The organism is Nocardia sp. NPDC102475, from assembly GCF_055584605.1.
In genome coordinates this window covers 1-57,671 of the sequence record NZ_JBVJLS010000001.1, presented here as the reverse complement: position 1 = coordinate 57,671, position 57,671 = coordinate 1, and the positions used below count along the sequence as shown (strand labels likewise).

Annotated in this window: 54 protein-coding genes and 1 pseudogene (1 of these 55 running past the window's edge); 20 read left to right on the top strand and 35 right to left on the bottom strand. The window is 65.5% G+C overall.

The features are described 5' to 3' along the window. Positions 1 to 18, top strand: the 3' end of a protein-coding gene (locus tag ACZ60G_RS00275) for a nuclear transport factor 2 family protein (RefSeq protein ID WP_465805953.1). It extends 789 nt beyond the left edge of the window; only the last 18 of its 807 coding nucleotides appear in the window; its start codon lies beyond the left edge, outside the window; its stop codon occupies positions 16 to 18. 46 nt (positions 19 to 64) lie between these two features. On the opposite strand, the gene ACZ60G_RS00270 is transcribed toward ACZ60G_RS00275, so the two are convergent. Next, positions 65 to 964: a sterol desaturase family protein gene (locus ACZ60G_RS00270; protein WP_465805951.1), complete on the bottom strand. Its 900-nt coding sequence runs from the start codon at positions 962 to 964 to the stop codon at positions 65 to 67. A gap of 215 nt (positions 965 to 1,179) precedes the next feature. Between ACZ60G_RS00270 and ACZ60G_RS00265 the strand changes: the two genes are divergently transcribed. The 3 genes from ACZ60G_RS00265 (at position 1,180) to ACZ60G_RS00255 (ending at position 3,599) form a co-directional block, all read left to right on the top strand. Next, positions 1,180 to 2,343: a sensor histidine kinase gene (locus tag ACZ60G_RS00265; RefSeq protein WP_465806700.1), complete on the top strand. Its 1,164-nt coding sequence runs from the start codon at positions 1,180 to 1,182 to the stop codon at positions 2,341 to 2,343. After that, complete coding sequence (locus ACZ60G_RS00260; RefSeq protein ID WP_465805949.1) at positions 2,340 to 3,002, top strand: response regulator; 663 nt, start codon at positions 2,340 to 2,342, stop codon at positions 3,000 to 3,002. Before ACZ60G_RS00265 ends, ACZ60G_RS00260 begins: the two co-directional genes overlap by 4 nt. 180 nt (positions 3,003 to 3,182) lie before the next feature. Continuing rightward, positions 3,183 to 3,599 carry a hypothetical protein gene (locus ACZ60G_RS00255; protein WP_465805947.1) on the top strand — a complete coding sequence of 139 codons (417 nt, stop codon included), beginning with the start codon at positions 3,183 to 3,185 and terminating at the stop codon, positions 3,597 to 3,599. On the opposite strand, the gene ACZ60G_RS00250 is transcribed toward ACZ60G_RS00255, so the two are convergent. The 3 genes and pseudogenes from ACZ60G_RS00250 to ACZ60G_RS00240 form a co-directional block, all read right to left on the bottom strand. Beyond that, the gene (locus tag ACZ60G_RS00250) at positions 3,561 to 4,268 is read right to left on the bottom strand and encodes an endonuclease/exonuclease/phosphatase family protein (RefSeq protein ID WP_465805945.1); all 708 of its coding nucleotides are present in this window, start codon (positions 4,266 to 4,268) and stop codon (positions 3,561 to 3,563) included. The two genes, ACZ60G_RS00255 and ACZ60G_RS00250, sit on opposite strands and share 39 nt — an antisense overlap. A 39-nt stretch (positions 4,269 to 4,307) precedes the next feature. Then, positions 4,308 to 4,495: pseudogene (locus ACZ60G_RS00245) on the bottom strand (aldehyde dehydrogenase family protein); the annotation flags it as partial. 142 nt (positions 4,496 to 4,637) lie between these two features. Further along, positions 4,638 to 5,630, bottom strand: coding sequence for an NUDIX domain-containing protein (locus ACZ60G_RS00240; protein ID WP_465805943.1), 993 nt, complete (start codon positions 5,628 to 5,630; stop codon positions 4,638 to 4,640). Positions 5,631 to 5,869: 239 nt separating this feature from the next. Between ACZ60G_RS00240 and ACZ60G_RS00235 the strand changes: the two genes are divergently transcribed. Next, entirely contained in the window at positions 5,870 to 6,340 is a 471-nt protein-coding gene (locus ACZ60G_RS00235) for a hypothetical protein (protein ID WP_465805941.1), read from the top strand. A 1,108-nt stretch (positions 6,341 to 7,448) separates the two neighbouring features. Then, the gene (locus ACZ60G_RS00230; RefSeq protein WP_465805939.1) at positions 7,449 to 7,577 is read left to right on the top strand and encodes a hypothetical protein; all 129 of its coding nucleotides are present in this window, start codon (positions 7,449 to 7,451) and stop codon (positions 7,575 to 7,577) included. Here the strand turns inward: ACZ60G_RS00230 and ACZ60G_RS00225 are convergent. Further along, complete coding sequence (locus ACZ60G_RS00225; RefSeq protein WP_063041321.1) at positions 7,574 to 7,774, bottom strand: hypothetical protein; 201 nt, start codon at positions 7,772 to 7,774, stop codon at positions 7,574 to 7,576. The two genes, ACZ60G_RS00230 and ACZ60G_RS00225, sit on opposite strands and share 4 nt — an antisense overlap. A 258-nt stretch (positions 7,775 to 8,032) precedes the next feature. Here ACZ60G_RS00225 and ACZ60G_RS00220 point away from each other — a divergent pair, with 258 nt between their 5' ends. Beyond that, positions 8,033 to 9,181, top strand: a complete 1,149-nt coding sequence (locus ACZ60G_RS00220; RefSeq protein WP_465805937.1) for an alpha-hydroxy-acid oxidizing protein — start codon at positions 8,033 to 8,035, stop codon at positions 9,179 to 9,181. Position 9,182: 1 nt separating this feature from the next. Here ACZ60G_RS00220 and ACZ60G_RS00215 read toward each other — a convergent pair whose 3' ends face one another. After that, positions 9,183 to 9,809, bottom strand: coding sequence for a TetR/AcrR family transcriptional regulator (locus tag ACZ60G_RS00215; RefSeq protein ID WP_465805936.1), 627 nt, complete (start codon positions 9,807 to 9,809; stop codon positions 9,183 to 9,185). 97 nt (positions 9,810 to 9,906) lie between these two features. Between ACZ60G_RS00215 and ACZ60G_RS00210 the strand changes: the two genes are divergently transcribed. Continuing rightward, positions 9,907 to 11,184: a glycosyltransferase 87 family protein gene (locus ACZ60G_RS00210; protein WP_465805934.1), complete on the top strand. Its 1,278-nt coding sequence runs from the start codon at positions 9,907 to 9,909 to the stop codon at positions 11,182 to 11,184. Between the two features lie 6 nt (positions 11,185 to 11,190). Here the strand turns inward: ACZ60G_RS00210 and ctaD are convergent, their stop codons facing one another. After that, positions 11,191 to 12,936: an aa3-type cytochrome oxidase subunit I gene (gene ctaD / locus ACZ60G_RS00205; protein ID WP_465805932.1), complete on the bottom strand. Its 1,746-nt coding sequence runs from the start codon at positions 12,934 to 12,936 to the stop codon at positions 11,191 to 11,193. A 275-nt stretch (positions 12,937 to 13,211) separates the two neighbouring features. Here ctaD and ACZ60G_RS00200 point away from each other — a divergent pair, with 275 nt between their 5' ends. From ACZ60G_RS00200 to ACZ60G_RS00190, 3 genes are all read left to right on the top strand, one after another. Then, positions 13,212 to 13,514, top strand: coding sequence for a cytochrome P450 (locus tag ACZ60G_RS00200; protein WP_465805930.1), 303 nt, complete (start codon positions 13,212 to 13,214; stop codon positions 13,512 to 13,514). A gap of 124 nt (positions 13,515 to 13,638) precedes the next feature. Continuing rightward, a complete protein-coding gene (locus ACZ60G_RS00195) occupies positions 13,639 to 13,923 on the top strand; it encodes a hypothetical protein (protein ID WP_465805929.1) in 285 nt (94 codons plus the stop codon). Between the two features lie 123 nt (positions 13,924 to 14,046). Beyond that, on the top strand, positions 14,047 to 16,002 hold the full coding sequence (locus ACZ60G_RS00190) for a cytochrome c oxidase assembly protein (protein ID WP_465805928.1): 1,956 nt from the start codon (positions 14,047 to 14,049) through the stop codon (positions 16,000 to 16,002). Between the two features lies 1 nt (position 16,003). Here the strand turns inward: ACZ60G_RS00190 and ACZ60G_RS00185 are convergent, their stop codons facing one another. Together ACZ60G_RS00185 and ACZ60G_RS00180 are read right to left on the bottom strand one after the other, a co-directional pair. Further along, positions 16,004 to 18,262 (bottom strand): heavy metal translocating P-type ATPase, encoded by a 2,259-nt coding sequence (locus ACZ60G_RS00185; protein WP_465805926.1) that lies wholly within the window; start codon positions 18,260 to 18,262, stop codon positions 16,004 to 16,006. A 14-nt stretch (positions 18,263 to 18,276) separates the two neighbouring features. Next, positions 18,277 to 19,020, bottom strand: coding sequence for a zf-HC2 domain-containing protein (locus ACZ60G_RS00180; protein ID WP_465805924.1), 744 nt, complete (start codon positions 19,018 to 19,020; stop codon positions 18,277 to 18,279). Between the two features lie 66 nt (positions 19,021 to 19,086). Here ACZ60G_RS00180 and sigC point away from each other — a divergent pair, with 66 nt between their 5' ends. Beyond that, the gene (sigC, locus tag ACZ60G_RS00175) at positions 19,087 to 19,653 is read left to right on the top strand and encodes an RNA polymerase sigma factor SigC (RefSeq protein ID WP_465805922.1); all 567 of its coding nucleotides are present in this window, start codon (positions 19,087 to 19,089) and stop codon (positions 19,651 to 19,653) included. 236 nt (positions 19,654 to 19,889) lie between these two features. Here the strand turns inward: sigC and ACZ60G_RS00170 are convergent, their stop codons facing one another. The 3 genes from ACZ60G_RS00170 to ACZ60G_RS00160 all read right to left on the bottom strand — a co-directional run bounded on the left by ACZ60G_RS00170 (position 19,890) and on the right by ACZ60G_RS00160 (position 22,857). Next, complete coding sequence (locus ACZ60G_RS00170; protein ID WP_465805920.1) at positions 19,890 to 20,771, bottom strand: ABC transporter ATP-binding protein; 882 nt, start codon at positions 20,769 to 20,771, stop codon at positions 19,890 to 19,892. Continuing rightward, positions 20,768 to 21,733 (bottom strand): FecCD family ABC transporter permease, encoded by a 966-nt coding sequence (locus tag ACZ60G_RS00165; protein WP_465805918.1) that lies wholly within the window; start codon positions 21,731 to 21,733, stop codon positions 20,768 to 20,770. Before ACZ60G_RS00165 ends, ACZ60G_RS00170 begins: the two co-directional genes overlap by 4 nt. 80 nt (positions 21,734 to 21,813) lie before the next feature. Continuing rightward, the gene (locus tag ACZ60G_RS00160) at positions 21,814 to 22,857 is read right to left on the bottom strand and encodes an ABC transporter substrate-binding protein (RefSeq protein WP_465805916.1); all 1,044 of its coding nucleotides are present in this window, start codon (positions 22,855 to 22,857) and stop codon (positions 21,814 to 21,816) included. Between the two features lie 144 nt (positions 22,858 to 23,001). On the opposite strand from ACZ60G_RS00160, the gene ACZ60G_RS00155 reads away from it, so the two are divergent. Further along, complete coding sequence (locus ACZ60G_RS00155) at positions 23,002 to 23,475, top strand: STAS domain-containing protein (RefSeq protein ID WP_465805914.1); 474 nt, start codon at positions 23,002 to 23,004, stop codon at positions 23,473 to 23,475. Position 23,476: 1 nt separating this feature from the next. On the opposite strand, the gene ACZ60G_RS00150 is transcribed toward ACZ60G_RS00155, so the two are convergent. The 7 genes from ACZ60G_RS00150 to ACZ60G_RS00120 all read right to left on the bottom strand — a co-directional run bounded on the left by ACZ60G_RS00150 (position 23,477) and on the right by ACZ60G_RS00120 (position 32,819). Continuing rightward, the gene (locus tag ACZ60G_RS00150) at positions 23,477 to 24,763 is read right to left on the bottom strand and encodes a DoxX family protein (RefSeq protein ID WP_465805912.1); all 1,287 of its coding nucleotides are present in this window, start codon (positions 24,761 to 24,763) and stop codon (positions 23,477 to 23,479) included. Positions 24,764 to 24,839: 76 nt separating this feature from the next. Further along, positions 24,840 to 25,703 (bottom strand): alpha/beta fold hydrolase, encoded by an 864-nt coding sequence (locus ACZ60G_RS00145; RefSeq protein ID WP_465805910.1) that lies wholly within the window; start codon positions 25,701 to 25,703, stop codon positions 24,840 to 24,842. Between the two features lie 111 nt (positions 25,704 to 25,814). Then, complete coding sequence (locus ACZ60G_RS00140) at positions 25,815 to 27,557, bottom strand: N-acyl-D-amino-acid deacylase family protein (RefSeq protein ID WP_465805909.1); 1,743 nt, start codon at positions 27,555 to 27,557, stop codon at positions 25,815 to 25,817. Positions 27,558 to 27,561: 4 nt separating this feature from the next. Beyond that, a complete protein-coding gene (gene casG, locus ACZ60G_RS00135; RefSeq protein WP_465805907.1) occupies positions 27,562 to 29,241 on the bottom strand; it encodes a steroid-24-oyl-CoA synthetase in 1,680 nt (559 codons plus the stop codon). 20 nt (positions 29,242 to 29,261) lie between these two features. Then, positions 29,262 to 30,302 (bottom strand): NAD(P)-dependent alcohol dehydrogenase, encoded by a 1,041-nt coding sequence (locus tag ACZ60G_RS00130; protein ID WP_465806698.1) that lies wholly within the window; start codon positions 30,300 to 30,302, stop codon positions 29,262 to 29,264. Next, the gene (locus ACZ60G_RS00125) at positions 30,302 to 31,441 is read right to left on the bottom strand and encodes a serine hydrolase domain-containing protein (protein ID WP_465805905.1); all 1,140 of its coding nucleotides are present in this window, start codon (positions 31,439 to 31,441) and stop codon (positions 30,302 to 30,304) included. Before ACZ60G_RS00125 ends, ACZ60G_RS00130 begins: the two co-directional genes overlap by 1 nt. 10 nt (positions 31,442 to 31,451) lie before the next feature. Then, complete coding sequence (locus ACZ60G_RS00120; protein WP_465805903.1) at positions 31,452 to 32,819, bottom strand: flavin-containing monooxygenase; 1,368 nt, start codon at positions 32,817 to 32,819, stop codon at positions 31,452 to 31,454. A 154-nt stretch (positions 32,820 to 32,973) separates the two neighbouring features. On the opposite strand from ACZ60G_RS00120, the gene ACZ60G_RS00115 reads away from it, so the two are divergent. Next, on the top strand, positions 32,974 to 33,600 hold the full coding sequence (locus ACZ60G_RS00115) for a TetR/AcrR family transcriptional regulator (protein WP_465805901.1): 627 nt from the start codon (positions 32,974 to 32,976) through the stop codon (positions 33,598 to 33,600). Positions 33,601 to 33,700: 100 nt separating this feature from the next. Here ACZ60G_RS00115 and ACZ60G_RS00110 read toward each other — a convergent pair whose 3' ends face one another. The 4 genes from ACZ60G_RS00110 to galK form a co-directional block, all read right to left on the bottom strand. Then, on the bottom strand, positions 33,701 to 34,930 hold the full coding sequence (locus ACZ60G_RS00110; RefSeq protein ID WP_465805899.1) for an epoxide hydrolase family protein: 1,230 nt from the start codon (positions 34,928 to 34,930) through the stop codon (positions 33,701 to 33,703). A 76-nt stretch (positions 34,931 to 35,006) separates the two neighbouring features. After that, the gene (locus ACZ60G_RS00105) at positions 35,007 to 35,261 is read right to left on the bottom strand and encodes a hypothetical protein (RefSeq protein WP_465805897.1); all 255 of its coding nucleotides are present in this window, start codon (positions 35,259 to 35,261) and stop codon (positions 35,007 to 35,009) included. Positions 35,262 to 35,273: 12 nt separating this feature from the next. Continuing rightward, positions 35,274 to 36,980 carry a sodium:solute symporter family protein gene (locus ACZ60G_RS00100; protein ID WP_465806696.1) on the bottom strand — a complete coding sequence of 569 codons (1,707 nt, stop codon included), beginning with the start codon at positions 36,978 to 36,980 and terminating at the stop codon, positions 35,274 to 35,276. 139 nt (positions 36,981 to 37,119) lie between these two features. Beyond that, complete coding sequence (galK, locus tag ACZ60G_RS00095) at positions 37,120 to 38,235, bottom strand: galactokinase (RefSeq protein ID WP_465805896.1); 1,116 nt, start codon at positions 38,233 to 38,235, stop codon at positions 37,120 to 37,122. 194 nt (positions 38,236 to 38,429) lie between these two features. Here galK and ACZ60G_RS00090 point away from each other — a divergent pair, with 194 nt between their 5' ends. The 3 genes from ACZ60G_RS00090 to ACZ60G_RS00080 are packed head-to-tail and all read left to right on the top strand — an operon-like array spanning position 38,430 to position 41,214. Continuing rightward, positions 38,430 to 39,020 (top strand): pyruvoyl-dependent arginine decarboxylase, encoded by a 591-nt coding sequence (locus ACZ60G_RS00090; RefSeq protein WP_465805894.1) that lies wholly within the window; start codon positions 38,430 to 38,432, stop codon positions 39,018 to 39,020. Continuing rightward, a complete protein-coding gene (locus ACZ60G_RS00085; protein ID WP_465805892.1) occupies positions 39,017 to 39,643 on the top strand; it encodes a hypothetical protein in 627 nt (208 codons plus the stop codon). The genes ACZ60G_RS00090 and ACZ60G_RS00085 overlap by 4 nt, the downstream gene beginning before the upstream one ends. Further along, positions 39,643 to 41,214 (top strand): diguanylate cyclase domain-containing protein, encoded by a 1,572-nt coding sequence (locus tag ACZ60G_RS00080; RefSeq protein WP_465805890.1) that lies wholly within the window; start codon positions 39,643 to 39,645, stop codon positions 41,212 to 41,214. Before ACZ60G_RS00085 ends, ACZ60G_RS00080 begins: the two co-directional genes overlap by 1 nt. On the opposite strand, the gene ACZ60G_RS00075 is transcribed toward ACZ60G_RS00080, so the two are convergent. Then, positions 41,211 to 41,660, bottom strand: a complete 450-nt coding sequence (locus ACZ60G_RS00075; RefSeq protein ID WP_465805888.1) for a DUF6319 family protein — start codon at positions 41,658 to 41,660, stop codon at positions 41,211 to 41,213. The genes ACZ60G_RS00080 and ACZ60G_RS00075 overlap by 4 nt on opposite strands. Between ACZ60G_RS00075 and ACZ60G_RS00070 the strand changes: the two genes are divergently transcribed. Next, complete coding sequence (locus tag ACZ60G_RS00070; RefSeq protein WP_465805886.1) at positions 41,632 to 41,928, top strand: hypothetical protein; 297 nt, start codon at positions 41,632 to 41,634, stop codon at positions 41,926 to 41,928. The genes ACZ60G_RS00075 and ACZ60G_RS00070 overlap by 29 nt on opposite strands. Before the next feature lie 338 nt (positions 41,929 to 42,266). On the opposite strand, the gene ACZ60G_RS00065 is transcribed toward ACZ60G_RS00070, so the two are convergent. The 9 genes from ACZ60G_RS00065 to ACZ60G_RS00025 all read right to left on the bottom strand — a co-directional run bounded on the left by ACZ60G_RS00065 (position 42,267) and on the right by ACZ60G_RS00025 (position 53,117). Then, positions 42,267 to 42,974, bottom strand: a complete 708-nt coding sequence (locus ACZ60G_RS00065; RefSeq protein WP_465805884.1) for a DUF8020 domain-containing protein — start codon at positions 42,972 to 42,974, stop codon at positions 42,267 to 42,269. A gap of 209 nt (positions 42,975 to 43,183) precedes the next feature. Next, a complete protein-coding gene (locus ACZ60G_RS00060) occupies positions 43,184 to 44,629 on the bottom strand; it encodes a PepSY-associated TM helix domain-containing protein (RefSeq protein ID WP_465805882.1) in 1,446 nt (481 codons plus the stop codon). Between the two features lie 159 nt (positions 44,630 to 44,788). Next, positions 44,789 to 45,352: a hypothetical protein gene (locus ACZ60G_RS00055; protein WP_465805880.1), complete on the bottom strand. Its 564-nt coding sequence runs from the start codon at positions 45,350 to 45,352 to the stop codon at positions 44,789 to 44,791. A gap of 133 nt (positions 45,353 to 45,485) precedes the next feature. Then, complete coding sequence (locus ACZ60G_RS00050) at positions 45,486 to 47,144, bottom strand: acyl-CoA synthetase (protein WP_465805878.1); 1,659 nt, start codon at positions 47,142 to 47,144, stop codon at positions 45,486 to 45,488. A gap of 141 nt (positions 47,145 to 47,285) precedes the next feature. Further along, a complete protein-coding gene (locus tag ACZ60G_RS00045; protein ID WP_465805876.1) occupies positions 47,286 to 48,911 on the bottom strand; it encodes an acyl-CoA synthetase in 1,626 nt (541 codons plus the stop codon). Between the two features lie 140 nt (positions 48,912 to 49,051). After that, positions 49,052 to 49,561: an ArsR/SmtB family transcription factor gene (locus tag ACZ60G_RS00040; protein WP_465805874.1), complete on the bottom strand. Its 510-nt coding sequence runs from the start codon at positions 49,559 to 49,561 to the stop codon at positions 49,052 to 49,054. A gap of 100 nt (positions 49,562 to 49,661) precedes the next feature. Beyond that, positions 49,662 to 50,288, bottom strand: a complete 627-nt coding sequence (locus ACZ60G_RS00035; protein ID WP_465805872.1) for a hypothetical protein — start codon at positions 50,286 to 50,288, stop codon at positions 49,662 to 49,664. Between the two features lie 180 nt (positions 50,289 to 50,468). Then, a complete protein-coding gene (locus tag ACZ60G_RS00030) occupies positions 50,469 to 51,689 on the bottom strand; it encodes an acyl-CoA dehydrogenase family protein (protein ID WP_387289806.1) in 1,221 nt (406 codons plus the stop codon). Positions 51,690 to 51,722: 33 nt separating this feature from the next. Next, a complete protein-coding gene (locus ACZ60G_RS00025) occupies positions 51,723 to 53,117 on the bottom strand; it encodes an acyl-CoA dehydrogenase family protein (RefSeq protein WP_465805870.1) in 1,395 nt (464 codons plus the stop codon). A gap of 130 nt (positions 53,118 to 53,247) precedes the next feature. Between ACZ60G_RS00025 and ACZ60G_RS00020 the strand changes: the two genes are divergently transcribed. Further along, complete coding sequence (locus tag ACZ60G_RS00020) at positions 53,248 to 54,831, top strand: glycosyltransferase family 39 protein (protein ID WP_465805868.1); 1,584 nt, start codon at positions 53,248 to 53,250, stop codon at positions 54,829 to 54,831. Between the two features lie 341 nt (positions 54,832 to 55,172). Continuing rightward, entirely contained in the window at positions 55,173 to 56,069 is an 897-nt protein-coding gene (locus tag ACZ60G_RS00015; protein ID WP_465805866.1) for an SMP-30/gluconolactonase/LRE family protein, read from the top strand. Positions 56,070 to 56,084: 15 nt separating this feature from the next. Here the strand turns inward: ACZ60G_RS00015 and hisN are convergent, their stop codons facing one another. Continuing rightward, positions 56,085 to 56,867, bottom strand: coding sequence for a histidinol-phosphatase (hisN, locus tag ACZ60G_RS00010; protein WP_465805864.1), 783 nt, complete (start codon positions 56,865 to 56,867; stop codon positions 56,085 to 56,087). A gap of 114 nt (positions 56,868 to 56,981) precedes the next feature. Beyond that, a partial coding sequence (locus tag ACZ60G_RS00005; RefSeq protein ID WP_465805862.1) for an NADPH-dependent FMN reductase occupies positions 56,982 to 57,671 on the bottom strand: 690 nt, incomplete at its 5' end.

The following is a 57,671-nucleotide window of genomic DNA, read 5'->3' as shown; positions in this document are numbered from 1 at the left end:
TTCATTCACTCGATCTAGAGGTGGTCCGCGGCGACGGTAAGCCGCCGCGGCCATCGTGACGAAGCTAAGCGGCGATCGATCCCTCGCGCGCTGGTTCGGGTATGACCTCGTCGGCGTGCGCCGCTTCGGACCAACCGGGCGGCCCGAAGATGTAACCGAGCCGCCCACGCCACGTATTCGCATGGCGCACATCGCTGATCAGCGCACCGAGCTCGTGATAGTTGACCTTCAGCGGGTTATCGGTGCCGATGTTCTTGGTGAGGCCGTAGCGGATGGGTTCGCTCTCCGCGGCGAAGCTGCCGAAGAGCCGGTCCCAGATGATGAAGACGCCGCCGTAGTTCTTATCGATATACGGCTGATTCGAACCGTGGTGGATGCGGTGGTGAGCCGGGGTGTTGAAGAGGAACTCGATCGGGCGCGGCAGCGTCCGGATGCGCTGGGTGTGGATCGGGAACTGATAGAGCAGCCCGATGGTCTGCAGCAGGAAGATCATCCACGCGGGCAGGCCGATCAAAGCCGCTGGCACCCAGGCGAATCCGCGCACGATGGTGGCCGCCGGATGCACCCACGGCAGGCGGATGGCGGTGGACAGATTGAAGTACTGACTGGAGTGGTGGACGCTGTGCGCGGTCCACAGCAGCCGCACCCGATGGTCGGCGCGGTGGGCCCAGTAGTAGCAGAAGTCGGTGACCACCAGGCCGAGCACCCACACCCACCATGTGGTCGGCGACAGGTGCAGCGGAGTGATCGCGGCCGCGACCACCACCGCCGAGAACGGAATCAGATACTGCAGCACCGGCTTCAGGAATCGGCCGAGCAGATAGGTTGCGACGTTGGAGGCCATATCCCGTCCGGAATGACCGTTGGCCGGACGATCCGGATCGCGGCGATAGTCGATCCACTCCACGAACATGAATACGGCGAACGCCGGTATGGCGTAGATGAATAGCTGCGCACCGATCACGATGGCTCCTCCGCTCTGCTGCTTCACTGCCACGTTACGGGCGCTGGCCTGGGCAAACATCGCGCTGTCGAGGGATTCGCGATCCCCCGGGCGGGGGATGCGCCGCGGCTGGCGCCCGGGCAGAGTTCGGTCCGAGGAATACGGGCGAACGCTGGGTAGGATCGCCCGCGGACGGCTCGACCCGGACTGTGCGAAGGTGGTGCGAACTGTTGGATGTGAGCAGATCGCTGGCCCGCCAATCGCTGGTGGTCGCTGGGGCGGCGGCTGCGGTCGATGCCGCGATGTTGACGGTGAACGGGATCTTCGCGGTGGCCCCATGGCAGGCCACCGCGGTGCTGATCGCCATCGTCGCGGCCGATCTCGCACTGGCCGCGCCGCCGCGCACCGCCGGTGCCGTGGCCTTGATCCAGGTGGCGCTGCGACTGGCCGAGGCCCTGGTGCTGAACCGGCACGGCTTCGCCGCACGCTTCGCCGATGTCGGATTCCTGGTGGCTGGATATCGGGCGGGCGCCTGGATGGTCGGTCCGAAGTCGGTGCTGACCGTCACCGCGATGTCCGCGGGCTTCGCGAGCGCGCATCTGCTGATCAGCAGCAATACCTCGCACGATTGGCGGCTGCTGCTGGCGTCTACGGTATCGGCCGGCGTGGTGCCGTGGCTGGTCGGCCGGTATACGGCAGCGCGCGGCGCGTATATCGCCGATCTCGAGCAGCAGGCCAAATTGCGCGAGCAGGAGCAGCGGACCGCACTCGCCCGTGCCGTCGCCGAGGAACGCGCGGCCATTGCCAGGGATCTGCACGATGTGATCTCCCATCACGTCAGCGCCATCGGCATCCACGCCGGTGCGGCCCGAATCGCCATGGCCGACACCGGGAATGCCGCCGCCACTCGCTCGCTGACGGCGGTGGAATCGAGTAGCCGCGCGGCCATGGTCGACCTGCGCCGCCAGCTCGATCTGCTACACGGGCGCGAGGAGGACGGCCAGCGGCAACCCGGACTCGCCGATATCGAGGATCTGCTGGAGCGGGTACACGCGGCCGGTCTGGCCGTGGAATTCACCGTGCGCGGTGCGGCCGTCGAGCTGCCGGATTCGCTGAACCTGACGCTGTATCGCATCGTGCAGGAGATGCTGACCAATGCGTTGCGCCACGGCGACGGCGCGCACGCGCAGCTGATCGTGGATTATCAGCCGAACCGGGTGGTGCTGGAGTCGATCAATCCGCTCGCCGACACCTCCGCAGTGGGCGGTACCGCGGAGCACCGTGGCCTCAGCGGTATTCGCCAACGTGCCGAATTATTCGGCGGCGAACTGCGATTCGGTCCGGATGAGGTGCAAAACCATTGGTACACCAGGGTTTCCCTGCCGATCGGAGGTTCGTGAACGCACCGGTCCGCGTATTGATAGCCGACGACCACAGCATGTTCCGTTCCGGACTGCGCGCGGTCGTCGACAGTCAGACCGATCTCGAATGCGTCGCCGAGGTCGGCGACGGCCGCAGCGCCATCACCGAAACCGCGCGGCTGCACCCGGACGTCGCGATTCTGGATGTGCGCATGCCGAAGCTGGACGGACTCGCGGCCACCGCGGCGATTATCGCGGCGGGCGGCACCCGCGTCCTCGTACTCACCACCTACGACAGCGATGCCAACCTCTACCGGGCGCTGCAGGCGGGAGCCAGCGGTTTCCTCTTGAAAAGCCTGCCGCCGGAGGAATTGGTGGCCGCCATCCGGATCGCGGCCCGTGGTGACGCCCTGATCGATCCGTCGATGACCCGACGGTTGATATCGCGGTTCGCGGGCACGCTCGCCCCGCCCGACACCCCGCCCGAGGTCGAACAACTCACCGCGCGCGAGCGAGAAGTGTTGCTGCTCTTGGCCGATGCGTGCAGCAATGCCGAGATCGCCGGGGCACTCGGCGTCGGCGAAGAGACGGTCAAAACCCACGTATCCCGGGTACTCGCGAAACTAGGTGTGCGCGACCGCATTCACGCCGTCGTCTACGCCCACAAGCACGGCCTCGTCCCTCCACACGGCCACTAGCAGGGCCGACCACTAGTGCACTCGCACCAAGCCTGCTGGCCCGATTACCCGGACACACCGTTGCGCGTGGTTAACCTGGCGACCGGTTCGCGCGATAATCTCCAGTGAAGCCCCGGACCATCCCCTTCGGCCCGGGGCTTCGCCGAGCATTGGAACTCATCGCATGGCAGGCTGGCACCCGTGTCTGAATCGCCGAATCTCACGGGTCAGGGCCGGATTGCCTCGGTACTGCGTTTCGCGACCGAGCTTATTGCCTGGGTCGCGACGCCATGGGCGCTGGCCGGGCATTCGGTTGTGCTGGCCGTGCTTTCGGTGGTTGTACTGATCGGGCTGCCCACCGTGTTCGCCACACCGGGTGACAAGAAGCAGGTGCTCGTCGCCGTACCGGGGTGGGGCACCATAGCGCTGGTGGTGCTGCAACTGGTTGCGGCGGTCACTGCCGCCTGGGTGGCCTGGCCGGTGTGGCTCGCCGTCCTCGTCGGTGTGCTGGCGGTGCTGGCGGTAATCGCGGAGTTGCCCCGCTGGCGCTGGCTGTGGCGCGCCGGGGGCGATAGCTCGCTATCCGGTGATGGTGGCGCGGACGAAATTGTGGTCTGAGAGGCCGTCGACCGACACTACCGACGCGTCCTGGACACCTGTGCCGCGCACGATCACATGGTCGATGAACTGCGATTTGGTGCCTGAGGTGCGCGGACGGGTCGGCGCGGAGGCAGGTGGCAGGTCGGCGACGGTGAAGTCGGGGCCCAGTGCGGCTGCCACGGCAGTGCGGTCGATATTGAAGTCGCCGAGTAGCACTGTAGCGCGGTCCGGTGCGGCGAGTTCGGCCAATCGGGCCAGCTGGCGGGCGCGGCGCAGATCACCGGTCACGTGGGTTGTCACGATGACCACGCCCGCCGTTTCGACCGCCAGTGCGCCATTGCCGGGATCGTTTTCGAAGGATTCGGCCGCGATTTCTCGGCCCGCTTCGTCGAGGACCAGGACGAGATGTTCGGTGGGATCTTGCAGCGGGGTGGTTCCGTTGCGTGGTCGCGGGACGCGCGGATAACGCAAGGCATGAATGTCCTTGTCGGACAGGGCCGATCGCAGACTCGCCAGTTGGTCGCCGCTGACCTCCTGTAGCGCGATGACCTGTTCGGGTCGTTCGGCGATCCAGGCGGTCACCGCGGCAATGCGCGCCGCCTCATCGGGCCAGTGGGTCGCAATATCGGAGCCCCAATTCTCATCGTGCACGCGGTGCAGGACATTCCAGCTGGCCACTGTGATCACAGTTCACGATGCTAATCCTCATCTGGTGGCGACCGTCTTGGCGAGCCGGACGGCCTCGTCCACATCGGTGACCGGATAGAGAGCGACCAGTGGTCCGAAGGCTTCTCCACGGGCGCAATCCATTTCAGCGGTTATACCGGTCAGCACCGCAGGCTCGAAGAAGATGGGACCGAGATCCGGCCGTGCCTTGCCGCCGTAACGACCATCGCGCCTTTGGATTTCGCGTCTCGACGACGGCCCGTGCAGCAACGCCGGTGTCTACGGCATCAACGACCTCGAGGTGGCCGAAAAGCTGCTGAGACAGCTGAAATCGGTCGTGTCGGTGTGAACTGGTCTTGTTGCGGGATGGTCCCTGAAAGTGGCTGTGGCCTAACCAAGATAGGGCTGGCCGCGTTGCTCGGCGTGGTGCTGCAGCCGGAGCCGAACGGTATCGTGCACCGGCACACCCGCGAGTTCGTCCAGGCCCAGGAATCGAACTTCTGTGGATTCGTCGCTGATCGTTATTCGGCCTCCGACAACACGACCGTAGTACGTAATATTGAACTCTTGCCGGACCTCGCCATCGGCATACGCGATGATGTGCTCGGGGTCGGTATAGATACCGAGCAATCCCGTGATCTCGATATCCAATCCCGACTCTTCTTTGGTCTCCCGGACCACGCACTGTTCCAGAGTCTCGCCGATCTCCATAACGCCGCCGGGCAGCGACCAGTTACCGGAGTCGCTACGGCGCTGCATGAGAATCGCGCCTTGGTCGTCGACAACCAGCGCCGATCCTCCCGGAACCAGACTGTTAGCCTTGGGCGCGTTCGGGTCTCGGTAGTAATCACGCCGTCTGCTCATATGGAGCTCCTGGAGAGTAGGGGCCACAGTTTCCCAGATCTGTTCGACTTGATCGGCGAATGACGAGAATATTCCGTGCGGAGAAAGTTGCCTCAGGTACAGGGCCGGGTGTTGATACCCTCGGGCCCGCACCAGATAGGGGGTGACAATCATCCGATCATCGAATCGGAATACAGAGTTGTAAAGATGCGTAGTATGCAATCCGATCCGGCAACCCGCGGTGTTTGTCAGTTGGCCGAGCATACTCAGTGAATTACGGATTCGACCAGGCAGCGTTCCGCGCATCTGTTCCAGATTGTCTCGCTCGGCGACGTGATCGCAATCGGGGTCTGCGAACCCCAGCCGGACCCGAGCGCCGCGTCGGCATTTGTCGGTGATGATGTCTGCTGCGTTCGGTAGCAGTTCGAGGACGAACGGATAGGCGTAGCCGATTATGTCGATTTGTTCGGTTGCCCCGAGCAGCAGTGATATCCACAAGTCGTTTGGGATATCGGCTCGGTGGGCGTACGCGCTGAGCACTTCGGCCGTCGCGGGTGCACCGGCACTCAGGTCCGGCCGTGTCTGTGGCCACAGCGTGGTCTCGGATTCGTTCAGCGCTTAAACGTCCCCTGCGCAGTTCAGGCGTCCGTGTCGTGGTCATAGCGTCGAAACCGGCCGCCTGGAGCTGGTGAAACGCCCCAGCTTCGGGCGGGCCTGCCAACCACTGTGAAGGGGATGAAATGCATAGGCGTTCAGGGCTGTACGAGAATTCGAGTGACATGACGGACCTGGCGGGATACAGCCTGGCTGCCGTCGTTGACACTTCCGGGCACACTGGCGCTGTCTATGAACTGGAAGCGGTGAACCCGCCCACCACATGGGCCGCCGCACCGCCCGGCGGCGACCCTGCGCACGCACGTCCCGTTCATTCGCTCACTATCGCCGAATCGCAGCGAATCATGCAGCAACACAAGGATTGTCGCGCAGTAGGTTGCCCGCGTAAGGCAACCGCACTGCGTTGCCTGGCCTATGCAGGCAAGTTCGTACCCGCAGCGGTGAGTCCCCGCGAACGCGCCGCCGCCCGCGGCTTGCCATTCCCACCGGCCGAACACGATTCGCCGATGCGGGTCGGCCCGGACCTGCGAACCCTGCTGGATGTTCTCGGCGGCCTGACCGATCCCGCCACCGACTGGCACGCGCTTGCCGCTCGGCTGTCTCCGAACAGCTCCGAGTCCGGCCCACCACGGTGATCGGCGTGGAGCGCCTCCGCCTGACCGAGATCGATGGCATGCGGGCAACCTGGCGACCCGATCGCCATCGAATCCTGATCGTGTCCGTGGACGATGCCACTGGTCACTTGCCGCTGGCGTCGCTCGGTCCGGGTAACTATCCCGATCTGGTACAGGCACGGGAACGATGGCCGAATCTCACGACATTGTGGGATGCGATCCGCCGGGACTTCTGGGCCGAACTCGCCACACCACAATCACATTCACGCCCATCGGGACATCGCGGTGATCGCCGAATCCACACCGCAACCACATGCACGCTCACCAGGATCTCCTGCTCTCGACGCGATCCGGACGTGGGTGGCTGCACTCGAGGCCGCTGCCGGTCCAGGCTGGCGTGTGCGACGTGAACCCAATCCACCCTATGGCTGGAATCTGGTGAACAAGCAGGACATTGTCATATGCAGCGGTAGCCTCGACAGGCTCGAGCAATGGTTGGAAACACGTGGACACGATGCGTCGACTCTGCGTCGAACCCGCCTGGCCCGCGTCGAAACCACCCTTCGTCGAGCGGGTGGTCCAACGCCAGCTGAAGCATCAAAATGCCTGTCGTCAAGTCAGATTCGAGCTACGCCCATCGGCTGGCTGACCTTGATACGCGGCGATGAAGCATCGTCGCCCTAGGTGGCGGCAGCCGGGTCTACCTGGAGCCCAACTCTATGCTCGATGTGGGTCGGGCACAGGTGGCATCGGGCAATGCGGGCGCTGGCCAGCCGGGGTGTGTTCACCGAACGGTCCTATCGCCGCTTCGCGTTCACCCCCATGGCCGACGCCCTGCGCGCCGATTCACCGACAACCGTGCGTCCGGTGCTGATGATGCTCGGCCACCCCGCGGTCTGGGCATCCCACGGCCAACTCGTCCATGCCGTCGAGACCGGTCGATCGGGTCATGAATTGGCGTACGGGACAACCGGATTCGACTCTCTGGACTGGGCCGACGAGCCCGCCCTGTGCATCCTGCATTCGGTACGGGCCGCGATCGTCCCGAACGGCAGGCTGCTGCTGATCGAATGCGTCGTCCCGCCGCAGCGACCGCGCGCACTTCAGCCTGTGGCTCGACGTCGAGGTCATGCTGTCCATCGGCGGCCGGGAACGCACTGCGGCCGAGTACGGCGACCTGCTTGCCCGCGGCGGCTATCAGTTGCGCCGGGTGGTCGCCACGGCCGGGCATTCGAATATCGAGGCGGTACCGGTCTAGAACTCGCCGCTGGTCGCCGGGTCGGCCAGCGCGCCCTCCGCGGTCCGTAATCGGTCGGTCAGCGCCGTGAGTAGGTCCATGGACTCGGTGGATAGTCCGAGTGCCAGCTGTACCAGGCGGCGGAGTGGCAAGCTCTTGATCTGACCGGCCACCAGAAGGTCGTGGTCACCAGGTCTATCGAGGTAGTCGAGATTCACGGCGCGGTTCTCACAATCTGTCAGCTGCGTCCGGATTACCCGTCGCTCCAGCGGTTACTCGCGCTACGGCAGGTACGGCCATCGGACCTCGATGCGCAGGTCATGCGGTTGGAACACCCCGGCACTGTGACACACATCGCACAGACCCATTCGCTGTGCCGTGGTCGAATGTTTCGCGGTTGATCATGGACATTAGCGTCTAATATTCCGGCAAGCGGAGGCTACCCCTCCGATCGACCCCTACCGAAGGGCAGAACAGTGGCGTTCGCGGACTATCAGAACGAGATCTACTTCGCGGCCCTCGGCGGACATGCCCCAGAGTTCCCGATGGACTTCGCGACGCTCGAGGCGAAGGCCTCGGCCGCACTGCCCGCAACGCTGTACTCCTATATCGCGGGCGGAGCCGGTGACGAGCTGACCCAGCGGCGCAATGTCGAGGCATTCGAGGACTGGGGCGTGGTGCCGCGGATGCTTGTCGGTGCGACGGAGCGCGACCTGTCGGTGGACGCCTGGGGACTCACCTTTTCCAGCCCGATCTTCATGTCCCCGGTCGGCGTGATCGGCTTGGTCGGCGATAAGCACGGTGATATCGCGGTCGCCGAGGCGGCGGCGAAATCCGGTGTGCCCGCGGTCTTCTCGACGCTCATGGAGGATCCGCTGGAGGAGGTCATCGGCCACGCCGATACGACGCCGAGCTTCTTCCAGCTGTACACGCCGAAGAATCGCGACTTGGCCGCGAGTCTGGTGAGCCGGGCCGAGGCGGCCGGATATCGCGGCATCACGGTCACCTTGGACAGCTGGGTTCCGGGCTGGCGGCCGCGTGATCTGTCGATCGGGAACTTCCCGCAGCTGCGCGGGCACGTGCTGAAGAACTACACCTCCGATCCCGTCTTCCAGAAGATGGTCGGCTCGGACGATCCGCAGTCCATCGTGCTGCACTGGGTGCAGACCTTCGGAAATTCGCTCACCTGGGACGATCTCGGGTGGCTTCGATCGCTGACCGAACTGCCGATCATCGTCAAGGGCATCTCCCATCCCGATGACGCGCGCCGCGCGATCGATGCGGGCGTCGACAGCATCTTCTGCTCGAATCACGGTGGGCGCCAAGCCAATGGCGGTCTCAGCTCGCTGGAGACGCTGCCCGGGGTGGTCGAAGCCGTCGCCGACCGCGTGCCGGTGCTGTTCGATTCCGGTGTGCGCTCGGGCAGCGACGTGATCAAGGCGCTCGGCCTGGGTGCGACGATGGTCGGCATCGGCCGCCCGTACGTGTACGGACTTGCGCTGGGCGGGGTTTCGGGTCTGGTACACGTGCTGCGGATGATTCTGGCGGAGGCCGATCTGCTCATGGCGGTCAACGGCTATCCGGATATCGCGGCGGTGCGCGAGAACATCCGGCCGAGGCGCTGAATCACGGTGTCATCAGGCTGATCAAGAATCGGGTCAGTACCTCGGTGATCCCGGCGAGGTCGGTCTGCTCGTCACCGGTGCTCCACTGATGTACCAGCGCGAGCAGTGCGCCGAGGTATCCGGTCACGGCGGTGTGGAACCCACCGGGTGGCACGAATTCGGGTCCGAGCGCCCGCCGCATCTGGTCCTCGAAGAAGGCCGTCCACAGCGCCCGCTGCTCCAGCCTGCGCTGCTCGACCCGCTCACCGACCCCGACGACCTCCACATGCGCGATCCTGGCCACGCGGGGGTCACGCCCGATCGACTCCGCATAGGCCCGCACCGCCGCCTGCGCCAGACCGACCGCATCACCCGTCACCGCCGCCGTCGCGGCGGTGACGGCCTGCCTGGCCTCGCTCTGGATCCGGTCGTACACCGCGATCAACAGATCCTCGCGGTTCTCGAAAAGCTCATAGAACTGGCTGCGTGCCAGTCCAGCCGCCCGGCACAGCGCGGTAATCGAACTGTTCTGGTAGCCGCTCTCCCCGAATACCGTCACCCCGGCGGCCAGAAACTGCTCTCGCCGCTGCGCACGGCGGTCGGCGACGGGCCGTCCGTCGTACATCCGCGATGAGCCGCCAGCAGTCATCCGAGGACAGTACCGGTCTTGCCGAGCGGTGTGCGCCGCACGCGGAGTGCCACTACCGTGGGGCGGCGAGTCCGGACCCCGATCGCTGGAGATGAGCGTGCCTGTATCGACGATCGATCATGTGGTGGCGCCGAACGCGGCGCCGACCGAGCCCGAACGCCGCACCATCCCCGCAACCGCGTTCTGGGTTATCTCGATCCTCGGAACGGTCGCCGGTGTGTACTACATCCACCAGGTGCGCGAAACGATGCAGGTGATGATGCATCTGATGGATCTGAGCGTCTATCAGATCGCCGGGCATCGGGTGGTCGACGGCGCCTCCATCTACGACACGCCACTGCTGGGCCACACCCGCGGCGTCTGGGAGTTCGTCTACACGCCGTTCGCCGCGCTGCTGTTCGTGCCGCTGGTCAATCTGCACGGTGACGTCTTCACCTATGTCGGCGCGTTCGGCAACTTCGCCATGCTGACGGCGTCGGTGTGGGCGGCGCTGTCGATGCTCGGCTATCGGCGCGACCTGCGGCTGGTGCTGCTGGGCGTGCCGATTGCCGGACTGCTGATGTGGTGCGAGCCGGTGCGCGAGACCATGGCCTTCGGTCAGATCAATATCTTCCTGCTGTTGCTGGTCATCGCCGATATGGCACTGCCGGATACTTCGCGCTGGAAGGGCGTGCTGACCGGGATTGCGGCAGGCATCAAACTCACCCCCGCCTTCTTCGTGGTCTATCTGCTGGTCACCCGCAGGTATCGGGCCGCCGTCACTGCCATGGGCGCGTTCGTGGCGACCGTTCTTATCGGTCTCTCGGCCATGACCAAGGATTCGCTGACCTTCTGGAGCGGCGCATTCGCCGACCCCAAGCGCGTCGGTGTACCGGAGAACCCACGCAACGAATCTCTGCGCGGCCTGCTCGCGCGGACCGTCGGCGTCGAGGGTGTGCACCAATTGCTCTGGCTGGCAGGCGCTTTCGTCATCGCGACGGCCTGCCTGTACCTGGCACGCCGACTGTCGTCGACCGGATACGAACTGCCCGCGGTGGTACTGGTCGGACTCACCACCACCGCCGTGTCTCCGTACAGCTGGGTTCATCACTGGGTCTGGCTCGCGCCGCTGCTGGTCTATCTGGCTGATCTCGCCCTGCGCAGGCGCGGTGTGGTCGCGTCGATCGGCCTGCTCATTGCGGTGGCGGTCGCATCGGGTGGTGTGATCGCCTTCTTCGACCCGACGATGAGCAGCATTTACGACTATCCCGCGGGGAGCCACCTCGCGACATTCGTCCACAACGGATACATCTGGCTGACACTCGCATTATTCGCGGCCGCCGCCGTTCAGCTGCGACGTTCGGCACGTGACGCGCTACCCGCCGTGGCGCGATAACCAGCGTCAGGACTCCGATGCGGGAGCCTCCGCCCTGTCCTGTTCTGCGACCGCCGCGGCGTGTCTGGCGCCCGAGCCCCAGCCGACGTGCAATTCGCTGCGCATGCGGTCGACCATATGCGGATAGTGCAGCTCGAATGCCGGTCGCTCGGACCGGATTCGGGGCAGTTCGTAGAAGTTGTGCCGCGGCGGCGGGCAGGTGGTGGCCCACTCCAGCGAGTTGCCGTAGCCCCACGGATCATCGACGGTGACAACTTCGCCGTAGCGGTAGCTCTTGAACACGTTCCAGATGAACGGCAGCATCGACGCACCGAGGACGAATGCGCCGATGGTGGAAACCGTGTTGAGCGCGGTGAATCCGTCGCCGGGCAGGTAGTCGGCGTAGCGGCGCGGCATGCCTTCGGCGCCCAGCCAGTGCTGCACCAGGAAGGTCAGGTGGAAGCCGACGAGTGTGGTCCAGAAGTGCCACTTGCCGAGTCGTTCGTCGAGCAATCGGCCGGTCATCTTCGGGAACCAGAAATAGATGCCCGCGAACGTCGCGAAGACGATGGTGCCGAAGAGCACGTAGTGGAAGTGTGCGACCACGAAATAGCTATCGGTGACGTGGAAGTCGAGCGGCGGGCTGGCCAGGATGACCCCGGACAGGCCACCGAAGAGGAACGTCACCAGGAAGCCCAGGGAGAACAGCATCGGCGTCTCGAAGGTCAGCTGGCCGCGCCACATGGTGCCGATCCAGTTGAAGAATTTCACGCCCGTCGGCACCGCGATCAGGAACGTCATGAACGAGAAGAACGGAAGCAGCACGGCTCCGGTGGCGAACATATGATGCGCCCATACCGCCACCGACAGCGCACCGATGGACAGCGTCGCATACACCAGCGTCGTGTAACCGAATAGCGGCTTGCGGCTGAATACCGGGAAGATCTCGGTGACGATCCCGAAGAATGGCAGCGCGACGATATACACCTCGGGATGTCCGAAGAACCAGAACAGGTGCTGCCACAACAGGACTCCGCCGGTGGCCGTGTCGTAGATGTGCCCGCCCAGGTGACGGTCGAAGGCCAGCGCCATCAGCGCCGCGGTCAGAATCGGGAAGGCGAGCAGGATCAGGATGCTGGTGACCAGGATATTCCAGGTGAATATCGGCATACGGAACATGGTCATGCCGGGGGCACGCAGGCAGATCACCGTGGTGATCATATTGACGCCGCCGAGGATGGTGCCGACACCGGAGACCGCCAAGCCCATGATCCACAGATCCGCACCCGCTGTCGGTGCGTGCTCGATGGTGCTCAGCGGGGTGTAACCGGTCCAGCCGAAGTCGGCGGCGCCGCCGGGCGTGACGAAGCCGGCCGTGGCGATGGTCGCGCCGAACAGGTACAGCCAGTAACTGAGAGCATTGAGCCGGGGGAACGCCACGTCCGGCGCACCTATCTGCAGCGGCAGCACGCAGTTGGCGAAGCCGAACAGGATCGGGGTCGCATAGAACAGCAGCATGATCGTGCCGTGCATGGTGAACAGCTGGTTGAACTGCTCGGTCGACAGGAACTGCATACCTGGGCGGGCCAGCTCGCCGCGCATCAGCAGCGCGATGAGACCACCGATGAAGAAGTAGGTCATCGCGGTGGTCAGATACATGACCCCGAGCACCTTCGGATCGGTGGTCGTGATCATTTTCCAGAAATAGGAGCCCTTCGGTCCGACCCGCTGTGGATAGGGCCGAACTACCTCTAGTTGAGTAGTGGTACTCACGGGCCGTCGCCACCTTCCGATCGCCGAGCAGCCTTGTCCGGATTATGCGCCTTTTCTATCTCCGACGTGCGCGGTTTTCCCCATTGCCGCCGTAGTGTCTGCTGCCACGGTATGAGTCCGGCTGCGACCACGGTGGGATGTGCGCCGGTCACGCGCGCCGTAGCTTGGAAACACGTAATCGCCGGACGCGGGGAGCGCAATGAGAGCTTGATGCGATGGGCGATGCCGCACGGCACGCCGGGACTGTTTCTTCGGCTGCAGGCGCCGAAGGGGAGATGGTCTCGCTGCTGGGCTCCGCCAACCGGGATCCGGCGGTATTCGCGGACCCGAACACCTTCGATATCGACCGCCCGAATGCGAAGGACCACCTGTCGTTCAGCAGCGGTGTGCATGCCTGCCTCGGCGCCGGCCTGGCCCGGATGGAGGGCGCGATGGCCCTGCGGACTTTGTACGAGCGGTTCCCGGGTCTTCGGATCGTGGGTGACGCGCCGCACCGTGAATTGGCGAATTTGCGTGGCTACCAGCGTATTCCGGTTGCGTTCGGTTCGGCCCGCACACAAGATCCGGTGACGCTGTGAACGCCGCAAGCGTTGGTGTGCCGCATATCACGAGTAACGGCTAACGCTTGGCTAACGATTGTCCGGAGTGTGGGGACGCACATGGTCACCGCATTCGGATCGAGCCGCAGGGAGGGCATTGCCGATGGATACCGCAACGGCCCCAACGTTTTTCGAAGATGTCATCGAATCGCTGGACGCACTGCCCGGCTGCACCTTCCGCTTCGACAATGTGCCCTGCCGACATCGCGCCGAATGGCATATCCGCAAACGTCCCTGCTGCCAGCGCAGCGGCGTCGACCTCATGTGCGACACCTGCTATTTCCGCATCCATGGTTTCTTCGCCATGGGCGTGCGATTCCGTTGCGCCGGTTGCGGTGCGCTCTCGGACACCTTCGGTGCCATGTATCCCGTCGCCGTCCGGCTGTGACGCCTGCCGGATCCGCGATGTGAGCTGCGTCGCATCGTCTGCGGCCCGGGAACCAGCATCGGGCCGCGGCCGACCTGTGTGCGAGGGCCGGCTCCTCCATTGCCCATTCGGTACCGAGGATTGGTGGAATACGTGCAGGTCAAGCGCTCGCTCGACCACCTCTTCTGGCTGATCGCGGCGCTCGTCGCCGGTGCGCTCGCGCTGCTCTCGGTGCTCGCGGCCGGCGATATGCCCTACCGGTCGGCGGGTATCGCCTATCCCGGGTTCCTGGATGTCCTGCTCTATGTCGCGCTGCGGCTGGTGGCCGCGCTGGCGGGCGCGCTCACCCTCGGCGCGTTGATCTACGCGCTGTGCTGCACCGTTGTCACCGCGCGCGGCCGGGTCGACGTGGACGGGTATGCCGGGGTCCGGGTGGCGGAGCGGGCGAGTCCGGTGTGGCTCGTCTCGGCGCTGGTCCTGATTCCGGTGAGTGCGGCGAATGCGGGTGGGCTGTCGATGAGTGCCGTGCTGGAGCGGGGCGCGATCGGCGCGCTGATCGATGCGAGCGAGAAGCCGAAGGCCTGGATCGTGGTCGCGGTGCTGGCCGGTGTCGTCGCGCTGGTGACGCGGCTGACGTTGGCGTGGACCGGACTGGTGGTGCCGACCGTGCTGGCGCTGATCGCGGTACTACCGCCCGCAATGGTCGGCAATGCCGGGGAGGGGCCGAATCACGACTTCGGCACCGGCGCGATGATCATCTTCCAACTGGCGGTCTCGGTGCTGCCGGGGCTGGCGTGGTGTGTGGCGGCGCAGGTGCGGCGCAACGGTTTCCAGGTAGCGACCGCGGTTCGGCGATACGTGCTCATCGGGTCGTTGTGTCTCGCCGCGGCCACGCTCAGCGGGTTGGTGCTCGGTGCCATCCTGTTGCCGTGGTCGGCGCTGTTCAGCACCGGCTACGGTCGACTCGCCGTGGTGGTCGTCGTATCGGCGGTCGCCATCGCGATCATGCTGAGAAGGGTTACCGCCGAACATGTTTCGAGCACCGTGATCTCAGGTACCGGCACGCTGTCCGTAGTGGCGACGGCCGCACTGGTGTCGATGGCCGTCCAACCGGCTCCGGCCTTCGCCGATCGCTCGTTCACCGCGCAGGAGGTATTTCTCGGTTTCGATCTGCCGGGGCAGGCCGACGTCTGGCGGCTGATGACCATGTGGCGCTTCGATATCGTCCTCGGTACTGCCGCTCTGGCCGGTATGGTGCTGTACGCCACCGGGGTGCTGCGGATGTGGCGGCGCGGCGACACCTGGTCGCCATGGCGCACGCTGTCGTGGACGACTGGCTGTGCGGCCCTGCTGATTTCGACATCGTCGGGCATCGGCACCTACGGCTATGCCATGTTCAGCATGCACATGATCACGCATATGGCGCTCAATATGTTCGTGCCGGTGCTGCTGGTGCTCGGTGCGCCGGTGACTCTGCTGTTGCGCACCGTCCCCGCCGCAACCAAGGACGCGGTTCCCGGTGTGCGCGAATGGGTGCTGTGGATTCTGCATTCCCGCCCGACCGCGATCCTGGCCCACCCCGGCACCGCGATCACGGCATTCGTGCTCTCGCTCTACGGCCTGTACTTCACGCCGCTGTTCCAGAACCTGATCCGCTACCACTGGGGGCACGTCTTGATGAACGTGCACTTCCTGATCATCGGCTATCTGTTCTACTGGGCCATCATCGGCATCGACCCGGGTCCGCGCCGCCTGCCGCATCTGGGTCGGCTCGGTATGTTGTTCGCCATCATGCCTTTTCACGCCTTCTTCGGCGTCGCGGTGATGTCGATGAACACCGTCATCGGCGAGCGCTTCTACGAACAACTCCAATTGCCCTGGCATATGGACCTGATGGCCGACCAGCGGGTCGGTGGCGGCATTGCCTGGGTCTCCGGCGAAATCCCGATCCTGCTCGTGGTCGGTGCGCTGCTGACCCAGTGGGTGGCCCAGGATCGCCGCACCGCGGTGCGCACCGATCGCAAGGACGACGAGTACGGAGACTCCGAACTCGCCGCCTACAACGCCATGTTGGAGAAGCTGGCGCAGTCGCGTCGCTGATTCAGCGCGCGAACCGAACCCGCCGCAGCCGCAGGCTGTTCGAGACCACGAAGAACGACGAGAACGCCATGGCCGCACCGGCGATCAACGGATTCAGCAGGCCGAGTACGGCCACGGGGATGGCGACCACGTTATAACCGAAGGCCCACACCAGATTTCCCTTGATGGTGCGCAGGGTGGCATGCGCGAGTCCGATGGCATCGGCGACGGCCGCGAGATCGTCGCGGACCAGGATGACATCGGCGGCCGCGATCGCGACATCGGTACCCGCCCCGATGGCCATGCCGAGGTCGGCCGTGGCCAGCGCGGCGCCGTCATTGATGCCGTCGCCGACCATGACGATCCGGCGGCCCTGCTCCTGCATGCGGGCGATCAGTTCGACCTTGCCCTCCGGAAGCAGTTCGGCGACAACCTCATCGATGCCGATCTCATCCGCGACCGACTGTGCGGCATAGGCATTGTCACCGGTGAACATCATGACGCGCAGACCGAGCGCGTGCAGCCGGGCGATGGCATCGGCTGCGGTGTCCTTCACGGTATCGGCGACCGCGATCACCGCGTGGGCCGCACCGTCGATCACCACGAGCACCACGGTGCGTCCCGCGCGTTCCTCTCGGCGCACAGCACGACTCAGTGTCTGCGGCACATCGATACCGCGATCGTTCAGCAGACGCAGGCGGGCGACCATCACCTCGCGACCCGCCACCAGACCGCGCGCACCCAAACCCGGTAGCGCTGTGAAGGATTCGACCTCCGGAAGGTTGTCGAGCACGGTCCTGGCGTGCCGGGTGATGGCTGCGGCAACGGCATGTTCGGAGGCCGACTCAACCGCACCCGCCAGTCGCAGCACCTCGTCCTCGGTCACCGAATCCGTCACTGTCATCCCGACGACGCTCATCACGCCGTTGGTGACGGTCCCGGTCTTGTCCAGCACCACCGTGTCCACATCGCGAGTGGCCTCGAGCGCCTGATGTCCCTTGATGAAAATGCCCAGTTGCGCACCGCGCCCGGAGGCCACCATCAGCGCGGTCGGGATCGCCAGCCCCAGCGCGCACGGACACGCGACAACGAGCACCGCGAGGGCGGCCGAGGCGGCCCGGTCCACACCGGAACCGAGCAGCCACCAGGTTGCGAAAGCGCCTGCCGCCACGGCAAAGACGAACGGCACGAAGACCGAGGAGACCCGGTCGGCCACGCGTTGCATGCGCGCCTTCCCGGTCTGCGCCTGCTCGACCAATCGGATCATGCCGGAGAGTTTCGTATCCGCGCCCACCGCGGCCGCCTCCACGATCAGCCGACCGGTGAGTGCGGTAGTGCCGCCGATCACCGCCATCCCCTCGGTCACCTCGACCGGAATGGATTCGCCGGTCATGGCGCCGGCATCCACGCTCGACTCGCCGGAAACCACGAGACCGTCGGTGGCGATGGTCTCACCGGGGCGAACCACGAACCGCTGGCCCTCGACGAGTTCGCCGATGGGGACCCGCATTTCGCGATTGTCGCGGGTCAGCACCGTGACCTCGCGGGCGCCGAGCGCGGCGAGCGCCCGTAGCGCACTGCCCGCCGACCGCTTGGCCTTCGCCTCGAAATACCGTCCGGCGAGCACGAATGTGGTGACGCCCGCGGCGGCTTCGAGGTAGATCGAATCGCCGGACCAGAACGCGTCCCATACGCCGTCCGGGATGTCGGTCCGGTCCGCGTGCAGGAACATGGTGTCCAGCGACCACAGCGTCGCGGTCGTCACGCCGACCGATACCAGCGTGTCCATGCTCGCGGTGAAATTCTTCGCACCCGCCAACGCTTTTCGATGCAACGGCGCGGCCGCCCACACCACCACCGGCAGCGCCAGCACGGTCAGGATGATCTGCCAGCCGGTGACCCTGGTGGCCGGGACCATCGCGAACATCACCGACAGATCGGCGAGGGGAAAGAACAGCAGTAGCGCGACGACCAAGCGGCGGAACAGATCCCGGACCGCCGCATTCTCGGGGGCGGAGGATACGGGTCCGGTGCTATCGGTGATCGGCTCCGCGCCATAACCCGCCGCGACCACCTCGGCGCAGAGCTGGTCAGCCGAAATATCCTCGGCCGCATCGACGGTGGCGATGCCGGTCGCATAGTTCACCGAAGCGAGTACGCCGTCGACCTTGTTGAGCTTGCGTTCCACTCGGTTCGCGCAGGCGGCACAGGTCATTCCGGATACGGCGAGCGAAATGCGAGTGGTCGCAGCCTCGGGACGGGTGGCGAGATCAGTTGTCATGATTCCGTTCGGTCTCAGGCGGCAGGATCTTGGGTGGAGCGGAGATGGCCGGTGCGGCGGCCGAATCGCGCGCCGGGCGGCAGGACGAGTTCGGTGGGTGCGGGATTGCTGGTCCGGGCCGGCGGTGAGGTTTCCGGGCGGCGGGTGCGATGCACCACCACGACCAGCACCAGCGCGGCGACCAGAATGCCGTGCGAGAGCACCCGGGAGATCGGCACGACACCGGAATACAGATCACCGATGACAAAGGCGGTGAGCGCTGTCACCAGCACGCCGAGCACCGGGAGCACACCGGAGGTGGCGGACGGCCGCAGCGCGCAGTAGATGAATCCGATGCCGATCGCCAGGCTCCATGCCGTCGACTCGTTCATCAGGTGCCGGGTCATTTCGGCGCCGTGGTGATGGGTCATACCGAAGTCGAATCCGGCGAACTGACCGATTGCCAGCCCGCACTGCACGACACCGAGCAGGCCGAGCAGCAGCCGGGTCCACTCGGATAAGCCGATGCCGGGAAGTGATGTCCGCCACCTCGATCTGCGCGGGCGCTCCAAATCGGCGGCGGCGAAAATAGCGTCGGTGAGGTCGGGTGCGTACGCCGAACCGCCGCGCAGCAGGCGCGAGGTTTCCACGGCGGCCGCGTACCAGGAACAGCACTGCGCGCACTGTTCCAGGTGTTCGTCGACGCGCGCCGCGGGCACGGTTTCGCGTTCGCCATCGATCCGGGCCGACAGCGCGGTCCGGCATACCTTGCACTCCACATCCAGATTGTCGTCTGCCAGAACCACAAAGTTCCCAGGGGTTGCGCACGGGTTATTCTCGAGCCCATGCCGACGCCCGCCGAGGATGACGAGACGACTCAGCTGGCACTAGCGGCGGCGCGTGGGGATCGACGAGCCCTGGAAGCTTTTATCCGGGCCACCCAGAAGGATGTCTGGCGGTTGCTGGCCCATCTCACCGAGCTGTCGCGTGCCGATGATCTGACTCAGGAGACCTATCTGCGCGCGTTGGGCAGCATCAAGCGCTTCGAGGGTCGTTCCAGCGCCCGGACCTGGTTGCTGTCCATCGCGCGTCGCGTCGTCGTCGACCAGGTGCGAATGGCTGTGGCCCGGCCGCGTATCGCGCAGGGTGTCGATTGGGTGGCGGCGGCCGACCGTCAGGTGGGGCGGCACGATGGGCTCGCCGACATTGTCGAACTCAAACTGTTGCTCGAGGACTTGTCCGTGGAGCGGCGCGAGGCATTGGTGCTGACGCAGGTGCTCGGGTTGTCGTACGCCGAGGCGGCGGCGGTGTGTGGGTGTCCGGTGGGGACGGTGCGGTCCCGAGTAGCACGCGCCCGCGAGGAGCTCGTTGCCGCAACGCGCTTCGGCGGTAAGCGCCGCGCGAACGGTTGACGGGCTTCCGCTGGGTGCGAATCCTCAGCGAGGACTGGCTGTTTCGCGGGCGGCTGAAGACTGTGCGGCGTGATGCAGTCGGTCGTCGGTAGGCGGCCGCGCGAACGGCTGACTTCCGGCTTCCGCCGGCTACGAATCTCCACCGGGGCGCGGCTGTGTGCTATGCGACCAAAGGCTCTGTGGCGTAACGCAATCGGATCGCCGGTAAATGGGAACGGTTGACTTCGGGCTTCCGGTCAATATGAATCCGCACGGGGAGCGGCTGTTTGGCGGGCGGCCAAAGGCTGTGCGGCATAATGCAATCGGACAACGCCGTCATCGTGTAGCTCGGCAGTGGCGTTGACACCGAAGACATCCCGCAGCAGCTCGGGCGTCATGACCTCGAGCACCGCACCCGCCGCGACGACCTTCCCGTGATCGAGCACGACCAGCTGATCGCAGCAGCGCACGGCCAGACCCAATTCGTGCAGCACGGCCAGCGTCGTGATGCCGGTCGAGCGGACCAAGTCGAGCAGTTCGAATCGGGCGCGCACATCGAGATGGTTGGTCAGTTCGTCGAGGACGAGCAGGCGCGGTTGCTGTGCGAGCGCCCTGGCCAGCAGCACTCGCTGACGCTCACCCCCCGATAGCGAGCCGATCGGGCGTTCGGCGTAGTCGGTGACACCGGTGCGCGCCATGGCATCCGCGACCGCCGCATGATCGGCGGCGGTATCCCGGCTGAACAGCGCATGATGCGGATTGCGGCCGAGCCCGATCAGCTCGGCAACCGTCAATTCCGGTGCGCCCGAACCATTCTGGAGCACCGCAGCGGTGGTGCGCGCCGCCGCGCGCACCGACATCGCACGGATATCGGTGCCGTCGATCAGCACCGTGCCGCGCTCCGGCCGCAGCGAGCGATAAATGGTGCGCAACAGCGTCGTCTTCCCGCTCCCGTTCGGCCCCACCACCCCGACGAACGCCCCCGGCGGCGCATGCAACGTCACCCCATCCAGCACCCGTGCACCCCCGAATGTGATCGTCACCCCCACCATCGACAACTCGGCGATCCGGGCGCCCGGTGTCTCCATCGGGCACCCAGTGCGCGGGGTGCCCGGTGTATGGGCGAGGTGCCCGGTCATGCGGGGCCTCCTTCGCGCCGGAGTAGCCAGAGGAAGAACGGCGCGCCGAAGGCAGCGGTGAATATGCCGAGCGGGAGTTCGTTGGGGGCGTCGATGGTTCGTGACAGCAGGTCGACCAGGACCAGGTATGCCGCGCCGAGCAGAGCGGCAAGGGGGAGTACCCGACGGTGGTCCATGCCGAAAGCCAGTCGTATCAGATGCGGAATCATCAAGCCTACGAAGCCGATTCCGCCCGCCACCGCGATCAGCACGCCGGTGAGTAGGGAGGCCAGCACCAGCAAAATGATCCGGGTGGTGCGGACATCGACGCCGAGCGCGGTCGCCTGTTCATCGCCGGTGCCGAGCACATTGAGGCGTCGACCGAAGGTCAGCACAACGGCGACGACCACGAGGACCACGAGCGTCACCGGTCCGAGCCGGGACCAGCTCGCGCCGGAGACACTGCCCATGGTCCAGAACATCACCGCGCGTAGCTCGTTCGGAGTGGCACGCAACTGAAGGTAGTTCGTCGCCGCCAGCAGTAGGTATCCGACGGCGACACCGGCGAGAACCAGACGAGTCGGAGCCAGGCTGCCGCGCCGCTGTCCGAGTGCGAAAACCACTGCGGCGGTGCCGATTGCGCCGATGAACGCGGCGGCCGAAACGCCGATACCGCCGAGTGCGGCACCCGCGGTGACGATCACGGTCACCGCGCCGAGCGAGGCGCCGGAGGACAAACCGAGCACATACGGGTCGGCGAGCGGATTGTTCACCAGCGCTTGCAGAATCACGCCGGAAATCGCCAGGCCGCAACCGCAGAGTGCGGCGAGGATGACCCGGGGAAGGCGATAGTTCCAGACGATCTGGTCGACGGTGAACCCGACATCCGGTGACTTACCCGATAAGTGGGCGAGGACGACTCGGCAGGTATCGGCGATCGAGACCGTGACCGCTCCCGCACCGATGGATACCAGCATGACCACGAACAGGATTGTCAGCGAGACGGCAATCGCTGAAGGCAGGGGTATCGTCGCCGGTAACCGCCGTCGTCGAAGCGTATTCGTCATGCGAACTGTTCGGGGTGTACGAGTCTGGCGATCTTGTCCACCGCGATGTCATTGCTCGGTCCGAGGTAGATCGAATCCGACAGCACCGTGTAGTTGGTGTTCTTGCTCGCGGTCCACTGCGGGAACTGCTCGAGGATCCGCTTGGCCGCGCCATCGATATCGGGATTGCGGTAGTCGACCACGATGAGTCCGTCGATCGGGGTGACGGCGAGCTGTTCCTTGCTGATCGTCACGAAAGTAGTTCCATCCGTCCGATTGAACGGATTCACCGCATCGGCCTGTTCGATAATGTCGTTCCAGATGCCGCCCGCCGCAACGGCCGAAAAGTCGCCCCCGTCGCCCATACCCATCCCCGGGAAGATGAGCAGCACATTCTTCTTGGGCTGTCCGGCCACCCGCACGGATGTCTCGGCAACCTTGCGCTTGATGTCATCGATGAGCTTCGCGGCGCGATCGGGCACATCGAAAATCGTGCCGAAATCGCGCAGCATCGCGTAACTGTCCTCGATGGACGGCATGCCGGTGACCGCGCCGGTCACACCGCAATTAGACCGGGGCACATAGGTATTGGCACCCGCACTGGACAGCTCGGCGCGGGTTGCGAAACCCTGATCGGCGGAGAAGCCGCCGCCTCCGGTGGAGATGACGAGATCTGGATGCTGGGCGAGCATGGCCTCTCGGGGGATGTCCTGCAGGTTGTTCGGCGTGATATCGCCGGTCGGCAGGGCCGCGATGGCATCGGCGCGGCCGGACACATCGGATGAGCCGTAGGACTGGGCGTTGGCGACGATACGGTCCGCGACACCGAGCGCGACCAGCGACGAAACCTCGCCGATGGAGCCGCCGTTCATCACCACGACCCGCTTCGGTGCCTCGGTGAAGGTGTAGCTCTTACCGCAGTTCTCAACGGTGACGGGATATTTCGTGACGCCCTCGGTCGCGGCCGCGGGTGCGGTGGGCACGGATTCGGTGACTGTGGTCGAACATCCGGTGACAGCGATGGTGCCAACGGCCAAGGCCAGCAGTGCTGTGTGCTGCATGAATACTTAGTCGTACGGTGCCACGCCTTGGTTCCCGGAAATTTTTCGCATCCGTTACCGTGCGACGCGCAGGATCCCTGTACAGACCCGGCCGACCCTGCTTGACTTGTGTGACAGGTCCGACCGGACCGCAGGAGCCAGCGCATGTCGACCCATTTCGCTTATCCGGCAGGTAGACCCGCTGACCGTGACAAAACGGAACACGGTGAGCGCGTCGATATTTCGACCGTGCCCGGAGCTCGGATCATCCAATTCAGGGTGAGCCATCCGCGTGGAGATGTCACGCTGGTGGTCGTCACGGGTGAGGTCGATCTGTGGACCGCGCCGCGGCTACGGGACAAACTATTGCGCGCCTTCGGTTCTCGGGGCTCGATCATGGTCGTCGACCTGTCCCCGGTCACCTTCTTCGCCGCCGCCGGACTGGCGACCCTGATCGAGGCCCAGGCGGCGGCCGAAAAGGCCGACCGCCGAATGGTTTTGATCACCACGGTGCGCTGTGTCGATCGGGCCATCGAGCTCACCGGACTCGCCACGAACTTCCGCCGCGTCGGCTCCTTGGCCGCGGCGCTCGCGGACCCTACACCGGGATGTGCCGGCCCCGATGTAGGGTCCGCGTGATTCAGCGGAACCGCGCCTCCACGCGGGCACGCGCGTTCGCGATCCGTTCCTGTGCCAGCGCCGCCCGCTCCTCAGCCTTGTCGAGACGGCGCAGGGCCCTGTCGACCCGCGGCTGCGCCTTTTTCGCACGCCGCTCCGCCTTCTTGGCCAACCGTGCGCCGCGCTTCTGTGCCTTTTCCGAGATTTCGGCACCGCGTCCGCGTGCGGTCGAGGCGAGTTCCGGCCCGCGTTCCCTGGCGAGTTCGGCGATCTCGGCGGCGCGGTGCTGGGCCATTTCGGCGATCTCGGCGCTGCGGTGCTGGGCAATTTCGGCGATCTCAGTGCCGCGGTGCTGGGCCATTTCGGCGAGGTGCGCACCGCGTTCGCGTGCGGTCGAGGCGATTCCGGGCCCACGTTCCTTGGCGAGTTCCGTGAGCTCGATGCCGCGGTGCTGGGCCTTCTCGGCCCACCGCGCGCTACGCTTCTGTGCTTTGCCCGAGAGTTCGGCGCCGCGTTCGCGTGCGGTCGAACTGAGTTCCGGGCCGCGTTCCTTGGCGAGTTCGGCGAGGTGCACACCGCGCTCGCGCGCCGTCGCGGCGATTTCCGGCCCGCGTTCCTTGGCGAGCTCCGCGAGTTCCGCCGCCTTCTCGGCCCACTTCGCGCCGCGTTCCTTGGCCAGCTCGGCCCATTCCGGACCGTGTTCCTTGACCGTCTCCGCGATATCGGAGCCCCGCTCCTGCGCGACGTCGCCGAGTTCGCGGGCCCGTACGGCGGCATCGTGTGCGCGGCGGCGCAATGCGTCGCCGGTGGCCGAATCCGTTGCGGTGAACGGCAATGCGGCCGAAACCGCCGCCGTGGCATTGCTCGCGGCACGTCGGCCACGCCAGCCCAGCGACGGCCTGCCCTCGGTATCCGCGCTGGCGATCATCAGACCGCCGAGCAGACTCACATCCTTGACGAAGGCCTTGCGCTTGGCCGCCTTGCGTTCCGGATCCTTTTCCGCCCAGAAATCCTGTTCGGTGACCGTCGCGGGAATCACCGTCGCGGCCAGGGTGAGCGAGGCCAGGCGCGGAAACTTACCGAGGGCGAGCAGCACACCGGCCGAGACCTGGGTGAGCGCATTGATCCGTACGAACGTCCCGGGATCCGCTGGCAATTTCGCGGCGATATTGTCGGGCAGCGACTGCTGTCCCTGCTGGACCAGGGCCGATGCCGCTTGGGTGCGCGGCTCGGGGTGGACCAGCGCGTCGACCCCGTCGGCGACGAACGCGGTCGCCAGCAGTGGTCGGGCAAATCGGCGTAGCAACATGACGTCCCTTTCCTCGATGGCTGAGGTTCGGGTAACCGCGATCGGCGCCGTCAAACAACAAGATCAACACCCGGAATCAAGGTTTGACCGGGTGTTCTGTCGCGCCGAACGGCCGTACCTCCGGACTGGACAGAAAGGTGGTGATGATGTTCGTTACGGTCTCTGGATCCTCCACCATAGGCAGGTGACCGCATTCCGTGAGCTGAATTCGGGTGTGCGGATGCAGTGTGTCGTCGAGCCGGGTGCCCGCGCGTGCCGACAGGATGCGGTTCTGCTCGCCCCAAATGGTGCAGATCGGCGGGAATCCCGGGCCGGGGGTGAAAACATCGAGGTCGGCATAGGTCGGGAAGTCCTGCACCAGGCCGTGCAGCGCCTGCAACCGGCCCTTGTCGCCCCAGTACGCCATGAGACGCGGCGAGTGGTGCAGATCGCGCCGCCGCCCTTTCGCACCGAGCTGGTCGGCGACGATCCGGGAGATGACCGCATCCGGCAGCGCCACCCGGCGGGCCACCGGCGCCAGCGGGAGTCTGGCATCGACCCAGGCCAGTCCGGACTGGCGTCCGGCGAGCATGGTGTTCCAGGTCAGGGGGTTGCACAGCACCAGAGCGCGCACGTTGTCCGGATGCGTCATCGCATAGCGCAGTGAGGTGGCGGCCCCCAGACAGTTGCCGATCAGCACGACATCGGTGAGTTCCTGTTCGGCCAGGAAGGCCTCGAGCATGCGCACGTAATCGGCCAGGTGATAGCCGTCCGCGGGTTGGTCGGATTCGCCGTAACCGGGCAGATCCAGCGCGAATACCTCGTGCTCGTGCTGCAATTCGCCGACCTGATCGTCCCAGATGTGGCGCTGGGCGCCCGCATTGTGCAGCAGGATGACCGGTGCGCCGCTGCCGACACGGTCATAGACGACATCCCGACCGCGATGCGTGAAGATCGCCACGCCGCCTCCTTGCGAGTGGATAGGCGAACACCTGTGTTCGCCAGTAACACTTAAGGTAGCGCGGATCCGGCGGCGAAGCGAATTGTCCAGCGGTCGGTCGGTACGGCCAGGTCAGGCACCCGCCCGGAGGAAGCGACCCGTGCGGCGGACACCGAGGACCGGTTCCGCCACGCCTCCGCCGAAGACGTACTCCCCGCCGACGAGCACCGCGACCACCGTCGCGTCATTGCGGTTGACCATGCGCGACAGGTTGTCGAATACAGCGATCTGTGCTTCGGCGTAGGCCTCGACCGTCTCGTCCAGATGTGCGGGATCGATCACGACCAGATCGGCGCGGTCGCCGGGACGCAGATGGCCCGCGTCGATGCCGTACCAATCGGCGAGTTCACCGGTGACGCGATGCACCGCACGTTCGAGTGACAGGAACGGATGACCCGCGCGCTCGGCGTCGTACACCCGGCGCAGGAACCGCAGCCCGAAGTTGTAGAAGGCCATATTGCGCAGATGCGCGCCCGCATCCGAGAAGCCGAGCTGTACACCGGGATCGGCGGCGAATTTGTCCAGCACTTGCGACCTATGATTGGAAATGGTTGTGCGCCAACGCACTTTGCCGCCGTATTCGACAACCAGGTCCAGGAATGCGTCCACCGGATGCAGGCCACCGCGATCCTGTCCGACCTGACCGAAGGTCTTGCCGACCACCGAAGCGTCCGGACACTCCACGATCTCGGCGTCGAAGAAATCGCGATGCCACACCCGCGGCCCGAACTTCTTGTCGTAATCCTTGCGGAATCGGCGTCGATAACCTTCGTCGCGCAGTAGCTCCCGGCGCTGCTCCAACTGGTTGGACAGATGCAGTGCCGCCGCGCCCGAACCGAATTCCTCGAAGACCGGCAGATCGATACCGTCGGAGTAGACCTCGAACGGCACCGGCAGATGCTGCCAGCGGAAGTCGCCGCCCAGCCGATTGAGCACCCGCGCGATCAACGGAAAGATCTGGGCGACAGCGGGAATTGCCTTGATATCGGCCGCGGACAGCAGGCTGACCTTGAGCGGTTTGCGGAAGATGCCCAGGCTGCTGGCCGCCATCGCGACCAGACTCTGCGGCCGGGCCACATCCGGACCGCCCTGTAATGCCCGGCCGCGACGGCGCAGGATCGCATTGAGCCTGCGCCGTTCCCGAGAGGTCGCATAGGTCGAGGGCAGGGTGCGAGAGCGGCAGACCTCGCCGTCGAGCTTGTCGAAGAGCAACTGTTGGGAGGACATGCCGACGAAGCCCGCGTCCAATGCCTCATCGAGTTTCGCTGCCATGGCGGCCAATTCGGCATCCGTCGACCGAATCTCCTTGCGGGTGGCGCGATCCAGTCCCATCTCGGCAGCCCGGATATCGGAATGTCCGATGAAGGCGGCCAGGTTCGGTCCGAGCGGAAGTGCCTCCAGTGCCTCGACATATTCGTGTGCAGAAGTCCAGGACTTGATTTCGGCCATCGCCTCGATGACGTGTTTGCGCGGGATGGCCTCCACCCGGCCGAACAGATCACCGGCGTCCGATGCGTCGACGTGCACCGTCGACAACGAGCACGACCCGAGCAGCACGGTGGTGATGCCGTGTCGAATGGATTCGGCCAGCGCCGGGCTTTGCAGCACCTCGACGTCGTAGTGGGTGTGGATATCGATCATGCCGGGAAGCACCCATTTCCCGGCGGCATCGATGACGTGCGGGCAGTCGGCCTCGTCGAGCGGTTCGGCCGAAACTGTGGCTATAGAACCTGCCCGGATTCCGAGATGGCGGATGGCCGACGGCGAGCCGGTGCCGTCGAACCACCGTCCGCCTTTGATGATCGTGTCGTACATGACTTCACTCCGCGGCGGAATCGGACAGGGCTTCGGCGATCCCGGCTCGCACGACCTTGCCGGTCGCGTTGCGGGTCAGGGGCGTTGTAGTGATCCGCCACTTCGCGGGCACTTTGTAGTACGCGATGCGCTGCTTCGCGAATTCGGCCAGCTCCTGTTCCGTTGTGGCGGAAGCATTCTCGACGACAACCAGGGCCGCGATCACCTGGCCGAGATCGTCATCGGGCAGTCCGACGACGGCTGATTCGCGGACGGCAGGATGTTCGTCCAGGCACTGCTCGACCTCGGTCGGGTAGACATTCTCGCCACCGCGCAGAATGAGATCCGAACGCCTGCCGGACAATCGGAGTCGGCCCTGCTCCAGGACCCCGATATCGCCGGTGCGCAACCAGCGCTCGGGCGTGATGGCGGCTGCGGTCGCGGCCTCGTCCGCCCAATAGCCGAGCATCACATAGGGGCTGCGTACCCAGATCTCACCCTCGACGCCCTCGCCGACGGGTTCGCCGAGCGCATCGCGGATCTGCAGGTCGACTCCGATCACCGGGCGGCCGACGGTATCCGGGAAGGCGGCGAGTTCGGCCGGTGCGGCAATGGTCGCCGCGGTACTGCATTCGGTCATGCCGTAGCTGGTCACCAGCGCGGTCTTGGCGACCGGAAGTTGTTCGCGCAGTTGCTGTTGCAGTGCCGCCGAGGACGGCGCCGAGTTGAGCGAGAAGGCGGCCAGCGAGGTCAGATCGTACTTCGACAGATCCACTTCGAGCAGGCGGCTCGCCATGGTCGGCATCGCACCCCAGTTGCTGATCCGCTCCCGTTCGATCAGCCGCAGTATCCGCTCGGCATCGAACGCGCCCTGATAGATGACGGCGGTATCGCCGGTCGCCATGCGCGGCAGCACCAGATTGTGCAGGCTGGCGATGTGGAACAGCGGGGAGGTGAGCAGGAAGCGGCGGCCCTTCGGACTGCCGTCGTCGGCGCCGCCCTGGAAGGCTGCGGCGAGTGCGTCGTTGAATCGGTGATAGTCGATGACCGCCACCAGGTTTCGATGCGAATGCACCGCACCCTTGGGGCGGCCGCTGGTACCGCTGGTGTAGAGGATGACCGCGGGATCGTCCTCGTCCACCGGAGCATGCGGTAGCTCGCCGTCGCCGAATTCGGCGATCAGTGCGGGCAGGTCGTGCTGCATGGTGAGCACGGGGATCCGAACGTCGAGCTGCGCCACCTGACCCGCGCGTTTCGCATCGACGATCAGGACCTTCGGGCTGGTGTGCTCGAGGCCGTAGGCGATTTCGCGCGGCATCCACCAGGCGTTGTAGCCGACCGCGATCGCACCGAGCGTCTGTGCGGCCCAGAACGTCACCACCCATTCAGGGGTGTTGGCCGCGAGAATGCCGATCCGGTCGCCCTTTTCGACGCCGTACCGGTCCCGCAGCGCACGTGCCAGCGCGCCGACGGCCGCCGCATGCCCGGCATAGGACATCCGCCGGTCCTCGGTTACCAGGTAATCGCGATCACCCAGGGCGACCGAGGCCGCGACCACTTCGCGCAATGAGCGCGCCCGGTCCTTGATCACCGGAATCGGCGCGCCGAGTACATCTTCGACCGTCATCTCGAATGGTCCGCCGGGACCGGTCAGCCGCGCAACGGCCTGTGCGGCCATTGCCTGCGGATCGAAAGGCTTTGTCATAGAAGGAACTTCCTCATAGTTCAGGGCACAAGTACGGCGCGGCCGGTAATGAGCCCGCGCTCCAGTCGGTCGAGGGCCGCGCGGCCGTCCGCCAGATCGAAGCGTTCGGTTTCAACGGTCAGCCGACCTGACTGGGCCAGGGCAACGGAGTTGATCAGGTCGGATTTGGTGCCGCCATATGACTTTCGGATCGAAGCGCCCCACGGCCAGCCCGGCCCGCCCGCCGGTCCAGCCGTGATCTCCGGTGCACCGCCGCCGAGCCCGATCATGCGGTACGCGCCATTGGGGGCAACCGATTCCACCGCCAGCCTGGCGGTCGCATCGACACCGACGAAGTCGAAGACCGCGTCGGCACCACGGCCATCGGTGCGGTCCAGGATCTCGCGCGCGGTATCGGCGCCGGAGAGCAAACCCTCGGCCGCACCGCAGCGAGCGGCCAGAGCTAGTTTGTCCTCGCTCACGTCAATGGCGATTACGTGCGTCGCGCTGGTCGCGGTGAGTATCTGCACCGCGACATGGCCGAGTCCACCGATCCCGATAACCACCGCAACAGAACCGGGGTACAACTGCTCACGCGCGCCGTTGATGGCGTGATAGCTGGACAGCGCCGCATCGGCCAGTGGCGCGGCCTGCAGGAAATCCAGCTCCCCGATGGGCACGAAAGAGCTTGCGGGGATGCGGATGTACTCGGCCATACCGCCATCCGGACCGAGTCCGGGACACGGCGGCATGGCAGTACGTCCGGCGGCGAGGCACACATTCTCATTGCCGCTCACACACTCTCGGCAGACGCCGCACGACCAGCACAGATAGACAATGCCGCGCTCACCGACCACCCGACCGCCGACATCACTGCCGACCGCCTCGATGGTGCCCGCCACCTCGTGCCCGAGCGTCAGCGGATCCTCGCGCATCTTGAACGGAATATGCAGCACATGCAGATCGGAATGGCAGATACCCGCCGCACCGACGCGCAGCAGTAGATCCGTCGGCCCGATCGCGGGCACCGCGACCTTGCGCAGTTCGAGCACACCGGGTTCGGTGAGCTGCAGTGCCCGCATCATCCGCGCACCACCGAAAACACCGCGCGCAGATAGGTATTCGCACGATCGGAGCCGATGAGTCCCGGCGCCATCTTGTTCATGGTGTAGGCGAAGGTGACTCGATGATCGAGATCGTTGACCACGATGGCGCCGCCGAATCCGGCCCACCAGCAGACCTTCCCGTCGGGCACCTCCGGCGCGGTCTGCGACTGGGGGAGTCCGTAACCGAGGCCGAAGCGCAGCGGCAGCAGCAGCGCCAGATCCGCACCGTCGGATTGCTGTTCGAAGATCAGATCGATTGTCTTCTCCGACAACAACCTTCGCCCGCGCAGCGCGCCACCGCAGGCGACCAGCGACTGCACCGCCGCCACCGAATGCGCATTGCCGTGTCCGTTCACCGCACCGATCTCGGCCCTCCGCCATGCGGCACTATTGGCCTCCGGAATATCGAGCAGGGGACTGGTGAGCGTCTTGACCAGGATGCTGTCCTGATCGAGCGCGGCCATATCGAATTCCAGCAGCGGCGGCGGGACGAGTGGTGCGATGCGGTGATGATTTTCGGGTGCGGTGCCGATATGGAAATCGGCATCGAGCGGTCCGGCGAGCTCTTCGGCGAAGAACTCGCCGAGGGTGCGGCCCGTAATTCGACGGATCACTTCGCCGACCAGATGCCCGTAGTTCAGTGCGTGATAGCCCGATGCGGTGCCCGGTTCCCACCACGGCGGCTGGGTCGCGAGCCGCGCGCTCGCCGCCTCTGCGTCGTATATATCGGCCAGCTCGATCGGCCGCTCCCAACCCGAGACTCCGGAGGTGTGGCCGAGTAGATGGCGAATCTCGATATCGCCCTTGCCGTTCGCGGCGAATTCCGGCCAGTAGTGTGCGACCTTTTGCTGCACATCCAGCTCGCCCCGGTCCACCAGCAGCAGCGCCGACAGCGCGGTCATGGTCTTGGTGATGGAGAAGACGTTGACCAGGGTGTCCTCGGTCCAGGGCACGGTCCGCTCGAGATCGCGGTGCCCACCCCAGATATCGACGACCGGTTCGCCGTCGACGGTCACGCAGATCGATGCCCCGAGCTCCTCGCCCGAAGCGATCTGGTCAGCCAATTCTTTTCGCACACCGGCGAATTCGTCCGTACAGAATCCTGACGTCGTCATCGCGCCGCCCTCACGCGTTCTCGAGCGCCCTGGCGGGCACCGGCAACGCATTGCCAGCGGCAGCCGCCCGCTTTGCGCCCCTCGCCATTTCCCGATTCATATCGCGTACATAGGGCTCGAACTCGACCTGAATCGTATGCCGGGGCGAGTTGTAATACCGTCCGGTGCGACGCTGTTCGGCCGCCGCGATCTCGGCAGTCATCTCCGTCTCCGACGGCGGCAGGTACTTACCGGTCAGATAGGCCGCGACCAACTTGCTCTGCTGTTCGGCGAAATTCACCAGCGTCGGCAGCGGTTGGGCCAGACCGAGGTAGAACAGATTGTCCACACCCGGCTTCATCATCTGCTTGAAGAGCGGGATGCGGTTCTGCTCGTCCGGCACCAGCTTCGGATCCGAGAAGAACGGGAAGCTGATGTGATAGCCGGTGGCACAGACGATTACGTCTACCTCCTCTGTGCTGCCGTCGGCGAAGCGGACCTGCGGCCCCTCCAGTGCCGTAATGGCCGGTTTGAAGGCGATATCGCCGCAGCCCGCGCGATGCAGGAACTCCTCACTCGCCGACGGATGTGCCTCGAACGGTTTGTGATCCGGTTTCGGCAGTCCGTAGAACTCCATATCGCCGCGGAACTTGCGCACGAAGCGCTGCTTGAGTTTCAGGCTGACCTTGCGCGGAATCCACGGCGGCACACTCTGTTTGTCGCCGACCTTGCCGTTCACATACTTCGGCAGCACCCAGACCCCGCGGCGCGCGGAAACGGTGAGCCTCTCGGCGACGAAGCGCTGCGACAGTTCCGAGGCGATATCCAGACCGGAATTGCCCATGCCGACAACCACGACCTTCTTACCGCGCATATCCACCGGATCGAACGGATCGTTGTAGGCGTGACTGTGGATCAGCACGCCGTCGAATTCGCCAGGGTAGTCCGGAACGCGCGGATCCCAGTGGTGGCCGTTGCAGACGACCAGCACATCGTAAGCCCGGGTGCGGCCATCGCTGGCGGTGACCAGCCAGCTGCCGTCGTCCTGCCGCTCGGCCGCGGTGACCTTGGTATTGAACAGGATCTTGTCGCGGAAGCCGAAATGGTCGACGTAATCCTTGAAGTACTGGAACAGCTGCGAATGGTGCGGGAAGTCCGGCCATTCCTCGGGCGCCGGGTAATCCTCGAAGGCGAGCCGGAACTTGCTGGTGTCTATGTGCAGCGACTGGTAGCAGGCCGACATCCCATTGGGATTCTTGAAGTACCAATTACCGCCGACCTCATCGCTCGCCTCGAAGACCTCGAAGGGAATATCGAAGTCCTGCAGGCGTTTTGCGGCGGTGATTCCGGAGGGGCCCGCGCCGATGACGCATACCCGGGGCAGATTGCTGTGAGTCAATTCCGTAGTCCTCGTCCGAAGGATTGCCGTCACGTGGGCGGCACCGGATCCGGTGCGGCGAACCATCCCGCGCCGCCTGCGGCACGTGGAGTGACGTAGGCAACAAATTAGCACTGGCTAGACTTGGTGTCTAGTGAATGACATGATGTCTACCATGCCGACCAAGTCGAACCCGCCCGGACTGAGCCTGCGCGACGAACAGAAGCTGCAGACCCGCGCCAGACTGATGGACGGCGCCAAGGCGCTGTTCACCGAACGGGGTTATGCGGCGGTCCGGGTCGACGACATCGCCGCCGCCGTCGGCTGCAGCCGCGCCACCTTCTACCTGCACTTCAGCAGCAAGCTGGAGATCCTGCGCGCCATCGCCGAACAGAGCACCGCGCCGACCGCACTGCATTTCTACGAGGATCTGGACCGGGTACTCGACACCGGCTCCCGCGCGGAATTCGTGGACTGGGTGACCCGCGCCATCGCCTGGTTCCACGAATACAAGGACCTGCTGCCCGCCTGGGACGAGGCCACCGCGTTGGAACCGGAATTCCGTGAAATCGCCCGCCACGGCATTCTGGCCCTGCCCAATGCCATGACCTCCTACCTCGCTCGCTGGCCCGAAGACCGTCGCGACGAGGCGCGCCTACGCGTGGAACTCCTTGTCGCCCAACTGGAACGCTTCTTCACCCGCTGGGCCATGCAAGGCACCATCGATGTCTCCGCCGAGCAAGCCGCCGAAGTCCTCACCGACATCTGGTTCCCGGCCTTGCAAGCCCCCGAACCGACCTAGCTGCTGGGCGCGAGGTTCCGTCGAACGTAGTTGAATGGTGGTCGCCCACGCCGCATTCGACCGCCATATCACTACGCTCGGCGAGCTGTCGGAGGCGGCACTAGCGGCGGCCGCGGAAGGTGCGGCGCAGGTCCTCGGTCCAGAGGTCCGGGATTTCCCAGGGGATGAAATGGCCGCCCTGGTCGTGGGCGGTGAGGTTGACGTCGTTGTACCAGGGGCCGCGATCGCTGGCGCGGAAGTGCTCGACGCGGTCGGCGGTGCTGACACCGGGTGGGTTTTCGTAACCGACGAAGGTGATGCCGGTGGGGGCCTCGACGACGGGTTGGCGGTCGTGGGACGGGGTCCAGGGGTACCGATTGTTATTGGCGTAGGTGCGGATCGAGGTGCCGATGGAATTGGTGACCCAGAAGATCATCGCGTGGGTGAGCAGATCGTCTTTGCTGAAGACGGTTTCGATATCGCCGCCGTCGTCGCTCCATGCCATCCAGCGCTGGAGTATCCAGGCGAGCATGCCCGCGGGTGAATCGGAGAGGCCGAAGGCCAGGGTGCTCGGTTCGAGGACGTGCGCGGCGAGGTGGACGCCGAAACGGTGCTCCAGCTCGATGATTCGGTCGTAGACATCCTTGGGCAGTCCGTCCGGAATGGGACGCCCGCCGGTTAGGTCCCAGCCTCGGTCACCGTTGAACAGCGTCAGCTTCTGGCCCGAACCGATGTGGATGGCGTACAGCTCATCGGCGTATTTGTGGCCGAGCTGACCGGTGACCAACGCGCCGACATCGCACCCTGCGGCGGCGTATTTCGGGTAGCCGAGGGTTTCGGTCATGAGGGTGTGCCAAAGGTCGGCGACCTTCCAGAAGTTCATATCCGGATGCTTCGACAGCGGACTGGAGAAGCCGAAACCGGGGAAAGACGGCACGATCACATCGAAGGCGTCGGCGGGATCGCCACCGTACGCACCGGGATCGGCGAGCGGATCGATGACCTTGGACCAGTGCCAGAACGTCCACGGCCAGCCGTGGGTGAGGATCAGCGGTGTCGGATTCGGGCCGACACCGGGTTTGCGCAGGAAATGCACCGGGACGCCATCGACGTCGACGAAGTAGTTGTCATAGGCGTTGATCGCGGCTTCGGCCTTGCGCCAGTCGTATTCGTGCTGCCAGTACTCGACGAGTTCTTGCAGGTAGCCGCGGTCTACGCCGTAGTAGCGGTCGTCATTGCCGACATCGTCGGGCCAGCGCGTCAGCGCGAGCCGCTGCCGCAGATCGGTGAGCACCGCATCGGGTACGTGAATCGGTGACGGCTGGAGCGGGAACGGGTCGGCGTGGCTCAAAGATCTCTCCTGCACCGCTTCGCGAATCTCGGATGCCTCGACCGTAGCACTGGCGAATCGCCAGTCCCGCCGCCGGTCAGGGCTCGGTGGGCGACTCCGCGTCGGGCGCTTGGGCGTCCGCCTTGGTCGGCACCGCGACCGGCCGCAACAACACCCAGACCAGGAAGGCGAGCGCCACCGCTCCCATCCCGAGGCCGGCCCAAAGATTCACATTCACCCCGCCGGTCTTGGCTTCCTCGGCCCCGGTGTCATGAACCAGTCCGGTCACAACCAAAACGACGGCGTAACTGCCCAGCAGCGCGCCGACAATGGTGCGGATATCGAAAAGCATCGACCGGCCTCCTTATCCGACAATGATATTCAGGGCGATGACCAGCACCAGCGCGATCCCCGCGAGCAGTACCGGCCGCTGATACCAGGGCAGACTCGCCTCGTCCGGATCGTGCCGCAGTTCCTTCGGCGTCTCCGAGTACACCAGCCCGACCAGTTCGGCATCCGGCTTCGACTGCGTCACCTGGGTAACCGCCACGCTGACCACGATATCCACGACGAACGCCACCCCGGCCGCGACGAAACTCGAACCCTGGCCGGACAATTCGAAGACATCGGTTTTGTGCAGGATGAAAACCACAATGGCCGAGGCGGTTCCGGAGACCAGCCCCATCCAACCCGCCGTCGGCGTCATCCGCTTCCAGAACATACCGAGAATGAACGTCGCGAACAGCGGCGCGTTGAAGAAGCTGAACAGCGTCTGCAGATAATCCATCATATTGCTGAAATTGCCTGCGATGAACGCGGTTCCGATCGCCGCGACGGTCGCGCCGACCGTGGCCAGTCGACCGACGCTCAGGTAGTACCCGTCCGGCCGATCCCGCCGCACATACTGCTGCCACAGGTCATAGCTGAACACCGTATTGAAGGCGGAGATATTGGCCGCCATACCCGCCATGAATGCCGCAAGCAATCCGGCGAGCCCCACGCCGAGCAGCCCGTTCGGCAGCACATCCTTCATCAGATACAGCAGCGCCTGGTTATAGGTGGCGTCACCGGAGTATTTCGAACCCGCCGTCTCCGCCGCCTTGTACTCGCTCATCTGCGGTACCAGCACCGCGCTGATCATGCCGGGAATCACCACGATCAACGGAATGAACATCTTCGGATACGCGCCGATGATCGGGGTGCGCCGCGCGGCCGAAATGGAATGCGTCGCCAGTGCGCGCTGCACCTCGACGAAGTTGGTGGTCCAGTAGCCGAACGAGAGCACGAATCCGAGGCCGAAGACTATGCCGACCACCGAGAGGAAGTTATTGGAAAAACCGCTGAGCGCATTGCCCGGCCAGGATTCCAACTGCGCGCCACCGCCGGGGGATGCGGTCACCTTGTCCCGCAGCCCATCCCAGCCGCCGGCCTTGTGCAGGCCGACCAGCGTCAGCGGCAACAGCGCGGCGACGATCACGAAGAACTGCAACACCTCGTTGTAGATCGCCGCGGACAATCCGCCGAGGGTGATATAGGAGAGCACGATCACCGCCGCGACGATCACCGACACCCACAGCGGCCAGCCGAGCAGCACATTCAGAATCGAACCGAGCAGATACAGATTCACCCCGGCAATGAGCACCTGCGCGATCGCGAAGCTCAACGCGTTCACCAGATGTGCGCCGGTACCGAAGCGCCGCCGCATGAATTCCGGCACACTGCGCACCTTGGAGCCGTAGTAGAACGGCATCATCACCACGCCGAGGAACAGCATGGCCGGCACCGCGCCGATCCAGAAGTAGTGGAAGGTGGGGAAGCCGTATTCGGCGCCATTGGCCGACATGCCCATGATCTCGACCGCGCCCAGATTGGCGGAGATGAAGGCGAGACCGGTCACCCAGGCGGGCAGCGATCGTCCGGACAGGAAGAAGTCGATACTCGACGAGACCCGCTGCCTGGCCAGCAGACCGATACCGATGACGAAGACGAAATACAGCGCTACCAGCGCATAGTCGACGGGCTGCGCGTCCAGGCGCAGCGTCGTCTCGGCGTGTACCGAGACGGCATCCAGCGCCGATGTGAAAACGGTCGAATCGGCAAGCGGCACAGCGTCGTCCCTCCAGGCGATGAAACCGGACGTCTCGCGTTCTACTGTGCGTGATTGTGCCGCACGCGCGCGGCACAATCACGCACAAAAGTTGGACGGTTGCTCAAACGATGCGGTGCGCACCAGCACCCGGGACGACCACGAACGTGCGCGGTGCCTCGAAACCCGATCGCGCGAACCGATCTCGCACCGCGTCCGCGACCGATGCGGTGTCGTCTCGATCGACCAGTGCGATCACGCTGCCGCCGAACCCGCCGCCGACCATGCGCGCGCCGTGCGCCCCGGCGTCGAGCGCGGCGGATACCGCGGCGTCCAGTGCCGGTGTCGAAACCTCGAAATCATCGCGCAGCGACTCGTGCGCCGCGGTCAGGATCGGCCCGATCTCACGCGGATCCGCACCGCCTCGCAACTTTTCGGCAATCATGAGAACTCGCGCATTCTCGGTCACCACGTGTCGTGCCCGTCGCCGCAGTACCGCATCGCCGATGCGGTCCACGGCCGCCGGCGATTCGATATCACGCAGCGCGGGTACGTCGAGTGCCGCGGCGGCCGCCTCGCATTGGGCGCGCCGTCGCGCATAACCACCGTCGATCAGTGCGTGCGGCTGTCCGGTATCGATCACCAACAGCTCCAGCCCGAATCGATCGAGATCGAACGGAATCTGTTCGTGCGCGACACCGTCGTGCGCGACCAGTCGCCGCACATCCAGGAACAACGCATGTCCCGCCGTGCACAGAATCGATGCGGACTGATCGAGCAGCCCGGTCGGCACCCCGGCGTAGTCGTTCTCGGCGGCGCGGGCCAGATCGATCAACTCCCGATCGGTGACGGTGGGCGCGAACAGATCTCGCAGCGCGACCGCCACCGCGCACGACAGTGCCGCCGAGGACGACAATCCGGCGCCGATCGGGACCGCACCGTCCAACTCCAGGTCGATGCCGTCGCGCGCATATCCGCGCAGCGCGAATTCGGACACAACGCCCAGCGGATACCGCGACCATCCGGGCACCCGATCCCGTTCGGTGGCAAGCTCGCTCACCGCGACCAGCACCGTCTCACCCGGCCGCTGTCGCGAGACCACCCGGACCCGGCCGTCGGTTCGCGCTTCCGCCCGACACTCGACTACCAGCGGCAATGCGATGGGCAGCACGAAACCGTCGTTGTAATCGGTGTGTTCACCGATGATGTTGACCCGCCCCGGCGCCACCCACTTCGGCACGAATTCCTCGCTTCGTCACGTTGCCAGTGCCCACGCATGTCATCCCAGCGACCCTGGGCACCACACCCTACGAGACACGCCGCCGGAGCACGTCTTTCACCCCGCTCGGATGCGTGATCGATCGTTCTGACGCACAGTCGATTTTGACGCAATACCGGCCTAAAAAATCCGGCCGATGGTTATGGGAGGGCATTATGATTCAGACAACCCCACGCGGCGGCCTACTCGGGCTGCAGTGGATCGATCGACTACTCCCGCCCATGGGCAGGCCGGACCGCGGCGATCAGCGTGACTCCGGAGCTCCACTGACGATCGAGATCGGCGCGGCGACGGGGGTCGGCCCGACGGCTATGTCGGCCTTCGATGCGGCACTGCGTGACCTGGGAGTAGGTGATGCCAACTTGATCCGCCTGTCATCGGTCATTCCACCGCGCGCCGTTCTGGTCCGAAACGGTCGCGTCCGCAAGCCGATTCCCTGGGGTGATCGGCTCTACTGTGTCTACGCCGCGCAGCATGCGAATGCGGCGGGCGAGCGCGCGAGCGCGGGCATCGGCTGGGTGCTGCGCGACGACGGTTCCGGCGCCGGACTTTTCGTCGAGCACGAGGCGGAGACGGCCGCGCAGGTCGCGACGCTGATTCGCGCGAGTTTGACCGATATGACCCGCAACCGGCCGGAACGGTTCGGCCCGGTTCAACTCTGCACCACCGAGGCTCGCTCCGATGGCACGCCGACCTGCGCGCTGGTGCTCGCGGCGTACCACACGACACCGTGGGGTCAACAATGACAGCATCGCGCAGCGATTTCATGGGGGGTGGTGGTCGGGCGACGGGTGGGCTGCCTGAGCTGAGAGTCACGATCGAATCGACCATTCCGGACGACCGCATCGATATGTTCCACCTGCTGTACGAGGAGGCCTTCGGACCCTTGCGCACCAAGGCCATTGCCAGGCAGGTACTGCATCGATCCGAATTCCGCGAGGAGATGATCGACCCGCGGGTCGCCAAACATGTGGCGCGCACCGTGACCGGCGAACCCATCGGCGTGACGACGCTGACCAAACATCTCGAGACCGTCCCGTGGATCAGTCCGGAGTATTTCGCCGCCCGCTATCCCGAACATGCGGCGCGCGATGCGATCTATTACGCGGGTTTCACCCTTGTTGCGCCAAGTGCCCGACAAGGGGCGGCGTTTCATGCCATGATCAAATCAGTTGTCCAGGTATTGGTGGCCGAGCGCGCGGCGGTCGGTTGGGACATCTGCTCGTATAACAACACTCGGTTTTCCTTCGCCGACAGCATTCGAGCGGTGCTCGATGAGCAAGAGGCGAACGTCGAAGTCGCGGTGGAGGATTCGCAGACCTACTACGCGGCGCGATTCACTGGGGATGGAGCGACCAAGGGGGGCTGATGACCGTCCGCGAAGAGCAGCCGACCATCGTTCGGCACCGCCTCGAAATGCGGTGGTGCACAGTACTTCTCGCGCTGACAGCAGTCGGTCTCGTGGTGCTGCTCTGCATCGACGTCCGGCCGTTGTCGCTGCTGACCATGGCCGCCGTGGTGCTCGGCGCGCTCACCATGATCTGTATCGGCCTGCGGCGATATCGTCCCGAGCGGCCGGTGCCCTGGTATCTGCTCTCGGCATCGGCCGTGCTGTTCGCGGCGGGTACGGTCATCCGCGAGGTAGACGGCCACGCGCTGCACCCGGTCGACGACCTGTTCACTCTCGCAGGCTATTTCGGCACCGGGGTGGCCGCGGCGCTGTGGTTGCGCCCGCGCCAGGCCCGGCCCAACTACGATCTGCTGCTCGACTCGGCGCTCATCGGACTAGGCGCACTGCTGGCCTCGTGGACATTTCTGATCTCACCGATCCTGCAGTCGCACGACACCACCGCGAACACTCTGGTGGCCGCGACCTATCCGGTGCTCGACGCCCTGCTGCTGACCCTGGTCGCGCATTCGATGGCGACCGCGACCCGTTCGGAGACCTCGCTGCGTCTGCTGCACGTCGGGTTGATCGCCGTGCTGATCGGCGATTTCGGGTACAGCCTCGACGCCGTCGGTCGCGCACCCGTCGTGCACGAGTTGCTGCTGGTGCCGTTGCTGGTGGCCTATCCGATCGTCGGTGTCGCCGCGCTGCATCCGACCATGGCGAGTCTCGGTGCGCCCCGGCACATCCACCCGCACCACTCGCGGCAGCGGGCCAGCTTCATCGCCGTCGCGTTGATCGTGGCCTCGCTGATTCCGGTGGTCGGCTCCAGTCTGGACACCCTCGATCGGGTGGTGGTCTCGTCACTGTGCGCGCTGCTGCTCATCGGCGTGCTGGTGCGCAGCGAGCGCGCGATTGTCCGCAGTGCGCGCAGTGAACGGCGTGCGCAGTATCAGGCCGACCACGACATGCTCACCGGCTTGCTGAACCGGTCCGCGCTGCTGCGCGCGCTGAATCGCAATCAGGAGCACTGGATCGAGCAGCCGCTGTGTCTGCTGTTCATCGACCTCGACGGCTTCAAGATGGTCAATGACAGTTACGGCCATGCGGTCGGCGACGAGCTGATCGCCAATGCGGCATCGCGGATCCGGCACATCATCCGGCGCGACGATGTGGTGGCCCGTTACGGCGGCGACGAATTCGTGGTGCTCGCACCGCTGGATCGACAGGAGGCCACCATGCTCGCGGAGCGACTACTCGGCGCCTTCGTTCGGCCGTTCGAGCTGAGCGCGGGCGAAATTCCGATCACCGCGAGTGTCGGCCTGGCCTGCAGCAGCCCACGCAGCTCCGACGACACCATCTACGACCTCATCCGGGACGCGGATTCGGCGATGTACCACGCGAAGGAGTACTCGCTCGGCTACGCCTTCCACGACGATCTGCGCCACGGTGCGGAACCGCGACACAACACCGCCGACTCGGGACGCCGGATCTGGCGCCCGAGCGGCCGCTCCCATAACGCCAACGGTAAATCCGCCAGCACCGCGGTCTAGTCCGAGAGCTCGTCGAGCAGTCGCCGCGCTTCCTCCAACTCGGCCTGTAACTGCTGCACCTTGGACTCCTGGACCACCCGGGCCGCCTCCAGGATTCCGGCAACCACCTCGGCCACCTCCGGATGCAGCACCTTGGCCGCCTGCGCCACCGCGGAGCTGGTCACCGGCAGACCGCGCACGGACTTCTTCTTGCCGCTGACCACGTCGACCGACCATTCGCCGTCCGCGGTACCGGTGAGCGTCACCGTGACCTCCGGCGCCTTCGCCTTGCTCCGCGCGGCGGTCGTCGCCTTCGCCGCGGGCTTCGCCGCGCCCGCGGGTGTCGCGGATTTGGCCGGTTCCGCCGCGGCGGCAACGGGTTTCGGGGCCGGGGCGGGCGGGGTCGGGCTCGGGGCCGGCCGGGGGGCCGGTGTCGCGGTGCTCGTCAAGGTCGACGGCTGGGTCACGATGGATTCCTTCCTGGTTGTCGACTTCGGCTGGGCAGAGCTTGTGGTTGCCGCCTTATCCCGTGGCGGCTTGGTCAACGTGACTTCGGTCGGAGAAAAGGACAGTACATCCTTCGATCCGGTCGGCTTGACCCGCAGGAAGTCACTCTCGGATCGATCACCTATCTCGACCACCTTGCCGGACCGTCCTTCCGGCACGCCCACCGCGGCCGCGGTGAACCACACCATCGGCGGGCGGCCGCCGGCGATGTCCGTGGCGATCTGCTGAATCTCAGTGTCCGACAACGGCTGTGGTTTCGTTCGTGGGGACGGCATGGTGAACTCCGAGCGGTATTCGTGGATGGCTGCGTGCACAGATGATGCCGCACACCACCGACAGATTCACAGGCCACCACCGAATCCACCCACGATCAGCCAAAACTCCAAACCTCAGCGAACATGTAGCAACCATCCTGCCGCACGTATTCGGATGGTCGCAGACGCCCGTGTTCCGCGATCCGCATGACCGCGACGATCTGCGTCCGGGCAGTCCATGGCCGGACCAGACGAGCGCCCCGCCCGCGATCGGGTGGGGCGCTCGTATTTGGTGTGCGGCAGTGCTGTTGGTTATTTTGCGGGTGGGGTGAAGGGCTGGTTGACGGTGGTGAGGTACTGGAGAGAGGCGCCGATGGCGACCGGGGCGGTCACGAGGATCTGGCCTGCGAGTACGCCTAGTGCGCCGATGGCGACGATGCCGCCCAGGCAGCCGACGGCGGCGGCGGGGATGAACGGACCGAATAGGCCGACGATGGTGGCCGAGGCGACGGTTGCACCGGCGATACCGCCGAGTACGCAGCCGATTGCGCCGCCGCCGATACCACCGACCAGGGTGCCGATGGTGGCGCCCATGCCGATGGTGCTGGTCATGCGGGACCAGGCGGCCTGTTCGCGATCATATTCGGTCTTCCAGGGCGCCTTGTCCTCATACGGCAGTGCGACCGGCTTGTAGGTCGCGCGCGCGATGTCGAGCTGCGGCGTGAGAGTTGCTGTGTTATCGGCGATTTCGGCTGCGACCGGGAATTCGAATTCGTCGACCCGGAAGGTGAGCGGCGTGCCCGCGACGGTTGTTCCGTTGGCGGCCTTGACCTTCAGCGCGCCCTCCTCGACGACCAGCGAACCGGAATCGGTGGTGATGATCGACTGGGTGTCGGTGGCCTGGGCGGTGAAGTTGATCGGGTCGGCGGCCTCGATCGGTTCGGCGGAGCTCGCGCCAGCGGCGATCCCCACCGCGGTCGTCATGAACGCGGCGGCCAAGGCGAACTTATTGATCTTCATGAGATGGTGAATCCTGTCTGTTCGAGGCATGGCGATACAACGGCCGTACCTCTGACGTTCGGTAGGTCGAATTGGTAACTGCCGGAGCCCCTCACGCCCCGGCAGTTCCAGTTGCTGCGTTCCGCGCGCTCTCGCCCGCCGCGCATGACCTGGCGGCGTGATGACACGTGCGCGGCACGTGAATCGGTGTGCGGGAACATCCCGCGGCACTAGGCCGTGGCGCGCTTGCCGACAACCAGGCCGACGATGATGTCGACGCCGAGGAAGGCGAGCAGGCTCAGCCCGACCAGCGGCACGAACCAGCCGACAACCAGCGCGGCCGCCACGATGGGCACCGCGAGCCACGGCGAGGTCTGGCGCAATGCGCCGCGACGTGGTGGCCGCCCGATGGCGAACCGCGCAGCACCGCGGGTCGGCCGACGCTTCCACCACATCAGGTAGCCGAGCACGAGCACGACGATCAGCCCGATCATCACCGCGAGCAGCAGCAACTGGTTGAGCAGCCCGAACATCAGGCCCATGTGGAATTGGATGCCCCAGTTGGTGAGCTTGGCCATGATCGGCCAGTCGGCGTAGGCGAGCTTGTCGGTGACCGCGCCGGTCGCACCGTCCACGGCGACGGCATCGACGGTGTAGGTGCCGGGCATGCGCCGTTCCTTCACCGCGAATGCGGCCCCAGGTTTGGCCGGAATGGCGATCTCGGAACCCTGGGTGACGCCATTGTCGCGGGCCGCCGCATAAACCCCGTCGAGCTGCGCGATCCGGGTCGGGACATCGACCGGCGCGGGCGTATGGCCGCCGCCGTGGTGCTCGCCGTCGGCGTGTTCCTGCGTGGCCGCACCCGGCAGTGCGGTGCTCACGGCAGGTGTGGTCCAGCTGAGCTGCTCGCGCAGTTCGTCGATGTTCTCACCGGCATAGGTCGACCAGGTCATCCCGGTCGCCGACAGCAGCAGGATCACCGGCATGATCCAAATACCAACGGCCCCATGCCAATTCATCGAACGACCGCGACCCTTTTGGGAACCGTCCGGTGCCAGCAGCCAGGCGGCGGAGTTGCGGTTGCGGCGTCCGCGCACCCGACGGATCCACAGCACCAGTCCGGCCAGCGCCACGACCCACAGCCAAGAGGCGGCGAGTTCGCTGTAGATGCGTCCCGGCTCGCCCAGGTGCAGATCCCGATGCAGCCTATCGATCCAAGTGCGCATCGGAAGCGCACCCGAACTGCCGTAGACCACATCGCTGCCGACCGGCTGCGCGGTATACGGATTCACGAATACCGCGCGCCGTTCGGACTCGCCGAGCGACGGGTCGTCGAACAGTACGCGGGTGGTGTCGTCGGCCTCGGGTGCTGGCGCCACCGCGACCAGCTTCAGATTCGGCTGGGTGGCGACGGCCGCGGTGACCTGTTCGGACAGCGGCCGCATCTCGCCGTTCGTCTCGACCTTCAACAGGTCGTGCGAGGTAATCGATTCCAGGGTCGGGGAGATGGCGTAGAGCGCTCCGGTGACCGCTGCGATCAGGATGAACGGTGCGACGAAGATGCCCGCATAGAAATGCAACCGCATCGCGAGTGGATAGAGGCCGTTGCGCGACCGTATTTCCTTTGCCGGAGCCGACGATTCGGCATCCGGCGGACTGGTGTCGGTAATACTCATGGTTATTCGTTTCTGGAGTTCGGAAGAACCCGGGAATGGTCGGGCGCGCGACAACGCGATTCGCGAGAAATTCGCATGACGCTGCGAAATCTCACCAGCGAAAGATGTTGCGCGAAAACGACGCCGCACGAGCCGAGCCCATGCACCGGGTACGGAAAATCAGCTACCGAACGCCAGCGGCGGACCGCGGGTGCGCAGCGATTCCGCGGCGAATATGCGTAGAATCACACGATCGCGATGCGTCAGGCGCAGCGGCACCGGCCCGGGTATCGCGGGCGGGTGATACCGCATCGGCAGCACCCGCGACAGCACCGCACAACCGATCCGATACGCGGTCTCCGCACCTCGGATCACCACCGCCGCGAGCATGGCCGCGACGAGGTGCGCGGCGACCATACCGGGCGTGAGCTGGGCATCGCCGTGATGCATATGCCCCGAACCCCAGCCCATGGTGATGTGCCCGAGCAGCTGACCTGCGACGAGCACCGAGATCAGCCCGATCGAGGTATCGCGCAGCGGTGCGAGCCCGGCGACCAGTGTGCCGACAACAGCGGAAGCGGCAACGAGGAGCGCGAGCGTGGTACTGCTCGGCGGCATCCCATCGGCGGCCCACCCGTGTGCCGCAACGGATATGGCACCGGAGATCGAACCGGCGCATGCGCCGCGCACCCGCGCGACGGCGCTGCGATGCCCCGCAGCGGCCGGGCCGAACTCGATACTCACGCGCTGATGATAACCGACGAATTACCCGCCGATTCCCACCCGAGCGGCAGCCGGGATGTATCGAGTTTCCAGCTGGAAGAAAAGCAAAAGCCGCACACCTGGCGAATTCGCAGGTGTGCGGCTCGGCCTCGAATCAGTTCGCGTCGATTTCCATCTCGATCAACGGCTTGCGCAGCAACTTACCGGTCGCATTGCGCGGCAGCTCATCGAGGAAGACCACCTCGCGCGGCACCTTGTATCGCGCCAGATTCGCCTTGACGTAATCCTTGATCTCCTGCGCATCGCGCTTGGACTCCGGACCGGGAACGACGAAGGCGCGCAACCGCTTTCCGAATTCGCGATCGTCCACGCCGACCACCGCGGCCTCGAAGATATCGTCGCGGCCCGCGATCAGGTTCTCCACCTCCAGCGGGAAGACGTTCTCGCCGCCGGAGACGATCATGTCGTCGTCGCGGCCGTCGATGTAGAGCAGGCCGTCGGCATCGAAATGCCCGACGTCACCGCTGGACATCATGCCGTCCACGATCTCCTTGGTGCGGCCGTCGGTGTAGCCGGTGAAGGCGAAACCGTTGTCCACGAAGATGGTCCCGGTGACATTCGGCTCGGTGATCGGCTTGCGGTTCTCGTCCAGCAGCACGATCCGGATGCCGACCGGCGCCTTACCCGCGGTGGTCGGGGCCTTGCGCAGATCCTCCGGGGTCGCGACGGTCATGACCGCGCATTCGGTGGAGCCGTACAGGTTGTAGAGGCTGTCGCCGAAGTAGTCGAGGGTGCGGGTGACCACATCGGGTGCGATGGCCGAACCCGCCGCGAAGATCACCTTGATGGTGCGCGGGTCGTACTTGGCCAGTACCTCGTCGCCGAGATCGAGGATGCGCTGCAGCATGGTCGGCACCACGACCAGCGAATCCGCTTGGTACTGCTGGATATTCGCGAGCGTCTTCTCCGGATCGAACCGGCGCTGCTGGAAGATCACCCGGTTGCCGAGGGCAAGGCCCAGGGTGAACTGGGAAAGTCCGGTGCCGTGGAAGATCGGCGCGGCCATGATCATGGTCCCGTTATTGGGCAGCGGCACCCGATCGACGAACTGGGCCGAGGCGAACGGGCTGACCCGGTCGCGCGGCGCACCCTTCGGCGTGCCGGTGGTGCCGCTGGTCAGGATGACCATGCCGCCGGGCTTGACGGGCGCGGGCAGCGGCGCGGTGGAGCGGGCCTTGATCAGCGATTCGATGGTCGAGACCGACGGATCGACATTGTCCTTCTCGTCCACCCAGGTGAGCACCCGGGGGATCTCGGCCGGGATCGCGCTCATCAGGTCGAGGAATTCACTGTCGTGCAGTACGGCCTTGACGTTCTCGCGCGCGGCCACATCGGCGAACTGCGGTTTCGCGAAGCCGGTATTCATCAGCACCGTGCGCACGCCGAGTTTGCCGGTCGCGAGCAGGCTCAGCACCATGCCGCGATGGTCGCGCGCCAGCAGCGCGACGACGTCACCAGGCTTGATTCCCTGCGCTTCGAGCCCGCGAGCCAGGGCGCTGGACTGCTCGTTGAGCTCGCCGAAGCTCACCTCGCCGCGCTCGTCGACGATGGCCGCCGATTCCGGTCTGGTCTGCGCCGCGTGCATGACGACACCGGCGAACGGGCCGAATTTGAGCACATTGAACGCGGACCGTGCCGCGTGATCGGGTCGGAGCGGATTGAACAAGCGCCGCTTGACCATGACATTCACGCCCTGGGCGAAATCGCCCGCCTTCCGGACGGAGTCATTGAGCGCAGGCAGGGATAGGGACATTCGTCAACGCCTTCCGCGGTCCACCCACCGGGACCGGGGGTGGTGTGGACCGCAACTTCGAGATCCAGTGCTGCCGCTAACAATAGCAAGCATCTGTGACTCGCTGTGTCACGTATCTCAGTTGTCCCTAGGGCCCCCGGCCTAAGCGTTGACTTCGTACTCCACGAGCACCCGACGCAGCAGTTTGCCGGTGGGGTTGCGGGGCAGATCGTCGAGGAATATCACCTCGCGCGGTACCTTGTAGCGGGCCAGATTCTCCTTGACGTAGGCCTTGATCTCCTCGCCGTCGGGGGAGTGACCGGCCTCGGGGACCACGAAGGCGCGCAGGCGCTTGCCGAATTCCACGTCGTCGACGCCGACGACGGCCGCATCGAATACGTCCGGCCGCTCCAGCAGCAGGTTCTCGACTTCCTGCGGGAAGACGTTCTCGCCGCCGGAGACGATCATGTCGTCATCGCGGCCGTCCACCATCAGCAGGCCGTGCCCGTCGAAGTGGCCGACATCGCCGCTGGACATATAGCCGTCGATGATCTGCTTATGCCTGCCGTCGGTGTAGCCCTCGAACGGCGCACCGCTGCGGATGAAGATGCGCGCGGTGGTGTTGATCGCGTTGACCTGCTTGTCGTTGTCGTCGTAGAGCCGGACCTCGCAGGTGATCGGCGCGCGGCCGACGGTGCCCGGTGCGATGGCCAGATCGTCCGGGTTCGCGACGGTGGCGACGGCGCATTCGGTCGAGCCGTACAGGTTGTACAGGACCGGACCGAAGATCTGCGTGGCCTTGACGCACAACTCCGGCGAGAGCGCCGAACCCGCGAGCAGAATGCATTTCAGCGAGGTGGTGTCGTACTTGGCGCGGATCTCCGGAGCCAGTTCGGTCATCCGGTGCAGCATGGTCGGCACCGCGACCAGCATTTCGGCCTTGTGGTCGGCCACCAGCTTCAGTGTGGCCTCGGCGTCGAAACGGCGGCGCACCACCACCTTGTTGCTCATCGCGGAGGCCACCAGGTAGGTGCCGAGGCCGGTGCTGTGGAAGATCGGCGACACGATGACCTGAGTTCCCCTGACCGGGAACGGGATTCGGTCCACCATCTGCGCGGTGGCCAGCGGGGTCACCTTGCTGCGCGGTGCGCCCTTCGGCAGGCCGGTGGTGCCGCTGGTGAGGATGACGAAGCCGCCGGGCTTGGACGGTGCGGGCAGGTCCGCGGTCGAGTTGGCGGCGATGAGATCGTCGAGAGTCTGTGCGCCCTCGGGCAATTCGGTGCCCTCGTCGACCCAGGTCAGGTAGCGCGGCAGATTCGGCGGCAATGCGTCGAGCAGGCCAAGGAACTCGCTGTCGTGCAGGACGGCCTTGACCTTCTCACGCTCGCAGACCTCGGCGAACTGCGGTTTGGCGAAGCCGGTATTCATCAGCGCGACCCGCACGCCGAGCTTGCCCGCCGCGGCCATGGCCAGAATGAGACCGCGATGGTCGCGGGCAAGCACACCGACCACGGACCCCTCGGTCAGATTCGCCTGTCGCAGCCCACGCGCGATCGCGGTCGACTGCTCGTCCAATTGCCGGTAGGTCAGTTCGCCGCGCTCGTCGACCAGCCCCGGGGCATCGGGCACGATGCGGGCCGAATGCCGGATCAAGGTCGCCTGCGGCCCGTAGACCCGCGATTCCTTCACCGTCCGCAAGGTTTCCAGCGGCTTCTTGGGATCGCTGACCCCGCGTGCCCGCAGCACCCCGAATGCCTTCACAACCTCCAGCGCATGCGCCAACTTCATCGTCGACCACCTCTACCAGCAACTCGCGTCGGCACTCGCCCAAGCGATCTGAACAATCGTTCTGTCTGACCAACCGTATCAGCGCTATGACTCACATCACATCCAAAGAGGCTCCCGCCACCGGTTCCGCCTGGTCTTGATCATCTGCGCGCGGTAGCCAGCGCGACGAGCAGCGGGACGACCCGATTCGGGGGGACTTCGAAGTGGCCGTGGCCCACGGTGTGCAGCCAGCCGGTCGCTGCTAGTTGACGGAGGTGGTGGTAGATCTCGCCGGAGGTGCCCACCTCGCCGAGGTTTGTGAGTTCGGCGGCGGTTCTGCTGCCCCGAAGGATCTCCCGAAGAATGCGCAGGCGGACCGGACTGCCGAGGGCGGCGAGGCATTCGGCGGCATCGTCCCAGTCGTAGCCGACGATGTCATCGGTGCTGAACTGGACCTGCCAGTCGAACTGTTCCGCGCTGGGTAGTACGCCCGAACCGGCGAACATCACCCCGCCATTGCGCTGGTCCGCATTCGCGAACTCCTCATGGAGCCGCCGCAGCGCCCACCCGCCCTGCGCGGCGGATCCACTCGCTTGCCCGCTGCCATCCTTGATGAGGTCCTTGGCCGCGAGTCGGCGTTCGAGCTTCGCTAGTCGGTCCTCCACGCTCACGAGCGCAAACATACGGAGTTACGTAATTGCTGGCAATGGTTAGTCGATGCGACGCAAAAGCCCGGCACGGAAATCCGTGCCGGGCTCGCGTGCCGGACAGTCAGTTGTAGATCGATCCGAAGGACGGGACCGAGATGGTTGCGAGTTTGTACTGGAAACCGTCCGGGTTGGCGTCGCTGACCGGGACGGGCCAGCGGTGCAACAGGGTGCCGTAGACCGCGCCGACGATGACGCCGCCACCGGTGTCGATCGGGCGGGTGCGGATGGTGGTGTCGACCGCGGCATCGTTGTGCTCGGAGAGCACCTCGGTGCCGCTGCGGCCGTTGGACAGATTGATCCACAGGACCTCGAGCCTGGCCCCGGCCTGATTCGGTGCGATCGTGCCCGGCCCGCCGAAGAATCCGAATCGCAACCCGTCGTAACCGAGGGCGATGCCGGACCCGTAGACGCCCGGCCCGTCACCGCGTCCGATATCGGATTGCGCCGGGATCTGGAACGGCTGTGCGGGCACTGCCACCTGGGTGGCGACCTGCCCGGATGCCACCAGCCGGTCCACGGCCTGTTCGGCGGCGGGATTGCCGCCGGCGGCCTTGCGCAATTGCTGCGTGGCCGTATTCCAGTCGATCGTCGTCGGCTCGGCCGCGGCATGACCCGCGAATACGGCGACGAATGCGGTGGTTGCCGCGATTGCGGCGGTGAAGCGACGTATCAAACCCAGCCTGTGCATAACCAGTCTCCTGTGGGGGTTCTTGGTACTGCTCGTGGAATTCGTCCGCTGAATCTCAGCTCGCCAAGATACCGTGTGCCACTTCACCGATTGCGGTGGGTGCCTCGAACCCGTTGTGGATAGAAAAACCGGTGCGAGTCACTCGCACCGGTTTCCCTTGTAGCACTTACTAGTTCGGCATCACTTCAGCTCGGCGCTGGTCTTGCCGAGGATGCGGCGCGCCACGATGAGCTGCTGGATCTGCTGGGTGCCTTCGAAGATGTCGAGGATTTTGGAGTCACGGCCCCACTTTTCGAGCAGTGTGCGCTGGGAGTAGCCGATGGTGCCCGCGAGTTCGACGGCCTTGAGGGTGATGTCGGTGCCGGTGCGGCCCGCCTTCGCCTTGGACATCGAGGCTTCCAGGGAGTTCGGCTTCTTGTTGTCCGCCATCCACGCCGCGCGCAGCGACAGTAGGTACGCGGCCTCGTAATCGGCCTCCATCCGCAGGAATTCGGCGGCGGCCGCGGGCTGGTTATTGGCCGGGATGTCGTAGGACGGCTCGATGCCCGCATCCTTCAGGATGGCCCGCAGCTCCTCCAGCGCCGCCCGCGCGACACCGACCGCCATCGCGGCTACGAGGGGCCGGGTGTTGTCGAAGGTCTGCATGACCCCGGCAAAACCCTTCTCCACGTTGACTTCCGGGCTGCCGAGAATGTTGTCCTTCGGAATCCGGCAGTCCTGCAACAGCAGTACCGCGGTATCGGAGGCCTTGATGCCGAGCTTGTGCTCGAGCCGGGCCACCGAAAGACCGGGAGCGTCGCGCGGCACGACGAACGACTTGATCGCCGCGCGGCCGAGGCTGCGGTCCACCGAGGCCCACACCACGATGTGGGTGGAGCGCTGACCGGCGGTCACGAAGATCTTCTCGCCGTTGAGCACCCATTCGTCGCCGTCGAGTACGGCGGTGGTGGTGACGGCGGCCGAATCGGAACCGAAGGACGGTTCGGTGATCGCCATCGAGGCCCACACCTTGCCGAACCGCTTCAGCTGTTCATCGGTGGCAACGGCCGCGATGGCCGCGTTGCCCAGCCCCTGATAGGGAATCGACAGCATCAGGCCGACGTCGCCCCACGAGGTCTCCAGCGCGTTCAGCAGCGCGGACATATTGCCGCCGTTGGTGTTTCCGAGCAGTTCGGTGGCGTGCTCGTCCCCGTCGGAACGGCCACCGGCCGCGCCGCCGATCTTCTGGGTGCCGGAGTCGGCGAGGCCTTCGACCATGGCGGCCATGGTGTCCAGCTCGACCGGGTAGTCGTGTTCACCGAGGTCGTACTTGCGCGAGATCGGCCGGAAGATTTCCTGGGCGACCTGATGGGCCTGGTTGGCACTGGCCCGCAGCTTCTTGGGGAGTTCGAGATTGATCATGGTGATGTCTCCTGGAAGTAAGGAACCAGCCGGTCAGACGAGCACGACACCTTCGGCGACGCCGATGGCCCGCAGATCGCGGTACCAGCGCTCGACCGGGTGTTCCTTGGTGAAGCCGTGGCCGCCGAGCAACTGCACGCCGTCGAGACCGATCTGCATGCCCTTGTCGGTGGCGAGCTTGCGGGCCAGTGCCGCCTCGCGGGCGTAGGAAAGCCCCTGCTCCGCACGTGACGCACCCCGCAGGGTCACGAGTCGCAGGCCGTCCAGTTCGATTGCCATATTCGCGACCATGAACGCCACCGCCTGCCGGTGCGAGATCGGCTCGCCGAATGCCTCGCGCTCGTTCACATACGGAATCACGTAATCGAGCACGGCCTGTCCGGTACCGATGGCCAGCGAGGCCCAGCCGAGACGGGCCAGACGCACCGCGTCGGCGTATTCCTCGGCGCGGGTCTTGGCATCGCCGTCGCCGAGGATGGCGTCCGTGCCGACCGCGACATCGTTGAGCAGCAGGCGACCGAGACCGGCGGCACGCAGACCCATGCTCGGATCGGCCTCCACGACCAGACCCTTGCTGTCCGACGGCACGATGAACAGGGCGGGGCGGCCGTCGAGCTCGGCGGCCACGATGAATAGTTCGGCATCACCGGCGGCCGGGACCAGGCTCTTCACGCCGTTGAGGCGGTAGCCGCTGGGGGCGCGGGTGGCCTTGGTCTGCAGGGCGAACGGGTCGAACAGCGCGCGCGGCTCGTTGATCACGACCGAGGCCTGCGGCACATTCTCGCCGGTGAAGGCGGGCAGGTAGGTCTGCTGCTGTGCGTCGGTACCCCACTGGGACAGGGCGACCGCGACACCGCTCGGCGCGAGAATCGGCAGGGCCAAACCCATATCACCGTGTGCGAGCGCCTCGGCGACGAGCGAGTTGGTGACCGCGCCGCGCTCGGCGGCCGCGCCTTCCAGCTCCTCGGGCACATTGATCAGGGTGATGCCGAGTTCGGCGGCGCGCTCGAGCAGGTCGCGCGGGGCCTTGGCGGCGTTATCGGCCTCGTAGGCGGCCGGGCGCAGGATCTCGGCGGCGAATTCCTTCACCGTCTCGACGATCATCTGCTGCTCGTCGCTCGGGGTCAGGTCGAAGAAGTCCCTTTTCTTGGACTCGTTGTCCGCCAAGCGTTTCGGCGCACCGCCACCGGCGACCTTGCCGAATGCGCGAGTGGCGGCACCGAGGGTGCGGAAACCGGTCTTGGTGCCTTCGTAGGTGACCCGCTCGATCGGCTTGCGCAGGTTGTACTTCTCGGCGAGCTCCGACCCGGTAATGGTCGTCATCACCCGCATTGCCGCGCCCATCCAGTCCCGTTTGGGGTGGTTCAGGCCGACCGCGGACGTGTCTGGACTTCGCTTCGTTGCGCTGTCTCGAGTGCTCATCATCACCTGTTTTCCTCGGATGGGTGGGGTGAGGTCTGGTCCCAGCTATCTTACTCCTGAGTAAGGCTATCTTACTCCAGAGTAAGAAGTGCGTCGAGCTGCAGCATACGCCGCCGAACTGTGTCAGGCTGGACGAGTGCCCAAAGTCGTCGGACGACCGTTGTCCGTCGTCGCTGCGCTGTTCGCCGCACTACTCACCGCATTCGCCACGCGCTACGGCTATCACCGGGACGAGCTGTACTTTCTGGCGGCGGGCCGGCATCCGGACTGGGGCTACCCGGATCAGCCGCCATGGACTCCGCTACTGGCCCGCGCGATGTCCGCAATCGATGCCGACTCGTTACTGCTACTGCGACTTCCGTCGATCTCGGCGGCGACATTCGTTGTCGTCGCCGCGGGGTTGATGGCGCGCGAGCTCGGCGGTGGGCGCGGGGCGCAGGTGTTGGCGTCGGTTGCCGTCGCGAGTGCGGCGATGGTGCTGGGGGTCGGTCATCTGCTGAGTACCGCGTCGTTCGATATGGCGGCGTGGGTGTTGATTTGCCTGCTGGTGCTGGGGCTGCTGCGTGGTGCGGACGGGTGGGGTGCCGATCGGGTCGGGCCTGGCTCCGAAGCGGTTGGGGGTGGTCGTGCGGCGTCGGATGAGCGCGAGGGTGCGGGTGCTCGCGTGGGGCCAGATGGGCACGCGGGTGCCGGTGGGGTGGGGGCGCGGTGGTGGCTCGGGGTTGGGCTGGTTGTCGGGATCGGGTTGCAGAACAAGGTGCTGCTGATCTTTCCGGTGGCGGCGCTGGTGCTTGCGCTGGTTCTCGTCGGCCCGCGAAAGATATTCGCCACCAAGTACTTTCCGATGGCGGTCGGGTTGGCGGTGCTGATCTGGCTGCCATATCTGCTGTGGCAGTGGCGCAATGGTTGGCCACAGTGGGAGATGAGCCGGGCGATCGCGGGCGGGTCCTCCGGAACGTCGGATTCGCCGGTGATGTTCGTGCTGTCGCAATTCGGGCTGATGGGCCCATTGCTGGTGCCGCTGTGGGCACTCGGGCTCTGGCGACTGTGGCGAGATCCGCGTCGGCGCGCGTTTCCGGTCGCGTATGCGGTGCTCTTCGTGGTTTTCCTGGTCAGCGGTGGGAAGGCGTACTACCTCGGCGGGATGTACCCGATCCTGATGGCCGCCGGTGCGGTACCGGTCGCCACTTGGCTGGGGCGTCGGCGAATCCGCTGGGCAGCAGTGGGTTCGGTCATCGCGCTGAATGCGATCGTCTCCGCGGTGCTGTTCCTGCCGGTGCTGCCCGTGGCGGTACTGAAGGATTCGCCGGTCCTCGCGATCAACTACGACGCGGGCGAAACCATCGGCTGGCCGCAATTCGTGCGTCGAATCGCCGAGGTGCGCGCCCCACTCGGACCCGATGTCGCCATCCTTACCGACAACTATGGCGAGGCGGGCGCGATCGAACGCTTCGGCGGCGAGTACGGATTGCCGACTCCGCACAGCGGTCACAACTCCTACTGGTGGTGGGGCCCACCCAGCGATACGGCTACCGCGGTGATCACCGTCGGCTTCGATCGTGACCACCTGACCGGGTACTTCGCCGAAGTCGAACCCGCCGGTCACATCGACAACGGTCTCGGCATCGACAACGACGAACAGGGCCAACCGCTGTTCATCTGCCGCAAACCGCGAGCACCCCTCTCCGAAATGTGGCCTGCGGCGAAACATCTGAGCTGAGCGGTCCGGATAAGCCATCCATGAGCCCGACGGCAACGAAGACCGATCGACGCCTGTCTACACAGGTGCCGTCCACAGCACTCGGCCGTGTTTCCGCCGAGGCTGAATGCCGCAGTACTAGTAAGGAGATGTCATGGTTCTTCGCATTGTCGATCAGCTCGTCTCCGGGGTCCTCAATATGATCGCCACGCTGTTCGTTCCGTGAGTCGAGTCGCCCGGGGCGGACGGTCCGCCCCGGGCAACATTCCAGCGCGGCTGTTAGGTTGTGCCGCATGGCAAGACGGCCGCGTAGTCGGCGACTGAGGGCAACGCTGCTGACTGCGGCAATTACCGCGGGCATCGTGTCCGCAGGAACAGCCGGGGCGGAGACGCCTTCCGGGTCGTGTGCGGACGGCTGGGACGTTTCCACGATCGTCAGCGGGGTCGGCAATCTGGAGAATCTCGATACCGACGGGGCCGGCGGCTTCTATGTCACCGGAATCGTCGACGGGTACCTTGCCCATATCGATGCCGCAGGCAAGTTCGCGAAGCTGGTAACCGGTCTGGATCACCCGGCGGGTGTGCGGGTTGTCGGACGGTCCGTGTACTTCGTCACTGGCGACGGTGTGGCGGAGGCGCCGGGCACCTTGCGGCGCTATGACATCGACACCGGTGCGGTGACGATTCTGCTCACCGACCTGAACGGTCCGAACGGACTGCTCGAATTGCCCGACGGCGACCTCGTATTCGCCACCATCGGTATCAATGGGCCGCCGACCGGCATCTCGCGGTATCGGCCCTCGACGGGAGAGTACACGCGGACCTGGTCCAACGTGCCGTGGGCAAATGGGCTGGCGCTGGCCCCCGACGGCAAGTCGATCTACACCGACAATATGACCCTGCGCGTCTTCCGCGTCCCGCTCGACGATCCCGACAACGCGACGGTCGTCGCCGGTGCTCCCGATCTGGTTGCGCTGCTCGACGATATGGAAGCGACCCGCGCGGGCCAACTCTTCGTCGCCGACCACATCCAGGGCGCGGTCTACCAGATCGACCCGGCCACCGGCGCGGGCTGCACGATCATCACCGGCCTGATCAAGCCCGGTCCGATGCGCAACCCGCCGGACGGCGCCACCTCCGTGCGGATCGCTCGCGACGGTGACGGGTGGGCACTGTTCGTCACGAGCATGGACGGAACCTTGCGTCGACTACGTCCGCCCGCGGGCATCGACCTGACGCCGGCCGATTCGAGACGATAGAAAGTTTCTCGAGGCTCAGTTCAACCGGGTAAGGACAGCGTCGTGGAGTAGGGAATTGGTGGCTATGGCGTCGCCGCCGTGGGGACCGGGGGTGCCGGCGAGGGAGGTGAAGCGGCCACCTGCTTCGCGGACGAGGATGTCGAGGGCGGCCAGGTCCCACAGGGAGACTTCGGGTTCGGTGGCGATATCGACCGCGCCCTCGGCGAGCAGGCAGTAGGTGAAGAAGTCGCCGTAGCCGCGGACCCGCCATACCGCGTCGGTGAGTTCGAGGAACTTCTCGCGCAGACCGCGGTCGCGCCAGCCTGACAGGCTGGAGAAGGCCAGGCTGGCCGAGCCGAGCTCACCGACCGCGGAGACCGAAATCGGTTTCGGCGCATCGGAATCGACGCCGGCCCAGGCGCCGGAACCGGCCGCCGCCCACCACCGTCGCCCCAATGCGGGTGCGCTCACCACGCCGACCACCGGAACGCCGTCCTCGAGCAGCGAGATCAGCGTCGCCCAAATCGGCACCCGGCGCACGAAGTTCTTGGTGCCATCGATCGGATCGATCACCCACTGCCGCCCGCTGAACTCGACGTCACCGCCGAACTCCTCACCGAGCACCGAATCCCCGGGCCGCTTCTGCCCGAGCACCTGGCGTATCGCCTTCTCCACCGCCAGATCCGCATCCGACACCGGTGTCAGATCCGGCTTGGCGTCGACCCGCAAATCCAACGCCCCGAACCGCGCCCGGGTAATCCCATCGGCCTCATCGGCCAATCGCAGCGCAAGTTCGAGATCGGAGGAGTAGTCAGCCACCCCCGAACCCTATCGCCCATCCCCTGTCCCGCCAGACGCATCCCCGCTGTCGCATGAGCAGTGCCCACCTCGCATAGGACCTACCTTGTGCGAGGCAGCCACGCGAGGTGCCCGCTATGCGGCGGCGGGGACGGAGCGGGCGGCGGCGAGGGCACTTGCCCACCAGTGGAGTTGGTCGAGCATGGACTGTGCGGCTGCGGCGGGTTCGGTCGGGTCGATGAGTTTGCCTTCGGCATCGAAGAGCAGGTAGTAGCGAGGGAAGCTGACGTAGTTGCGGACGGTGTGGGCATTGAGTTCGTTGAAGACCTGGCGCAGGTGTTCGATGGCGAGCAGGCCGCCGCTCGCGCCGCTGTAGCCGACGAAACCGATTGCCTTGCTGTCCCATTGGGTGAAGTGCCAGTCGATGGCTGCCTTCAGCGCGGCCGGGTAGCTGCGGTTGTAATCCGGAGTGAGGATCACGAATGCATCCGCTTCACCGAGCCGCCTGCTGAGGTCGGTCATCGTGGCCGGGCGCTCCGGGTCGGGGTCCAGCGCCGGGGGAACCGCCGGCAGTGCCAATGGCAGATCGGCCTCGGCCAGATCGATCAGGTCGATCTCGAACTGTCCGTGCCGGGTGGCCTCCTCGATGAACCAGTTGGCCACGGTCGGCGCGAAGCGTCCCTCCCGGACGCTGCCGATGATCACCGCGAGCTTCAAGGACATGGCGTTCTCCCTAAGTTCGTTGTTGTCTGGGGTTGGTGCCCTGGATGCCCAGAGCGGTGGGGTGTAGCTGATGGCTTTCTGCCTCGGTCGAGGCTCCGAAGG

Bases quoted from the DNA above. Each gene is read 5' to 3' on its own strand.
- ACZ60G_RS00170 (WP_465805920.1), bottom strand. From the start codon at position 20,771: ATGACCGGGCACCTCGCCCATACACCGGGCACCCCGCGCACTGGGTGC.
- ACZ60G_RS00150 (WP_465805912.1), bottom strand. From the start codon at position 24,763: ATGTTGCTACGCCGATTTGCCCGACCACTGCTGGCGACCGCGTTCGTC.
- ACZ60G_RS00235 (WP_465805941.1), top strand. From the start codon at position 5,870: ATGACGGACCTGGCGGGATACAGCCTGGCTGCCGTCGTTGACACTTCC.
- casG (WP_465805907.1), bottom strand. From the start codon at position 29,241: ATGACAAAGCCTTTCGATCCGCAGGCAATGGCCGCACAGGCCGTTGCG.
- sigC (WP_465805922.1), top strand. From the start codon at position 19,087: ATGCCGACGCCCGCCGAGGATGACGAGACGACTCAGCTGGCACTAGCG.
- ACZ60G_RS00185 (WP_465805926.1), bottom strand. From the start codon at position 18,262: ATGACAACTGATCTCGCCACCCGTCCCGAGGCTGCGACCACTCGCATT.
- ACZ60G_RS00125 (WP_465805905.1), bottom strand. From the start codon at position 31,441: ATGACGACGTCAGGATTCTGTACGGACGAATTCGCCGGTGTGCGAAAA.
- ACZ60G_RS00160 (WP_465805916.1), bottom strand. From the start codon at position 22,857: ATGCAGCACACAGCACTGCTGGCCTTGGCCGTTGGCACCATCGCTGTC.
- ACZ60G_RS00050 (WP_465805878.1), bottom strand. From the start codon at position 47,144: ATGTCCCTATCCCTGCCTGCGCTCAATGACTCCGTCCGGAAGGCGGGC.
- ACZ60G_RS00115 (WP_465805901.1), top strand. From the start codon at position 32,974: ATGCCGACCAAGTCGAACCCGCCCGGACTGAGCCTGCGCGACGAACAG.
- ACZ60G_RS00230 (WP_465805939.1), top strand. From the start codon at position 7,449: ATGCTGTCCATCGGCGGCCGGGAACGCACTGCGGCCGAGTACGGCGAC.
- ACZ60G_RS00030 (WP_387289806.1), bottom strand. From the start codon at position 51,689: ATGATCAATCTCGAACTCCCCAAGAAGCTGCGGGCCAGTGCCAACCAG.
- ACZ60G_RS00155 (WP_465805914.1), top strand. From the start codon at position 23,002: ATGTCGACCCATTTCGCTTATCCGGCAGGTAGACCCGCTGACCGTGAC.
- ACZ60G_RS00035 (WP_465805872.1), bottom strand. From the start codon at position 50,288: ATGCACAGGCTGGGTTTGATACGTCGCTTCACCGCCGCAATCGCGGCA.
- ACZ60G_RS00200 (WP_465805930.1), top strand. From the start codon at position 13,212: ATGGTCTCGCTGCTGGGCTCCGCCAACCGGGATCCGGCGGTATTCGCG.
- ACZ60G_RS00195 (WP_465805929.1), top strand. From the start codon at position 13,639: ATGGATACCGCAACGGCCCCAACGTTTTTCGAAGATGTCATCGAATCG.
- ACZ60G_RS00060 (WP_465805882.1), bottom strand. From the start codon at position 44,629: ATGAGTATTACCGACACCAGTCCGCCGGATGCCGAATCGTCGGCTCCG.
- ACZ60G_RS00105 (WP_465805897.1), bottom strand. From the start codon at position 35,261: ATGCTTTTCGATATCCGCACCATTGTCGGCGCGCTGCTGGGCAGTTAC.
- ACZ60G_RS00080 (WP_465805890.1), top strand. From the start codon at position 39,643: ATGACCGTCCGCGAAGAGCAGCCGACCATCGTTCGGCACCGCCTCGAA.
- ACZ60G_RS00130 (WP_465806698.1), bottom strand. From the start codon at position 30,302: ATGCGGGCACTGCAGCTCACCGAACCCGGTGTGCTCGAACTGCGCAAG.
- ACZ60G_RS00215 (WP_465805936.1), bottom strand. From the start codon at position 9,809: ATGACTGCTGGCGGCTCATCGCGGATGTACGACGGACGGCCCGTCGCC.
- ACZ60G_RS00140 (WP_465805909.1), bottom strand. From the start codon at position 27,557: ATGTACGACACGATCATCAAAGGCGGACGGTGGTTCGACGGCACCGGC.
- ACZ60G_RS00090 (WP_465805894.1), top strand. From the start codon at position 38,430: ATGATTCAGACAACCCCACGCGGCGGCCTACTCGGGCTGCAGTGGATC.
- ACZ60G_RS00065 (WP_465805884.1), bottom strand. From the start codon at position 42,974: ATGAAGATCAATAAGTTCGCCTTGGCCGCCGCGTTCATGACGACCGCG.
- ACZ60G_RS00045 (WP_465805876.1), bottom strand. From the start codon at position 48,911: ATGAAGTTGGCGCATGCGCTGGAGGTTGTGAAGGCATTCGGGGTGCTG.
- ACZ60G_RS00085 (WP_465805892.1), top strand. From the start codon at position 39,017: ATGACAGCATCGCGCAGCGATTTCATGGGGGGTGGTGGTCGGGCGACG.